This is a genomic window from Mucilaginibacter defluvii (genome assembly GCF_039543225.1).
GTDB lineage: Bacteria > Bacteroidota > Bacteroidia > Sphingobacteriales > Sphingobacteriaceae > Mucilaginibacter > Mucilaginibacter defluvii.
This window is the reverse complement of record NZ_BAABJI010000002.1, coordinates 114,217-171,887: the sequence shown is the minus strand read 5'-3', so window position 1 is coordinate 171,887 and position 57,671 is coordinate 114,217. Positions and strand designations below refer to the sequence as shown.

50 protein-coding genes (2 of these 50 only partly in view) are annotated in these 57,671 nt (G+C 44.8%); 19 read left to right on the top strand and 31 right to left on the bottom strand.

Annotated elements, in window-relative coordinates; genetic code table 11:
* Together ABD960_RS07075 and ABD960_RS07070 are read right to left on the bottom strand one after the other, a co-directional pair.
* A protein-coding gene (locus ABD960_RS07075) for a RagB/SusD family nutrient uptake outer membrane protein (protein WP_345330247.1) crosses the window boundary here: on the bottom strand, window positions 1-1,902 show its 5' portion. Its footprint begins 117 nt before the window's first position; the window shows 1,902 of its 2,019 coding nt (coding positions 1-1,902); its start codon is at window positions 1,900-1,902; its stop codon lies off the left edge, out of view.
* 11 nt (window positions 1,903-1,913) lie between these two features.
* Window positions 1,914-5,144 carry a SusC/RagA family TonB-linked outer membrane protein gene (locus ABD960_RS07070; RefSeq protein ID WP_345330245.1) on the bottom strand — a complete coding sequence of 1,077 codons (3,231 nt, stop codon included), beginning with the start codon at window positions 5,142-5,144 and terminating at the stop codon, window positions 1,914-1,916.
* Window positions 5,145-5,753: 609 nt separating this feature from the next.
* Here ABD960_RS07070 and ABD960_RS07065 point away from each other — a divergent pair.
* Entirely contained in the window at window positions 5,754-6,044 is a 291-nt protein-coding gene (locus ABD960_RS07065) for a hypothetical protein (RefSeq protein ID WP_345330243.1), read from the top strand.
* A 337-nt stretch (window positions 6,045-6,381) separates the two neighbouring features.
* Here ABD960_RS07065 and ABD960_RS07060 read toward each other — a convergent pair whose 3' ends face one another.
* The 8 genes from ABD960_RS07060 to ABD960_RS07025 form a co-directional block, all read right to left on the bottom strand.
* Window positions 6,382-6,864 carry a hypothetical protein gene (locus tag ABD960_RS07060; RefSeq protein ID WP_345330241.1) on the bottom strand — a complete coding sequence of 161 codons (483 nt, stop codon included), beginning with the start codon at window positions 6,862-6,864 and terminating at the stop codon, window positions 6,382-6,384.
* 127 nt (window positions 6,865-6,991) lie between these two features.
* Window positions 6,992-7,492: a DUF6265 family protein gene (locus ABD960_RS07055; RefSeq protein ID WP_345330239.1), complete on the bottom strand. Its 501-nt coding sequence runs from the start codon at window positions 7,490-7,492 to the stop codon at window positions 6,992-6,994.
* A gap of 131 nt (window positions 7,493-7,623) precedes the next feature.
* Window positions 7,624-10,362: a DUF5695 domain-containing protein gene (locus ABD960_RS07050; protein ID WP_345330237.1), complete on the bottom strand. Its 2,739-nt coding sequence runs from the start codon at window positions 10,360-10,362 to the stop codon at window positions 7,624-7,626.
* Between the two features lie 92 nt (window positions 10,363-10,454).
* Entirely contained in the window at window positions 10,455-11,354 is a 900-nt protein-coding gene (locus ABD960_RS07045; protein ID WP_345330235.1) for an AraC family transcriptional regulator, read from the bottom strand.
* A 115-nt stretch (window positions 11,355-11,469) separates the two neighbouring features.
* Entirely contained in the window at window positions 11,470-12,714 is a 1,245-nt protein-coding gene (locus ABD960_RS07040; protein ID WP_345330233.1) for an NAD(P)/FAD-dependent oxidoreductase, read from the bottom strand.
* 45 nt (window positions 12,715-12,759) lie between these two features.
* A complete protein-coding gene (locus tag ABD960_RS07035) occupies window positions 12,760-13,761 on the bottom strand; it encodes a 4-hydroxyproline epimerase (protein WP_345330232.1) in 1,002 nt (333 codons plus the stop codon).
* A gap of 1 nt (window position 13,762) precedes the next feature.
* The gene (locus ABD960_RS07030; RefSeq protein WP_345330231.1) at window positions 13,763-15,346 is read right to left on the bottom strand and encodes an aldehyde dehydrogenase (NADP(+)); all 1,584 of its coding nucleotides are present in this window, start codon (window positions 15,344-15,346) and stop codon (window positions 13,763-13,765) included.
* Window positions 15,347-15,355: 9 nt separating this feature from the next.
* Entirely contained in the window at window positions 15,356-16,294 is a 939-nt protein-coding gene (locus ABD960_RS07025) for a dihydrodipicolinate synthase family protein (protein WP_345330230.1), read from the bottom strand.
* Window positions 16,295-16,625: 331 nt separating this feature from the next.
* Between ABD960_RS07025 and ABD960_RS07020 the strand changes: the two genes are divergently transcribed.
* Window positions 16,626-17,024 (top strand): VOC family protein, encoded by a 399-nt coding sequence (locus ABD960_RS07020; RefSeq protein ID WP_345330229.1) that lies wholly within the window; start codon window positions 16,626-16,628, stop codon window positions 17,022-17,024.
* Window positions 17,025-17,090: 66 nt separating this feature from the next.
* On the opposite strand, the gene ABD960_RS07015 is transcribed toward ABD960_RS07020, so the two are convergent.
* Window positions 17,091-18,752 (bottom strand): M1 family metallopeptidase, encoded by a 1,662-nt coding sequence (locus ABD960_RS07015; RefSeq protein ID WP_345330228.1) that lies wholly within the window; start codon window positions 18,750-18,752, stop codon window positions 17,091-17,093.
* Between the two features lie 127 nt (window positions 18,753-18,879).
* Between ABD960_RS07015 and ABD960_RS07010 the strand changes: the two genes are divergently transcribed.
* The 4 genes from ABD960_RS07010 to ABD960_RS06995 all read left to right on the top strand — a co-directional run bounded on the left by ABD960_RS07010 (window position 18,880) and on the right by ABD960_RS06995 (window position 24,741).
* Window positions 18,880-20,103: a dicarboxylate/amino acid:cation symporter gene (locus ABD960_RS07010; protein ID WP_345330227.1), complete on the top strand. Its 1,224-nt coding sequence runs from the start codon at window positions 18,880-18,882 to the stop codon at window positions 20,101-20,103.
* 118 nt (window positions 20,104-20,221) lie between these two features.
* A complete protein-coding gene (locus ABD960_RS07005) occupies window positions 20,222-22,678 on the top strand; it encodes a TonB-dependent siderophore receptor (protein WP_345330226.1) in 2,457 nt (818 codons plus the stop codon).
* A gap of 12 nt (window positions 22,679-22,690) precedes the next feature.
* Window positions 22,691-23,920 carry a PepSY-associated TM helix domain-containing protein gene (locus tag ABD960_RS07000; RefSeq protein WP_345330225.1) on the top strand — a complete coding sequence of 410 codons (1,230 nt, stop codon included), beginning with the start codon at window positions 22,691-22,693 and terminating at the stop codon, window positions 23,918-23,920.
* A gap of 68 nt (window positions 23,921-23,988) precedes the next feature.
* Window positions 23,989-24,741 carry a DUF3575 domain-containing protein gene (locus tag ABD960_RS06995; protein WP_345330224.1) on the top strand — a complete coding sequence of 251 codons (753 nt, stop codon included), beginning with the start codon at window positions 23,989-23,991 and terminating at the stop codon, window positions 24,739-24,741.
* Window positions 24,742-24,746: 5 nt separating this feature from the next.
* Here ABD960_RS06995 and ABD960_RS06990 read toward each other — a convergent pair whose 3' ends face one another.
* Window positions 24,747-25,082, bottom strand: coding sequence for a TfoX/Sxy family protein (locus ABD960_RS06990; RefSeq protein WP_345330223.1), 336 nt, complete (start codon window positions 25,080-25,082; stop codon window positions 24,747-24,749).
* Window positions 25,083-25,172: 90 nt separating this feature from the next.
* Here ABD960_RS06990 and ABD960_RS06985 point away from each other — a divergent pair, with 90 nt between their 5' ends.
* The 5 genes from ABD960_RS06985 to ABD960_RS06965 all read left to right on the top strand — a co-directional run bounded on the left by ABD960_RS06985 (window position 25,173) and on the right by ABD960_RS06965 (window position 31,037).
* The gene (locus ABD960_RS06985; protein WP_345330222.1) at window positions 25,173-26,633 is read left to right on the top strand and encodes a PAS domain-containing sensor histidine kinase; all 1,461 of its coding nucleotides are present in this window, start codon (window positions 25,173-25,175) and stop codon (window positions 26,631-26,633) included.
* Between the two features lie 127 nt (window positions 26,634-26,760).
* Window positions 26,761-28,158, top strand: a complete 1,398-nt coding sequence (locus ABD960_RS06980) for an ATP-binding protein (protein WP_345330221.1) — start codon at window positions 26,761-26,763, stop codon at window positions 28,156-28,158.
* A gap of 43 nt (window positions 28,159-28,201) precedes the next feature.
* Window positions 28,202-29,860 carry an FAD-dependent oxidoreductase gene (locus ABD960_RS06975; RefSeq protein WP_345330220.1) on the top strand — a complete coding sequence of 553 codons (1,659 nt, stop codon included), beginning with the start codon at window positions 28,202-28,204 and terminating at the stop codon, window positions 29,858-29,860.
* 4 nt (window positions 29,861-29,864) lie between these two features.
* Entirely contained in the window at window positions 29,865-30,137 is a 273-nt protein-coding gene (locus ABD960_RS06970; protein ID WP_345330219.1) for a UBP-type zinc finger domain-containing protein, read from the top strand.
* A gap of 90 nt (window positions 30,138-30,227) precedes the next feature.
* Window positions 30,228-31,037, top strand: a complete 810-nt coding sequence (locus ABD960_RS06965; protein WP_345330218.1) for a glycosyltransferase family 2 protein — start codon at window positions 30,228-30,230, stop codon at window positions 31,035-31,037.
* An 8-nt stretch (window positions 31,038-31,045) separates the two neighbouring features.
* Here the strand turns inward: ABD960_RS06965 and ABD960_RS06960 are convergent, their stop codons facing one another.
* Window positions 31,046-33,838 (bottom strand): PAS domain-containing hybrid sensor histidine kinase/response regulator, encoded by a 2,793-nt coding sequence (locus ABD960_RS06960; protein WP_345330217.1) that lies wholly within the window; start codon window positions 33,836-33,838, stop codon window positions 31,046-31,048.
* Window positions 33,839-34,061: 223 nt separating this feature from the next.
* Between ABD960_RS06960 and ABD960_RS06955 the strand changes: the two genes are divergently transcribed.
* Both ABD960_RS06955 and ABD960_RS06950 read left to right on the top strand, forming a co-directional pair.
* On the top strand, window positions 34,062-34,463 hold the full coding sequence (locus ABD960_RS06955; RefSeq protein ID WP_345330216.1) for a response regulator transcription factor: 402 nt from the start codon (window positions 34,062-34,064) through the stop codon (window positions 34,461-34,463).
* A gap of 23 nt (window positions 34,464-34,486) precedes the next feature.
* On the top strand, window positions 34,487-35,674 hold the full coding sequence (locus ABD960_RS06950) for a sugar transferase (RefSeq protein WP_345330215.1): 1,188 nt from the start codon (window positions 34,487-34,489) through the stop codon (window positions 35,672-35,674).
* A gap of 439 nt (window positions 35,675-36,113) precedes the next feature.
* Here ABD960_RS06950 and ABD960_RS06945 read toward each other — a convergent pair whose 3' ends face one another.
* The 3 genes from ABD960_RS06945 to ABD960_RS06935 all read right to left on the bottom strand — a co-directional run bounded on the left by ABD960_RS06945 (window position 36,114) and on the right by ABD960_RS06935 (window position 38,947).
* A complete protein-coding gene (locus ABD960_RS06945; protein ID WP_345330214.1) occupies window positions 36,114-36,728 on the bottom strand; it encodes an acyltransferase in 615 nt (204 codons plus the stop codon).
* Window positions 36,729-36,865: 137 nt separating this feature from the next.
* Complete coding sequence (locus tag ABD960_RS06940; protein WP_345330213.1) at window positions 36,866-38,029, bottom strand: glycosyltransferase family 2 protein; 1,164 nt, start codon at window positions 38,027-38,029, stop codon at window positions 36,866-36,868.
* Window positions 38,030-38,032: 3 nt separating this feature from the next.
* Window positions 38,033-38,947, bottom strand: a complete 915-nt coding sequence (locus tag ABD960_RS06935) for a glycosyltransferase family 2 protein (RefSeq protein WP_345330212.1) — start codon at window positions 38,945-38,947, stop codon at window positions 38,033-38,035.
* A 60-nt stretch (window positions 38,948-39,007) separates the two neighbouring features.
* Between ABD960_RS06935 and ABD960_RS06930 the strand changes: the two genes are divergently transcribed.
* From ABD960_RS06930 to ABD960_RS06915, 4 genes are read left to right on the top strand one after another with little or no spacing between them, the layout of a single operon-like run.
* Window positions 39,008-39,544, top strand: a complete 537-nt coding sequence (locus ABD960_RS06930) for a hypothetical protein (RefSeq protein ID WP_345330211.1) — start codon at window positions 39,008-39,010, stop codon at window positions 39,542-39,544.
* On the top strand, window positions 39,545-40,684 hold the full coding sequence (locus tag ABD960_RS06925) for a SpoIIE family protein phosphatase (protein ID WP_345330210.1): 1,140 nt from the start codon (window positions 39,545-39,547) through the stop codon (window positions 40,682-40,684).
* A 2-nt stretch (window positions 40,685-40,686) separates the two neighbouring features.
* Window positions 40,687-41,019 carry an STAS domain-containing protein gene (locus ABD960_RS06920; RefSeq protein WP_345330209.1) on the top strand — a complete coding sequence of 111 codons (333 nt, stop codon included), beginning with the start codon at window positions 40,687-40,689 and terminating at the stop codon, window positions 41,017-41,019.
* Window positions 41,020-41,021: 2 nt separating this feature from the next.
* Window positions 41,022-41,558, top strand: a complete 537-nt coding sequence (locus ABD960_RS06915) for a hypothetical protein (protein WP_345330208.1) — start codon at window positions 41,022-41,024, stop codon at window positions 41,556-41,558.
* 8 nt (window positions 41,559-41,566) lie between these two features.
* Here the strand turns inward: ABD960_RS06915 and ABD960_RS06910 are convergent, their stop codons facing one another.
* Window positions 41,567-42,409: a beta-1,6-N-acetylglucosaminyltransferase gene (locus tag ABD960_RS06910; protein ID WP_345330207.1), complete on the bottom strand. Its 843-nt coding sequence runs from the start codon at window positions 42,407-42,409 to the stop codon at window positions 41,567-41,569.
* 71 nt (window positions 42,410-42,480) lie between these two features.
* Window positions 42,481-43,818, bottom strand: coding sequence for an oligosaccharide flippase family protein (locus ABD960_RS06905; protein ID WP_345330206.1), 1,338 nt, complete (start codon window positions 43,816-43,818; stop codon window positions 42,481-42,483).
* Between the two features lie 125 nt (window positions 43,819-43,943).
* Between ABD960_RS06905 and ABD960_RS06900 the strand changes: the two genes are divergently transcribed.
* The gene (locus ABD960_RS06900) at window positions 43,944-44,738 is read left to right on the top strand and encodes a glycosyltransferase (protein WP_345330205.1); all 795 of its coding nucleotides are present in this window, start codon (window positions 43,944-43,946) and stop codon (window positions 44,736-44,738) included.
* Between the two features lie 5 nt (window positions 44,739-44,743).
* On the top strand, window positions 44,744-45,514 hold the full coding sequence (locus ABD960_RS06895; protein WP_345330204.1) for a glycosyltransferase family 2 protein: 771 nt from the start codon (window positions 44,744-44,746) through the stop codon (window positions 45,512-45,514).
* Here ABD960_RS06895 and ABD960_RS06890 read toward each other — a convergent pair.
* From ABD960_RS06890 to ABD960_RS06830, 13 genes are all read right to left on the bottom strand, one after another.
* Window positions 45,511-46,725, bottom strand: a complete 1,215-nt coding sequence (locus ABD960_RS06890) for a glycosyltransferase (protein WP_345330203.1) — start codon at window positions 46,723-46,725, stop codon at window positions 45,511-45,513. The genes ABD960_RS06895 and ABD960_RS06890 overlap by 4 nt on opposite strands.
* A gap of 3 nt (window positions 46,726-46,728) precedes the next feature.
* The gene (locus tag ABD960_RS06885) at window positions 46,729-48,261 is read right to left on the bottom strand and encodes an O-antigen ligase family protein (protein WP_345330202.1); all 1,533 of its coding nucleotides are present in this window, start codon (window positions 48,259-48,261) and stop codon (window positions 46,729-46,731) included.
* A 9-nt stretch (window positions 48,262-48,270) separates the two neighbouring features.
* The gene (locus tag ABD960_RS06880) at window positions 48,271-48,420 is read right to left on the bottom strand and encodes a hypothetical protein (RefSeq protein ID WP_345330201.1); all 150 of its coding nucleotides are present in this window, start codon (window positions 48,418-48,420) and stop codon (window positions 48,271-48,273) included.
* Window position 48,421: 1 nt separating this feature from the next.
* Entirely contained in the window at window positions 48,422-49,603 is a 1,182-nt protein-coding gene (locus ABD960_RS06875) for a glycosyltransferase (protein ID WP_345330200.1), read from the bottom strand.
* Window positions 49,604-49,614: 11 nt separating this feature from the next.
* Entirely contained in the window at window positions 49,615-51,771 is a 2,157-nt protein-coding gene (locus tag ABD960_RS06870; protein ID WP_345330199.1) for an exopolysaccharide transport family protein, read from the bottom strand.
* On the bottom strand, window positions 51,772-52,464 hold the full coding sequence (locus tag ABD960_RS06865; protein ID WP_345330198.1) for a TolC family protein: 693 nt from the start codon (window positions 52,462-52,464) through the stop codon (window positions 51,772-51,774). It lies immediately after the preceding gene.
* A 206-nt stretch (window positions 52,465-52,670) separates the two neighbouring features.
* Window positions 52,671-53,108, bottom strand: coding sequence for a QcrA and Rieske domain-containing protein (locus ABD960_RS06860; protein WP_345330197.1), 438 nt, complete (start codon window positions 53,106-53,108; stop codon window positions 52,671-52,673).
* A gap of 4 nt (window positions 53,109-53,112) precedes the next feature.
* Window positions 53,113-54,057, bottom strand: coding sequence for a DUF5777 family beta-barrel protein (locus ABD960_RS06855; RefSeq protein ID WP_345330196.1), 945 nt, complete (start codon window positions 54,055-54,057; stop codon window positions 53,113-53,115).
* Between the two features lie 3 nt (window positions 54,058-54,060).
* Window positions 54,061-54,624, bottom strand: a complete 564-nt coding sequence (locus ABD960_RS06850) for a YceI family protein (RefSeq protein ID WP_345330195.1) — start codon at window positions 54,622-54,624, stop codon at window positions 54,061-54,063.
* A gap of 14 nt (window positions 54,625-54,638) precedes the next feature.
* Window positions 54,639-55,835, bottom strand: a complete 1,197-nt coding sequence (locus ABD960_RS06845; protein WP_345330194.1) for an outer membrane beta-barrel protein — start codon at window positions 55,833-55,835, stop codon at window positions 54,639-54,641.
* A complete protein-coding gene (locus ABD960_RS06840) occupies window positions 55,835-56,473 on the bottom strand; it encodes an RNA polymerase sigma factor (protein ID WP_345330193.1) in 639 nt (212 codons plus the stop codon). Before ABD960_RS06840 ends, ABD960_RS06845 begins: the two co-directional genes overlap by 1 nt.
* Window positions 56,474-56,649: 176 nt before the next feature.
* A complete protein-coding gene (locus tag ABD960_RS06835; RefSeq protein WP_345330192.1) occupies window positions 56,650-57,432 on the bottom strand; it encodes an NIPSNAP family protein in 783 nt (260 codons plus the stop codon).
* 30 nt (window positions 57,433-57,462) lie between these two features.
* Window positions 57,463-57,671 carry the 3' portion of a YciI family protein gene (locus tag ABD960_RS06830; protein ID WP_345330191.1) on the bottom strand. 82 nt of this gene lie beyond the right edge of the window, so 209 of the gene's 291 nt are visible here — the last part of the coding sequence; the start codon falls outside the window, past its right edge — the gene reads right to left on this strand; the stop codon is at window positions 57,463-57,465.

Genomic DNA, 57,671 nt, shown 5'->3' with positions numbered 1-57,671 from the left:
ATAAGCCTCGGTTGTTTTACCTAATATACTGAAACCGGTAATGTCCTTGTTAAGCTCTTCGCCCGATTGTTTCCAACGGCGTAGGTCCCAAAAACGCTGACCTTCAAAAGCAAGTTCAATCATACGTTCGCGATGGATTATAGAGCGTAAACCATCCTGGCTGCCATATTTACCCGGATTGCGCGAAAAGTTGCTCCATGATTCAACCACTCCGTTTAAACCAGCACGGGTTCTTATTTTGTCAACATACGATATAGCCATCGGCGATGCCGGCTCAACCTCGTTAAGTGCTTCGGCATACATCAGGTACAAATCTGCCAGCCTGATCTCGGGCCATGGATAGCTTTTCCAGGTAGGCGCATTGTTACTATTAGTAGTTGATTCCCAATGAACCAATTTCTTGATGAAGTAACCAGTTTCGTTCCAGTTGGTAAAATGGCCGAAACCGGCAGTTTGCGCGTTCTTCATCTGTACGTACATACCGTTAACATCGCTACCAGTGGTGGTTCCGTCCTTCATATACCAGCGGCCACCATCAAACCCTAAATCGGCATAAAAGCGTGGTTCGCGATCATAGTTCAGGCGTGCTGTTACAAAGTTTGGTTCGATATAAAACTGCTCGGATGTTACAGCAGCACGGGTTTGCATGTAGTTAGTAAAATCGAGTGTTTTATCTTCATCAATGGGAACGCCGTTCTTGCTGTAAAACATTTTGGCGATCTTGATCGGCGCAGCCCAAACGCCCTGTAACTGAAACCTGTCGGTATTAGAGCCACGTACCAGCGGCGGCATACACAGCGCCTCGTTAACAAAGTAGCTGTTTGATAAAGCCCAAACCACTTCGGTACCCCACCTGTCGGTAACGGCATTGCGAATATTTAACTGTGTTTTTGTTTCGGTACTCAGGTTAAATACGTCGTTACGGTAAGTATAAAGCGCGTTGCCGTTGGCTTCGGCCGCATCAATCGCTGCCTTGGCCGCATCGCGTGCTTTTTCCCATTTGGTTTGATCAACCGTCGGGTTAAACAACGCAACACCTTCCTTATCACGGAAACCGGCAAAATCGCTGTTACCGTTAAACAGCGGGCTTGCCGCCATTAACCAAAGCTTAGCCTTAACCGCGAGCGCGATAACCTGCGTAGTGCGGCCAAGCTCTTTATTCTCGTCAACAATACGCGGTGGAAGTTTCGTGATAGCATCATCAAGCAAAGCCGATATATAGTTCACACAATCATCAACCGGCATACGCTTGTAATACAGATCCTCAGGTGCCGATGATTCAGGCACGTTTTTATCGATGATCGGTATCGGGCCATACATACGCAACAGGTAGTAATGGTAATAGGCTTTCAGGAATTCAACCTCGCCTATCCACCTTTCGCGTTCAGAGGCGCTCAGGTCGGGTACTTTGGTTTGATCCTTAATATTTTCAAGAAAGATATTGCAATGGCGTATTCCCCTGAACATTACCAGGTAGTTATAACGGCCGTCGCCTCCTTTTAAATCGCCGCCCCACTCGTTAAACAAAGGCCTGTCCTTATTTTGCTGCCCCTGCGCTATACGGAAAGCCGGGTGCCAATGCGCCTGATCGCTTTGTGGCAACCAGATTTCGTCGCCGCTCATAAGCCCGGCATTAAACCAGCCGTCACCATTTTTTGGCAGGTATGAGTAGCAGGTAAACAGGTATTTTTCTGCCTCGGTACGCAATTTAAAGGCGTTTTCAATAACGGCTACGTTATCAGGCACTATATCCAGATATTTTTTACAGGCCGATAAGCCCGATGCTATAGCTAACAATCCTGCCACAGCTATCAGGCGGCTTTTTTTGCCGTTTATAACTTTGCCAAAGCCAGCCATAAATTTGCCGGCGCCTGGTTTATGTGTATTTTTTTGTGTATTCATGTTGCTTGCTGTTAAAAATTAACTTGTACACCCAGGTTATATAGTGATTGCAGCGGATAGTTCAATCCGTTACCCCTCATTTCTGCATCCCACATTTTGAAACCACTCACTATAAACAAGTTGGTTGCAGAGAAATAAAGACGGGCACGCTGCATTTTCACTTTTTTCAGGTTATTGAAAGTATAACCGAACTCTAAATTCTTGAGCCTCAAAAAGCTGCCGTTACGCATCCACCAGGTTGATATCTGGTTGTTGTTATCAATACGGTAGGTACTTAAACGAGGCCAGAAAGCGTATAAGTTAGGGTTGGTTTCTGACCAGTAATCATTAGCAACAGCCTGCAGCAAGCCGGTTTGGTAACCGCCGCTTTGGTAAAAAGGCTGAATTTGTGCCGAGTTAATAAAGAACGAGAAACGTGCGGCACCCTGGAAGTAAAAGCTGAAATCGAGGTTTTTATAGTAAAAACTTGAACCAAAACCATAAATAATTTCAGGCTGTGTTGGATAGCCAATGGCTACCTGGTCATCGCTGTTTATAATACCATCTTTGTTGATATCGCGGTATTTAATATCCCCCGCGCGCAGGTTAGTATTACCAAACTGAACAGGCGAGTTAGCAACCTCCTCATCATCGGCAAATAAACGCTCAGCAACATACCCCCAAGCCTGGTTAATAGAATAGCCTTTGCGCGACAGGTAAGCAAGATCGCTTGAATATGGCAACTCGTCAATACGCTCAATACGGGTAGTGGCATAGGTAAATGTACCACGCGCGTTGATGGAGAAATCCTTTGAAAGATTTGCACGGTAGCTGCCCGACAGATCAACACCCTTGGCGCTAACTTTACCGAAGTTTGAGAACGGAACAGCCATTAAACCCGCCGCGTTATCAATATTTGATATAGGCTGCAGGATGTTTGAACGGTCCTGCTTGTAGGCATCTACAATCAAATCAAACGCGTTGGCTATGCTCAAGTCCATACCCAGGTTGATTTGTTTTGACCGTTCCCAGGTAATGTTGCTGTTAGCGTAACGTGAAATCGATACCCCGTTTCGGTTATAAACAGCGGTACCATCATTACGGCCAAACGTAGCGCCAAAACCACCATCATTAAGGTTTACGTTTGACATGTAGAAGAAACGCTCGTTAACGTTACCGATAGCATCATTACCCACCAAACCGTAAGTTGCACGGAATTTCAGGTTACTAACAATGTCGCGCAGCGGTTCAAAGAATTTCTCCTGCGAGATGCGGTAACCCACACCTATCGACGGGAAGAAACCCCAGCGGTTACGCCTGTCAAAACGTTCAGAACCATTATAACCAAAATTGAACTCGGCTAAATAACGGTCATCATATCCGTATGAAAAACGGCCGGACACACCTGCGTTACGTGCAGGTAACGATTGGATAAGACTGGTAGCGTTGGCATTTTCGTAGCTCGACATATATGATACCAACATACCGCTTACCGTGTGTTTCTTTTTAAAGGTACGGTTGTAATTAACCGCGCCCTCAAGCCAGAAACGTGAGTCGATTTCCTTGGCATCCTGGTTATAGTCCAGAAACTCACGGCCTACCGGCTGTAATGAATTGGCCGAGCCATCGTTAAGTGGCTGAAGTGAGTAAGATTGATCCTGCGGATTGATGATAGCAGAGTAATAAAAAGGTACATAGCTACGGTTTACACGATAGAATGATATACGGCGTAAATAACCCATTGCACGCGCGGTAAGCCCCGGCGTAATGCCGTCCAGATTTTGCTTCAGCTCCAATTGAGGCTGCAGGTTTGATGTTTTATAAACCTGGTAACCTTTAACCATCTCGGCATAAGGGTTAATATACATGGTTGAGCTAAGGCTCAAATCGGAATTACGGGTTTGCGCCGAACCAAACAGCGGGTGCTCAATAAACGGAAGCTTTGATGCCGGATACACTGCCGGAAACATAACCGGGTTAGCATTAAGCGCGTTGCGGAAAGTTTGCTCACCGCCTGATATACGGGCGCCGCTTTCATTAAATCCGCCTATCGGACCCTGATAATCATCAAACTGGCCATACATACGCACTATCAACACCGTGCTTTTGCTAACGTTAAAGTCAACGTTTGAGCGGAGCGAGTAGTTTTTAAGGCTGATATTGGTATTAAAATCATTAATAGGCTCTATTTTAAGTATACCATTATCCTTATTGTAGGTACCTGCTATATAGTACCTCGCCCTGTTTGATCCACCGCTGATGTTAAGGTTATAGCCCTGGTTAATGGTATAATCTTTAATCAGTTTTTGTATCCAGTTGTTGTTGGGGTACAGGTATGGGTCTTCGCCGGCACGTGTGCTGTTTATTTTATTTTGTGAGTAAGGTTCAACGCCGTTAGGGTTACGGGTAAGCACAGCCTCATTACTCATATTCATATAAGTAATATTGTCGGCAAATTCATAATCGCGTGTATTGCGCGACATGCGGTTCTCCACCCTGAAGTTAAATTGCGGCGCGGCATCCTTACCCATTTTGGTATTGATGAGTACAACGCCGTTTGCACCGCGTGCGCCATATATCGAAGCCGCGGCCGCATCTTTCAGCACCGAAAAATCGGATATATCATCCGGCTGCAGGCGGGCCATGTCTGTAGATGACGATTCGATACCGTCTATCAGGATCAAGGGATCTTGCTTACCCGAACCGAATGTAGATAAGCCCCTGATATAAAAAGTGGAGTTATCAGTACCCAAACCCGGCTCGCCACTACCCTGAAAAGCGATTATACCCGCTACCCTGCCCGCAAGCGCGTTGGTAAGGTTGGATGATGGCGTTTTCAGATCCTTAACGCTTACCGTGGTAATAGAGCTAACCAGGCTGGCCTTTTTTTGTGTATTACCAAAACCGGTAACGGCCACCTCTTCGAGTGAGGTGGTATTAACCTCAAGCGATACGTCAATTTTTATAACGCCCGCTGCATCAGCCTTGTAATTTGAAAGTAGCACCTGCTTTGGTTTATAGCCTATGGCCGAATAGGTTAAGGTAGCATTGGATGCCGCTTTGAACTTATAGCGGCCCAGGTTATCGGTATTAGTGCCCTGGCCACCACCTTTAACTATAACGGTTGCACCGGGAATACCGCCAACGGTGTCCTGCACCACCCCTTGCACCGTTACCTGCTGCGCCTTAACAAATAAAGCAACAAACAGCAACAGCATAGTGGCGCACAGTTTCCGTAAAAACAGAAAGTAGTTTTTCCTCATATGTTTACAGTTTAAATTAGATTAGAGATTATAGAACGTTTTAAAAGGCAGCGTTGCTGCACGGAACGGCTATGTTTAAGGCGGCATCATGGTATTACATTAATCGGATTTATAATAATTTAGTTGTTACAAGCTTAGTAAATCAAACACGTAGCAATAACCTGAACAGCTTAGGCAAAAGGCTTCCTGTCCGAATTATAATTGGCTATAATCAGTTAATAAAAAACCCTTAAAACTTGCAACGATATAGCAAGCGCCAGGTCAACAGCTGATGTAAAACTTAGAGCGGCTTATAAAGCACGATAATTTCAGCGGCTCAAAAAAGTCTAACATCAACATCGCAGACAGCACTCTCAAAGAAGTACAAATCCTGTTCATGAAAAAATCGAATTACTTGGTTTTATAATTGATAACAACCAAATATAAATGAATATTTTTAATTGTAAAAAAAACAATAAAAAAAAATAATCTCATCTTTTGCGAGCATTTTAAGTTCATAATTACTTATATAATGCTATAATCGGTTAATATAACAGAGCATATAGGTTTTTCCAAAGTTCAAAATCGATTAATTATTGTATGATATACGTTTAATAAAATCAAAAAATAATGTTTAAGCCAGTTTTGATAGATGGCCTTATCGCATTCGCGGTAATTGCTGTCTTTGTATTTGGCGTAGATAACCCCAAACCCGAGTGGGGCAGGTTATGGATGCATAAACCGCTAATATTAACTCAATTGGCAGGCGCTTTTGGCGGTTTGGTTTTCTCGCTGATAAACCGGTTGTTTAAAAGCCGTTTTACCAGGCGTATAATTGGTATAATATTGGCGTCAGTGGCTTTTATAATTATACATTGGATAGGTGCAGTCTTAGGCTTAAACGGCACCATGTGGGACTAAGCGTAAAGGGAGAAATGTCCGGGTTTTACAGATAATAATTGAAGCTTATAAAAGCCTTGTTAAACAGAGCATAATCTAAAAGCTTAAGCTGTTGCTACAGGTGCGCAACAACTTAATTAATAACTGACCGCTATTATAGGTTACGAAAGCCAAGCTATTATAAAAACCAACCGATCTGGCGCTTACTGCAAATGGTTTGATGATTCAGGCAATTGTAAACGGTATCTATACCATTGAAATTTGGAAACTGATAAGCTTAAGAAAAGTCATAGCGCATTTAAAGCTAATGAACGGTTAATCATTCTCACTAATTGAATCGTTCCTGACTAAAACTGTCTTATTTACTGAAGTGATAAAACGTTCGATAACGATCATAAAGAATATCATCTTCAATGAAATCTTTAAGCAAAAAGGTGTCGTAGGCAAGCACGAAATTATTACCGTCCACATGCGCTACAATTCCCATCGAATTACGCTCACTTACCCACTGGGTACGATCTAAGGCGGTTACGCCAGAAAAATAAATTTCATTCTTTTCAATACGATAATTAAATCTTCTAAATTCACGCCCCTTCTCCATCATCGCGCCTGTGCCATCCTGCCTAAATTCCACATTATCTATATACCGAACGTCGGCAAATTTCTCATCTCTTGATTTTACAACGTCTTTTTTATAATACAGGTCTGTTGAAACGCGATTTAAACTCCAATAACCTACAATGGCATCAGCTGGATTGACTTCAACTTCGACTTTATCTTTTTTACATGATGATGTAATCGCCGAAAGCGTGATTACAATAACTGAGAGGCATTTCTTCACTTGATAAGGAATAAGTAATATTAACATCGGCAAATATAAAAAACCATTGATCACAAAGCCTAGGATTTAAATTTTTACAGATTCACTTCAAAAATGTTCACTTTTATATTTTAAAGCCACTTAAACATCACTTCATCCTGTTAAACACAAACAAATCCTCAAAAACCCATTGGCCATCCTTTTGGCTGCCGCGGGCTATTACAAATTGATTGTGCGAGCGCTTTTCGTAAAGTATGCGCAGCGTTGCCTCTCCTTCTTTTTCAAACACAGCGCGATTTTTTGATGCCTCTATAAAAACGTATCTGTCCTGCTTATCCTTTTCCTCATTGGCTATTAAACCGGGTTGAAAGTGTTTTACCATGGATGTTAGCCCTTTGTCGGTTTGTTCGTATGCTAATATCTCGTACAGGTCGGGCTTGTCCCCTTTCATCATCCGCATAAAACCCAGCATATTTTCGCCTTTAGGCGGTAGCCACGATCCCTCAATGGTGCGGCCATCCGGCGTAGTGGCTTTCCAGTTACCTTGTATAAAAGCTACATCAGCTACGGAGCCTTTGCCTGTTTGTGCAAAAGAGATCGAGGCGAAAAACACTAACAGTAACAAGAGATAAATATACTTGCAGTTCATAATTGTATTTAATTGGTTGATGGTTGTAAATTAAAACAATTAATAACAAGCGCCAAATAATCGGCATTAAACAAAAAAGCCGGACACGAATGCCCGGCGCAAAACAAATATGAAAATAGAAAGAACGAATGTTATTTTTTCAGCTTAAAGCTAACGGTAGACTTGCTGTTTAACGGCAAAACGTACGCGCCTCTTACTTTGGTTTGCTGCAACTGATATTGGCCGTTACCGCCCTCTATACGTAGATAAGCGTTTGGTGTATAATTATCTCCTTTATCCAATGTAAAACTGACCTGGCCGGTTTTTGAATTGTACGATACGGTTTTAAACTTGCCCGCGTCGAGCGTAAGCCAAAGTTTGGCAGGCGCTATAAATACCCTTGATTTTGCAGCCGTGGTTATGGCTACGTTTACCACATCTCCTTTTGTTGTAACATTGCCGCCAAAGCCCAACCAGCCAAAGGTTGCATCGTTAACCAAATAGGTGGCAGTATTTACGGCATAGCCAAAAAAGTTAGGGCCATAGTCGCCTGACAGATAGTCTATTCTTAAGGTTGACGGGAACGAGTGGAATGCTGCCGGGCCAAAACCATCTTCGGTGATGTTTGAGATGGCGCCCAGCGTACCGCCATAACCAACCCGAAGCAGGTACAGATCATCCGGCTGACTGCGATATCCAGCAAGCACCGGTATAGCATTAAGGCCCGAACCATAGTGATGCAACTGCCGCTCAACACGTGATAATTTACCGCCGTACAAAAAGTCCCAATAACGGCGGGCAGAACCATTATAACCCCAGTGCGGTACCGTTGGCATATAACCCAATATGGCATTCAGGGTTACCAGCGCCTTATCATCATAACCAAAGTATTTTGACCATACATAAACCTCCTCCTGCCCTGTTGAATCCCAAGGCATTTCACTACCAAAAGGGTACTGTAATGTACGCCAGTGATCGGCGCGTTTACGCATAGCGGCTTCAAGTCTGCCAACCATCTCGCCCCAGCCTTCGGCTTTTAAATCCTGCAAAATGAGGTAAAACACGGTACCTTCCATCTGCCCGAACTGCGCGTAGTATGGTGCCAATGTTATCATGGCCATGCTGGTGCCATAAGCATTGGTTAAATACCATTGCCAGTTATACTCGCTCACCAACCCTTTATGGTTACGGGCCAGGCGGTACAACGCCCAATGTGCCGCCGCCACATGCGGGTAGTTATATGAACGGCCTATGTCATCAGCGCCCTTTTTGTCCCAGGCAGCCCAGGTTTTGTAATTTACGCTGTCGCTGTAAGTACCTGCTGGTTTACTTTTCGGGTCATAATAATAAAGGCTTTTCTTTACCCCGTATTTTTCTTTGCCGGCACTGTGTTGCAAGCCGCCCCAAATGGTATGGTTAACAAAAAGTTGCAGCTTTTGCACCTCCGCTTTGTCGGGCTGTATCACTTCCTTCATCATGGCACCCAGCCAGCTACCCGCGCCCCCCTCATCGCTCAGGCCTACTATCCAGGCACGGCTATCCTGCAATACCTTGGCTTTTTTCTCATAATCGTAGGTAATTACTGAATTGCTGCGGCCAAACAGATCCTTATCATTATGATACCATTGTTTGGTGGTCAAAAAGTTGCCGAAATCCTTCACTACCTGTTCTTCCGGCTTAATCACTTTATAGCTGATGGTTTGCTTCAGTCCATCGGCATAGGTTACCGTTACCCTTACCCTGCCCCAGGTATTTCCCTTTACCTGGTAAGCGGCCCAACCGTTAGGGGCGTCACTCAGTTTTGTAAAAGTTAAGGCGCCTTCAGGTTGTACATTAATGTCTGTTATCTGCTTATTATAATTCAAAAACAATTTCCCGTCAACATCCTGTGGAATAATGTAACCCGGTACCCCCATAGCCACCGGGCGATTATTGGCAATTAATGTTTTCTCGATATCCCTGATCGCGTCAGCCAATATAAATTTCAAAGCAATACGGCGTGTTTCGCCGGGCTTTAAACTTAATGAGGTCGGTTCGTTCCAGGGTTGCGCTTTCTTCCATTCCTTATCCGCATAAGCTTTACTGCTCACTATCCATTCATAAAAGCCTTCAAAGTCGATGCCGCGTGGGGTCGGGTCGTCAAGCAATGGGTTGTACGCTTCAAAAGGCGTTCTTCCATCGGGCACAACTACTAAAGCCGGACCCTGACCGCTTAAACGGGTCACTTGCAGATAACCTGCATCATTACCTATATACGGATCGTAGAAAACACATTCGGCATGAGCCTTTTCAAGCGATTTTTCCTGCAGAATATTATTGAATATCATTGGCATACCCAGCGCACCAATCTCTACTACTTTGGTTGATGTATTGGTAAGCACGAATTCAAGTATAAGCTGCCCGTTACGCTGCTTCCATACACGTTCCACCTTTAGCGGAATATCAACGGGCAAGGTTGCGGCCAGGTCAGCAGCGGCCAAAACAGAGTCGTTAACGGCAAGTGCTTTAACTGGAGCGCGTTTTGTAGCGGTAGAAAAACTTTTCCAGGCCGTATCGCCATCCGCTTTTAAACGCAGATTGATATCGCCCAACTGGTACATACCGTCGCTGCTGCGTTGTTTTAAACGGTCGGCAGGCGTAAAATCAAAGCCCGTGGCAACTTTAGGTTCCAACCCGGCAACGGTTTGCGAGGCCTTTACCAGTTTTAAGTTGAACGCCGATGTGTTGTAGGTATCAATGCCTGACTCTATACCCAATGTAGACGGCCGCTTTGAAAGCGCTTCCCAAGGGTTTTGCGCGTTGGCCAGCAGGCTGCCGAACATCAGCATACCTATAAAAATGGCCGTTCGCCAATTAATGTTATTTTTAGGGGAAAGGGGAATGTTTACCATATTTAAGTCAACCTATTAATCAGGCTATAAAAATACGGTTGCGGTTTGAGTGTATTCGGCTGTAATTTGCCAAATAGTAGTCCGTTTTTAACCTAAGCGGTTTGCGAAAGAGTGTTGATATTGTTCAGATAATTATCCAGATACTCGCGCGGCGAATTACCGGTTACCGATTTAAACACCCGGTTAAAATTGGTAATACTTTTAAAACCGCACTTAAAGGCGATCTCTGATACATTTTCGAACTTATGCGATGTCAATCGTTTACAGGCTTCATTAACGCGTACCTCATTCAAAAAAGATACGAAAGTATGCCCTGTGTGTTTTTTAAAGTAACGGCAAAAGGATTCGGAGGTCATGCAGGCGGCGCGGGCAACATCATCAAGTGTGATGACGCCATTGTAATTTTGCATGATAAAGTTGTAGATATTACCTATACGGATACCCTCGTTATCAGCCATTGATGGCAGTTTGCCATGCGTTGATAGTGCTTCCGGTTTATTGCCAATAGAAATCAGCCCCTGCATCAGTTCTAAAAAGGTAAGCAATTTTTTGCTTCCCGTTGCCTCGCGCACGGCAAGCATTTGGGCCGCGATAGCGGTGGTGTTGCGTGCGGGTAATTTAAAACCAAGCGCATGCTGCTCCAGGTATTGGCTGATGGCACGCATCTCCGACAGAGCAAACACGGCGGATAACGCGCCGCCGGGGTTAAAGAACACGGTGAGCGCCTTTACCGGACGATGCTCTTCAGATTTAAAATACTCGGGGTTGCTTTTAAACAGGTGCGGCAAATTAGGGCCAATGTAAAATATATCGCCCTCGGTAAAGGCGTGCATGTTATTCCCGGCAATTAAGGTTCCCTCTCCGCGCTGTATCCAGGTAAGCTGTGCCTCGGTATGGCGATGCAGATGCGGATAATGGTAAGGCAATTCAACCTGATCGGTTATTACGCTTTTATCGTGCGCTACTGGGATTGTAAACTGCAGTACCTTCATCGTATTAATCGGGAGATATAGAGATCTAAAATACTATTCTATCCCAAAATAACAAAAATAACCCTTAAGTGGGTTAAAATATTGCTAAAACGAGTAAGGGCATTTATAAAACCTGCTAAAACCTGTTAGGCGAAAACGCGTCGATATTAATATCCGTTTTGCTGCCGTCAACCACCTGCTTAACCAGCAAACCGGTAGCGGGTCCAAGGCTCAAACCCATCATGCCGTGGCCGGTGGCCACCACCAGGTTACTGTATTTTTTACTGCGGCCAATGTAAGGCAAACCATCCGGTGATGACGGGCGGAAACCGTACCAAATATCTTTTTCAGCCGGTACCTCGGGGTGCAAGTCAGGGAAATATTGGGGTACCGATTCAACTATACCTTTTACCCTGTTCATGTTAATTTTATTATTGAGCTTACCCAGCTCCATAGTACCGCCATAGCGGATGCTGCCGTTCATGGGCGTAATGGCCACACGGGCTTCGCAAAGCAGGGCGGGTATCTGCATACGCTGCTGCGGCTCGGGCACCATAAAGGAGTAGCCTTTGCCCGGCATAATCGGCACATTAATATCAATCATTTTCACAATGGCCGGCGACCATGAGCCACCCGCTATGATATACTGATCAGCATCCCAGGCCTTATTGCCGGTAAATACCTTTGATATTTTGCCTGCGGACGTTTCGATACGGGTAACTTCGGCATTGCGCTCTACTTTTACACCGCTTGCCTGCAGGTGCTTTAATAATTTGGCAATTAATTGGTTGGGGTATAAATGCGCATCGCAACGATAGTGCACCGCGCCTAACACATCAAGCTCCAGCTTAGGTTGCAAAGCCTTGCATTCATCTGCATTTAAAACAGCCATATCCAAGCCTAACTCACGGGCTTTTTCTGCCAGGTGTGCTTCTTCCTCTCCTGCCTTTTCTGTTTTGTAGAACATCAGGATGCCCTTTTCAACCAGGCCAAAATCAAAATCAGGTTGTTTGCTAAGGTCGCCGTAAAGCTTTTTGCTAAGTAAAGATATTTCCAGCAATGGCTTTGCCGAACGCTCGACGTGCGCTGTGTTGGCATGTTTCAGAAACTTTATTCCCCACGAAACCAATTCGCCGCTTAATGAGGGTTTTACATAAAATGGGCTCTTGCTGTTAAACATCCAGCGGATGCCCTGTTGCACCATGCCGGGTGCCGCCAGCGGTATAAAGTGGCTCGGTACAATCATGCCCGCGTTGCCGAATGAGCAGTTATCGCTCAGGTCGCCTTTTTCAAGGATGGTAACCTCATGACCTGCCTGCTGCAAATAATAGGCAGAGCACAAACCCATAATACCACCTCCGATAATAACTATTTTTGACATATTGATAAAAGACCGCATTGCAGCAGCCTTATGTTATGTTTGTAATTAAATAACCTGGAAACCGTGCGCGTATGGGTCCTCATCATCAATTTTGATGGTGTTGTAACCATACACCTTAGCCCAACCCTCTATACCGGGTACAATGGCATTAATATCACCTATCTTCAGCTCATCCTCAACGGTGCCGATAAACTTGCTGCCGATGATACTCTCATGGATAAAATGATCACCTTTTTTGAGCTTGCCCTTGGCATGCCACTGCGCCATACGCGCCGATGTACCGGTACCGCAAGGCGAACGGTCAATCGCTTTATCGCCATAAAAAACGGCGTTGCGGGCTGTAGCGTCATCAGACAAGGTAGCGCCGGCCCACAACACATGCGTACAGGTATTTATGGTCGGATTTTGCGGGTGTACAAAGGTGTACTTCTCGTTAATGCGGGTACGGATGGTACGGCTCCAACTGATGAGCTGCCCGGCTGTATAATTTTCCAATCCTGAAAAATTCTCCTGCGGATCAATAATAGCATAGTAATTGCCGCCGTAAGCCACATCAAAGGTAAGTTTACCCAGATCAGGGCATTCTACCTCCAGGTTTTCGGCTGCCAGGTACGATGGTACGTTGACCAGCTTTACCGAGGTAACCTTTTGACCAACCTGCTTGTAAGAAATAATCACCAAACCGGCAGGTGCTTCCATACGTACCACACCCGGTGTTTTAGGCTGGATCAGCCCTTCCTCTATCGCGATGGTGATCGTACCAATAGTGCCGTGCCCGCACATAGGCAGGCAACCGCTTGTTTCAATAAACAATACGGCCACATCATTCTCCGGATCATGAGGTGGATACAAGATACTGCCCGACATCATATCATGCCCGCGGGGCTCAAACATCAGGCCGGTACGTATCCAGTCATATTCCTTTAAAAAATGCTGCCGTTTTTCGCTCATGTTATCGCCCTTGAGCTGAGGGCCGCCGCCTGCAACCAACCGCACAGGGTTGCCGCAGGTATGTGCGTCAATACAAAAAAAAGTTTTGCTGCTCATGTTATGCTTTCGTCCATTCGTTATTCACCTGCCTCCAAATTCCAAGCGGATTGCTATCCTGCAGTTCGGCAGGTAACAGGCTGTCATCCCAATCCTGCCAGGCCACGGGTCGCACAAAACGATAGATTGCACCTGTACCGACAGAGGTAAACCTACTGTCGCTTGCTGCCGGGAAAGGCCCGCCATGCTGCATGGCCGCACAAACTTCTACACCTGTTGGTACACCGTTTAAAATTACACGGCCAGAAATATCAGCAAGCTTATCGAGCAAACCAGCATAAGCGGGAAGCTCTTCGCGCTCTGCCATTACGGTGGTTGTTAACTGGCCTTCCAATGTGCCAACAACCGCTTCAAGCTCGTGCACATCATCAGCTATAACCAATAATGACCAAGGGCCGAATATTTCTTCTCTAAGTTTATGATTGTTGATAAAGTCGCTTGCCTTAACGGTGGCCACTGTAGCTACCGACTGGTTACAAAGCTCCTGGTTAACATTACCTGATTGGGCAATGATATCAAGACCGGCCTCACCTACCACACCCCGCGACAAGTTTTGATAGTTTTGCCAGATGCCGGGCGTAAGCATAGTTGCTGATGGCACCACTTCAATAGCTTTTTTCAGGCTATCGATAAATACGTTTAAGGCATCCGACTTAACTGCCAATATCAACCCCGGATTGGTGCAAAACTGACCCGCACCCAAGGTGATGGACGCGGCATATTTAGCAGCCAATGTTTCGGGCTGTTTGTTTAATGTTTTAGGGAGAAGAACCACTGGGTTGATGCTACCCATTTCGGCAAATACCGGGATTGGTTCTTTACGATCGCGGGCCATGTCAACCAGCGCCATACCACCTTTGTACGAGCCGGTAAACGCTACTGCTTTGGTAAGCGGATGTTTTACCAAGGCGGTACCTACCGCATAACCAGAATCATGCAATAGCGAGAACACCCCTTCGGGCATACCGGCCTTTACAGCCGCTTTGCTGATGGCCTCACCCACCAGCGCGCTGGTACCGGGGTGTGCAGGGTGCGCCTTTACAACAACCGGGCATCCTGAAGCTAAGGCCGAAGCAGTATCGCCACCGGCAACAGAGAATGCCAGCGGGAAATTACTCGCGCCAAAAACCACCACCGGGCCAATAGCCTTGTACATCCTGCGGATGTCGGGCTTTGGCAATGGCGTACGTTCTGGCAAAGCGGTATCAATAACCGCTTCAACCCACGAGCCCTCTTCTACCAGGTCAGCAAACATACGTAGCTGACCTGCTGTGCGGCCCATTTCGCCCAATAGGCGGGCTGTTGGCAAACCGCTTTCGGATACCGCCCGGCTAACCAGGGTATCACCTAAAGCGGTTATCTCCCCGGCTATGGTGCGTAAAAACGCAGCCTTTTTGGTGTTTGATATATTTTTATAAATGCTGTAAGCTTGTTGGGCAGCCTGCAAAGCCTGCTCAACCAATTGCTCATTGGCCACCTCGAAGTCGCCCTCGAGGTGTTTACCTGTTGATGGATCGACGGCTTTAAAGCTGTCGCCAGCTAATGATATGTGTTTACAGCCTACAATATTTTGTACTTTGATCATTCGCCAAATTTATAAACTTACCTCGGCTAATTTACCCCAGCTTCCTTCAGGTAATTCAGGGCGGTTAGCCAGCGCGTTTTCAATCACCGCCAATACCCTTTCACGCTCAGCGCCTTTTAATGGTAAACGTGGCGCACGTGTTTGCTCGGTACCAATACCCGTAGCTACTTCGGCCAGTTTAATATATTGCACCAGTTTGGCATGGATATCCAGTTCCAGTACCGGTAAAAACCAACGGTGTATAGCAATGGCCTCGTCAATACGGCCAGCTTTTATCAAACGGAAGATGGCAACAGTTTCTTTCGGGAAGGCATCAACCAAACCTGCAACCCAGCCATGCGCACCCATAATGATGCTTTCGGTAGCGATCGGGTCAACACCGGTCATTATCTTAAAGCGGTCGCCAAAGCGATTGATCATACGGGTAACGTTCATGATATTACGAGTCGATTCTTTAACCGCCTGTATGGTAGGATATACAGACAGGCGCTCAAACATATCCAGTGTGATCTCAATTTTATAATCAACCGGGTTGTTGTAAATCATAATTGGCAGCGGCGTGCTTTCGGCAATAGCTGAAATATAAGCGATGGTTTCATCCTCGTCGGCATTGTAACGCATTGGCGGCAGCACCATCAGGCCATCAGCACCAAGCTCATAAGCTTTTTGCGCAACACGTACAGCGGCACGGGTTGATTGCTCTGCAATGTTTAATACTACAGGCACCGAACCCTCAACAAGTTCTAAAGTATGTGTAAGCAGGCTGAATTTTTCGTCTTCCGTTAACACGCTTGCCTCACCCAACGAACCACCTAATATAATACCTTCAGCACCGGCCTCAAGCTGTGCTTTTATATTTATGTCAAAAGCATCAAAATCTAATTTATCATCTGCAGTAAATTTGGTTGTTACCGCCGGGAAAACACCCTTCCAGCTAAATGTTATCATCTCGTAATTAATATTGTTTTTACAAAAGTAGGTTTTAATTGAAGGCGGGCTATATAACAAATTAGCTTATACTTATTAAATTTTACCCTAAAAGACAATATATACATATTACAGGCAAACAGGTTAAAATCTGCACACCATCGGCCAATTAACAACCCGAATGGTGAGCGTGGTAATATAATTTAGCGATCTGTTATAGCAGATACATAACGCATATTTGATCAACTCCCCCTATTAAACTGGCCCTGCAAATAGCGGGGCTTTTTGTTGTAATAGGCTTTGATTATAACTATTTGAGCATTAACTTTAAATCAAACCAAAACACTACTTTATGATCTTTAAAAACGCCATTAGCTGGTTTGAGATACCGGCCGCAGATATTGACCGCGCGCAAACCTTTTACGAAAGAATATTTGATATTAAGATGGACAGGATTGAGTTTGAAGGAACCACTATGTGCATGTTCCCGCTTGAAGACCCGATGAACGGTGTCGGCGGTGCGCTGTGCCAGGTGTCCGACTTTCATCAGCCATCGGCCAACAGCGGCACCATGATCTACCTCAATGCTAACCCAGATGTCCAAATTGTGGCCGATCGTATAGAGGCCGCCGGTGGTACCATCATCGTACCCAAAACAGAAATATCACCGGAGTATGGCTATATGGCCGTATTTTTAGATACTGAGGGCAACCGTGTGGCATTACATTCGGTGCCAGAGAAGTATTTGTAATATCGATATAAAAAAATGGCCGCCTTGCAATAACAAAGCGGCCATTTTTTACAAGTTGAAGGTATATTAAGATACCGTAATATAATACATCTTAATTATAGCCTCCGAATTAAATAGCTCTTTATTCGCCCCTACCTTGATTGTCTTCCATTCGGTTGTTGGGTTAAGTTTTATCTCTTTGGTTTTATCTTTTAACACCAGTGGCAGGTTGAAGCCGGGTATGCAGTTGGTGTAACGGTATTTAATCGTTTTTCTATCGGTGCTGTATTGTAATTCCAGGTTGGGTATCTGCGTGGTAGTCAGGTATTGTTCAAACACCCTTTTGTAATCAAATTTAGCCTGGGCCGATATGTAGTTCTGTATCTGCGCGGCAGTTACGGTTTGGTGGTAAAACTGCTTGTTTAAGCCACGCATAACATTGCGGAATAACACATCATCATTAATACTATGCCTGATGGTCTGCAGCATGTTACCGCCTTTGGGGTACATATCGCCGCTGCCCTGCGCGTTTACGTTGTAAGGCGGAATAATAGGCTCCTTATTCTGGATGCCCTTGCGGATGCCGTAGTTATAATCGTTACCGGCATCAACACCAAAGCGGTAATCAACATACAGCGTTTCAGAATAATTGGTAAAGCTCTCGTGGATCCACATATCAGCCAGGTCATTACTCGTGATGTTGTTACCGAACCACTCGTGCCCGCTTTCGTGCACAATGATAAAATCCCATTTCAGGCCCAGCCCGGTACCCGATGCATCGCGCAGGCGGTAGCCCGGTTTGTACCAGTTGCCATAAGCCACGGCGCTTTGGTGCTCCATACCGGTATGCGGCGCGTCAATCAGCTTGTAGCCATCCTCATAAAAAGGGTAAGGGCCAAACCAATGCTCAAACGCTTTAAGCATGTGCTTTACCTCAAAAGGCATGTAAGTTTTAGCCTTTGGCAGGTTATAATCAAGCACCCAGTAATTCAGGTCGAGCTTGCCTTTTTCGCCGTTGTACACCTCGCTAAAGTTTACATACTTGCCGATGTAAGGTATAATATCGTAATTGTTGATAGGATTAGTTACCGCCCATTTGTAGGTGGCGGTACCATCATTGTTTTTTTTGTGCGATTGCAAACGGCCATTGGCTACAGCTACCAGCGTATCCGGCACAATCATGGTTAAAGAAGCACCATTATCCGGCTCGTCCGACTGATGATCTTTACACGGGTACCACACCGAAGCACCGAGGCCCTGGCAGGTAACGGTCATCCAGGGGCGGTTAAGTGAGTCTTTGGCGAACGTCCACCCGCCTATCCAGGGCGGCCTTACCCCTTCTTTAGGCGTGCCCGAAAAATAAACGGCCAGTTTGTGCTCTGTCTTGGCTGCTTGTTCGCCAACGGTTACATGCCAGGCATTGCCCTCTCGGGTGTATTTTAGTTTTTTTTTGTTATCCAGCAGAATGCTGTCAATATTCAAGGGCTCTTGCAAATCAACCTGCATTACGGGCGAATGCTTTGCCGTAAGCACATTGTAAGTAATCACGTTAGATCCGGCGGTAGTTTTGGTATTGTAATCAGGCTTTACGGTGATATCGTATTTTAACACATTCCACCAAACACGTTCGGGGGTTATGGTACCACGCAGCGTATCGGCACGGCTATAAAGTTTGGGAGCTGTTTGAGCAAAGCAACCGGCAGCGGCAAGCATTGCTAAGGCAGTGAAGCGTAGTTTGGTGTGTATCATATTCAAAATAAATATACGGGCATAAGCCCGGCAATCAGCAAAAATACTTTACAAAGCCATGGCTTGTCAACCGGTTATTAGCCCCTTTTTTACATATCTTAGCTTTCAGCATCCCTTTAAAACGGAAATGAATAACTGGCTAAAAAACTACAGCGGAATATTATGGCTTATCAGCGGCGTAACGGCCGGTGCCATTGCGGGTTTGGTAATGGGCAAACAGGTAGTTGTACTGAAACCAATTGGGGACATTTTTTTGAACCTGTTGTTCATTGCCGTGGTACCGCTGGTATTCTTCGCCATATCGTCGGCCATTGCTAATTTAAACGGCACTAACCGTATCGGTAAACTACTGAGTGTAACTTCGCTTGTGTTTTTGGGGACGATACTGGTATCAGCCACCTTAACCATAATCGCGGTGCGCCTCTTCCCGGTGCATGAGCAGTTAACCGCGCCGCCGCTTACCGAGCAGGTCAGCAAAAAGCCCTTTGGCGAGCAAATGGTACAGCTTTTTACCACATCCGATTTTTACCAGCTATTTACCCGCTCCAGTATGCTGGCCATGATCTTGTTCTCCGTACTGATCGGTTTTGCCGTGCTGCGCTCCGGTGAGGACGGCGTGCGCTTCGCCCGCTTTTTAAACTCGGGGAACGAAGTTTTCAAGCAACTTTTTATTATCCTGATGAAGATGGCTCCTGTTGGGCTTGGTGCTTACTTTGCGTACCAGGTAGGCTATTTCGGGCCGCAGCTTTTTGGGGCTTATGCTAAATCGCTCGGCTTGTATTACAGCGTCGGCGCCTTTTACTTTGTGTTTGGTTTTAGCGCCTACGCCTTTATAGCCGGTGGTATCAAAGGCTTTAAATGCTACTGGAAATACAATATCATCCCCTCGGCAACGGCGGTAAGTACCTGCAGCAGTATTGCCACCATACCTGCTAACCTGGAAGCGGCCAAGAAAATTGGCGTCGCTGAATATATTGCTAACATCACTATACCGCTGGGCGCTACACTGCACAAGGATGGCTCCAGCATATCGTCCATTGTTAAAATGGCGGTGGTGTTCGCTTTATTTGGCAAAGGGTTTGATAGCCCGGAAACCATCATTAGCGCCCTGGCCATCACGGTTTTGGTTAGTATTGTTGAGGGTGGCATACCCAACGGCGGTTATGTTGGCGAATTGCTTTTTATATCCGCTTACGGCTTTCCGCCGGAGGCGCTCCCCCCTGCCATTATCATTGGCACGCTTGTCGATCCTTTAGCTACTCTGCTTAACTCAACCGGCGATACGGTTGCTGCCATGCTGGTAGCCCGTTTTACTGATGGTAAAAACTGGATGGAACAAGCATCAGCCTAATACTTTACAACTTATTTGAATGTTTTAACATGTTTCTAATATTTTATTTGGATTTAATCTAAATAACAATATACATTTGCGACATTATTTATCACCATCACAATTCGCACTATTTAACATGACGAAACGTTTATTAATCTCTTTTTTGCTGCTCAGTTGCGTTCTTAATTTTATTGCTCCCGCGTATGCGCAAACCACACAAACTGTAAGCGGTGTAGTTCTCGACGAAAAAGGCGACCCACTGCCCGGCACTACCGTAGCCATTGAAGGTACATCGCTAAGTGCTGCTACAGACACTAAGGGCCGTTTCACCATCAAACTCGAACCCGGAACTTATAACCTGCATGTTAGCTTTATTGGCTACATGTCCGCCTCTCATAAAATCAATGTAACAGCGGGTAATGATATTAAGCAGAACATCTCCTTATCAACCGATAACTCATCGTTACAACAAGTGGAGATCACCGGTCGTAAAGAGAAAACATATAAAACCAAATCGACCTTTATCGGTAACAAAACCGAAACAGATATTAAGGATCTACCGCAATCGGTATCCTACGCCAGTAAAGAGTTAATGGCCGATCAGGGTGTTGTGCGTACCGGCGACATCGTTAAAAACTTTAGCGGTGTAAACCAGTTCACTTTTTATGATGACCTGACTATCCGTGGTTTCCGCGTGAACGGCCAGAGCAACACCCAATTGGTAAACGGCCTGCGTACCAGCACCGGCTTTTGGAAACAACCGCTTACTAATTACCTGGAGCGTGTTGAGGTACTGAAAGGCCCGTCATCAGCCCTGTATGGCAATGCCAGCCCGGGTGGTGTGGTTAACCGTGTAACCAAAAAACCGCTGAATGAAACCCGCCGCCAGTTAAGCATGTCGTTAGGCAGCTTTAACACCCTGCGTGGTTTGGCCGACTTTACCGGCCCGGCCAACAAGGATAGCTCGCTGCTTTACCGCCTCAACCTGGGTTATGAAGATGCAGGCTCGTTCCGCGACCTGCAATTTGACAAGAACGTGGTGGTTGCGCCGTCCCTTACTTTTATAGCATCTGAGAAAACCAGCATAAACTTTGATATGGTGTACAATAGCTCACGCTCAAGGCTGGACAGGGGTCAGTCGGTTATTGGTAACGACCTTTACTCTACCCCGCAATCATTAGCGTTGAGTACCGCTAACGACTTTTTGAATGAGCAGACTTATATAGTAACTTTATCACTGAACCATAAGTTTAATGATAAGCTTAGCTTTAACGCCGCTTACTCAAAAACCGGCTACCAGGAAGATTTGTATGAGCATAGAAGCGCCAATGCTTATGCCAAAGATAAGTTTGGCAAAGATATACCAAACCTTGTTGCCATGCAGGTTTTTCAGCGCAAGCGTAAACGCTATATTGATAACCTAAGCGGTTACTTTAATTACAATGTTAAAACCGGACCTTTTGAGCATAAAATCGTAGCTGGTTATGATTATGGAAGTGAAAAGATGCCTGCTGGGGCCTCACAATTAACGGCATCCGGATATCGTGATACAACAGCCGTTGGCTTTAGCAATTATAGAGCAGCTGATAGTTTGAGCAAAAAGTTCATTCGCGACAAAAACGGTAATCCAATACCTAACATTCCATCTTTTGATCTTAACAACCCCATTGCTTCACAACGCTTGCAAGATGATACAAAAGCTATTTTTGCACCTACTACGCTTGCTCCAACCTATTATTACTTAAACGCAGGTTACATTCAGGATCAGATTAAGCTTGGTCGTTTGCAACTATTGGCCGGTATTCGTTACGAATATTATACTGACTTTAATAACTACCTGACTAACACGGAAGTTAAGACTCACTCCAGCGCCTGGCTGCCGCGCTTTGGTTTAGTATATACCGCTACAAAAAATGTAAACGTTTACGGTACTTATGTAATGGGTTACAATCCGCAATCGGCAGCTAACCTGGCCAATCCGAATGCAGGCGGACCGTTTAAGCCTTTAACCAGTAACATGATTGAGTTTGGCGCTAAAAGCAGCTGGTTTGATGACCGTTTGAGCATAACTACTGCTGTTTATCAGATTGAACAAAACAACACACTATATCCTACGGGTAATGGTGAAGAATTAAGGCCGGTAGGTAAAGAGCGTGCACGCGGTGTAGAGTTTGATATTACCGGCCGTATATTACCTAATTGGAGCATTTTGGCATCATATGCTTATAACGACGCCAAAATTGTGGAAAGCCTTGTAACAGCCGAGGTTGGCTTACAGAAACCAAATGCTCCAAAAAATTCCGCCAACATTTGGACGAGGTATAACTTTGTACGCGGTCCGCTGAATGGCTTTGGTTTAGGCTTTGGCTCAAACTACGTGGGTGAGCGTAACCTATCAATAGATTTAACCAAAACTATACCCGAATACCTGCTGGTTAACGCGGCGGCTTACTATCGTGTAAACAAAGTACAGTTGCAGTTTAACGCTAACAACATTACCGGCAAAAAATATTGGGTAGGCGGTTATGATTATATCAGGCTTTTCCCGGGTGCACCGGCAAACTACCTGCTGACTTTAACTTATGACTTTTAATAAGTAGACGAGATGATCTGGAAGCGCGTTAAAGCCGTAGCCGCATGGCTGCATTTATGGGTAGGCCTGGTTACCGGTATCATAGTAGTACTGGTATCAGTAACCGGGTGTATCCTGGTGTTTGAAGATGAGCTTTTTGACACTTTCCACCGCGACCTGATCGAAGTGAAACAAACCGGCCCTGCAAGGCCGGTTTCTGAGTTATTGGCGATAGCGCAGAAAAAACTCGGCAATAAAAAGCCGGTTACCGATATCCGCATTAATGAGGCCGACCGCAGTTATATATTTTCGGCAGCTAAGATCAATAAGAAGGATAAAATAAAGTGGTGGAGTTATTTTAGCCAGTTTAAGTATAAAGATGATGTATACATCAACCCCTACACCGGCAAAGTGCTTGGCGTAATTGACGTTAGATATGAGTTTTTTAATGTTACCGAGCAGTTGCACCGCCAGCTATTGCTGGTAAAACCGGTAGGCAGCGTGGTTGTAGGCTCGTGCATTTTGTTGTTTTTGCTGATGATGATTACCGGGTTTATGCTTTGGCTGCCTAAAAATTTGAAACAGCTTAAAAAGAACCTCTCTGTGAAATGGAACGCCAGGTGGAAGCGCGTTAATTACGATTTGCATAACAGCTTCGGCTTTTACGTGCTGCCTATTGCCATGATTATTGCTATCACAGGCCTGGTATGGTCGTTCAAATGGTGGGAAGATGGCATTTACCGCATTTTAGGTTCTCCGGGCAAGGTTGAACTGGTGCGCAAGGCGCCAAAAGCGGCAATGCCTGCTGTGCAATCGGGTGGCACATTGGATGACATTCTGGCGCACATCCAAAAGGAAATCAACAACAGCTACCTTACTATCGGCCTAAACCTGCCGGAGAAAGATGAGCCTACCCTGATGGCCTTTGTATACCATAAAAACCCGACCGACGGCTGGCGCAACATGAGTTATTTTTATTTCGACATGCACAACGGTAAGCAGTTTGATAAGTTGATACATAGCCAAAAGCCTTTAGGCTTAAAATGGCGCAACTCTAACAAGGATATTCATACCGGTAAAATTTACGGCCTCGGCACACAGATACTCGCCTTTTTAGCCAGTTTTATATGTGCATCATTACCCGTAACCGGGTTTTTAATATGGTGGGGTAAACGCAGTAAAAAAAGCAAGAAAAGATCAGCCAAACTATCCGCACCGGCAAAAAGTCAAAAAGCTACTTTAAAACCAGAAGCGGTAGTTTAAATACTTAGCAATTAAGTAAACAAATGCTTAGCGGGCATCGTATACCAACGCATAACCTGTAAATAGTTATGATGCCTTTTATTAAACATTTTGTAAGGGCTGTATATCTTCCCTTATGTTTTGCTTCGATTGCCACGGTAGCTCAGGCCCAAACTGTTGACTACGATGGCGACAATTACTTAAAGATAAACGTGCCGGCGCTGGCATTAAAAAATATATCGCTGCAATACGAGCGGCCTGTAGGTCAGCAAATATCGGTAGCACTTAATGTGCGTTATGCGCCAACGTCTGATCTTCCTTTTAAACAGGCATTCAAGAACATTATTGATGACGATGAGGTGTCAAAGCAAATTGACGGGTTGCGTACCGGTAATTTTGTAATAGCGCCTGAATTCAGGTATTACACTGGCGGACAAGCCGGCCGCGGTTTTTATATTGCGCCCTACGTTAGATATGCGCGCTATACTGCCGAACTGCCTTTTAGGTACGACTACAATGGCACCGAGAAGATATTCCCGCTATCAGGCAGCCTTAACGCATTTTCGGGTGGTGTGATGATAGGCACGCAGTTTAAGCTAAGTCGTTTGCTTTATCTGGATTGGTGGATCATCGGCGGCACCTACGGAACATCGTCCGGCCGTATAGATGGACGCGCCCCGCTTGATGAAAACGAGCAACAAGCGCTGCGTAATGAGTTGGATGAGTTTAAGAACGGATTTATCGACACCAAATACCAGGTAGATCAAAACGGCGCTACGGTTGACCTTGACGGCAAGTGGGTAACCGCCCGCTTGGGATTGGCGCTGGGCATACGTTTTTAAGCCCTCTATTTCTTTGATGCCTTGGCTGCCGGGTTATAGGCCAGTGCCTTGCTCACCCATGAGTCAACATCGGCCTGGGTGTTCAATACGGCTTCGTCTACATAAACATACCCCTTCATTAAACGCCCGCCATGTACAATTTGTGTAACACCGGGTAATTGCAGTTCATGCTCATAATTATCCGGATCGAGCCGGCACATCATATAAACGTCGCCCACGCAAACGCACATCTTATCGTCAACCATGAAACACACGCCGCCAAACATTTTCTTTTCCATTACGGTAACGGATTGAAACAGCGAATTTCGCACTAAATCAAGTAATAACGGATTTGCAGCCATGGTTAAAATATCTGTGAATTTTGTTAACTATTGGTGTAAAAATACGTATAACTTACATTGAGTACATAGCCCGGCTTGCCAACTCTCTCGATGAATTTTTCGGTTATAGACATAGAATCAGAAATGCTGCGTGCCGTTATCGACGAAACGCCTGCCCCTACTGCGCTCTACACCGGCGCAAATATGCTTATTAAACTGGCCAATAAGGCCATGCTTAATGTTTGGCAACGGGATGAAAGCATTACCGGGATGCCGTTTGATACCGCTTTACCCGAGCTTGATAAGCGGTTGCTAACCTCGGTACTTTACCATGCTTACCAAAACCGGCAATTGGTTGAATTGAAGGAGCAGCGTATTGAACGTGTTATAAACTACCGGCCAAAAGCGTTTTACTATAACTTTACCTTTAAGCCCCTTATTAACAGCGACGGTTATGTTTGGGGCGTGCTGCACACCGCTACTGATGTTACCGAACAGGTAGAGTCACGCTTTCAGCTGGCGGAGGCCGAAGAGCGGTTGCGACTGGCCATTGATTCGGCAGGCCTGGGTACCTGGAGTATTGATGCTACCAATATGCAGGTTTACCCGTCGGCACGAACAAAGGAGTTTTTTGGATTGAAGGCCGATGAAGAACTTTTGTTTAACGATGCCCTTAGCCGCATAGGCGAAATGCAACGCCCTTTAGTTGTTGAAGCAATAAATAAAGCATTTGAGCAAGGCGGCGGCTGCGACATGGAATACCCGATAACCGACCCCAAAACGGGCAGGCAGCGCTGGGTACACTCCACCGGAAAATTATATTACGATACTACCGGCAAGCCATCCAATTATTCGGGCATCATGATAGATATTACCGGGCGTAAGCAGGAAGAAATACGTAAGAATGATTTTATTGCGATGGTTAGCCATGAGTTGAAAACACCGCTTACTTCAATTAAATCGTACATCCAGATATCTATCAGCAAGGCAAAAAAACTTAATGAGGACTTTATTACCGGGGCGCTTACAAAAGCCGACCTACAAATTGTTAAAATGACTAAGATGATACGCGGTTTCCTTGATTTGTCGAAACTCGAATCAGGGAAGATCAGCTTATCGCCGGAAGTATTTGACGTCAGCGACCTCATCAGCGAAGTTGTAACCGAATCACGCTTTATCAACAGCAATCACTTTATCGAAATTGACCGCAACGACTCGGTCATCATAAACGCCGACCGTAACAAAATTGCGCAGGTACTTGATAACTTGCTAAGCAACGCCGCAAAGTATTCCCCGCTCGAAACGGAGATTTACGTAAATAGCGTGGTGAGCGAACACGAGGTAATCATATCGGTAGCCGATAAAGGCATCGGTGTAAAAACCCAGGATCTCGATAAACTTTTTGACCGCTTTTACCGTGCCGACAATGAAATTATGAAAACCGTTGCAGGGTTTGGTATTGGCCTCTACATAGCGTCCGAAATAGTGCACCTGCATCATGGTAAAATATGGGTGGAAAGCAAAGAATACGAGGGCGCCACTTTTTACTTTAGCCTGCCGTTGAATAAGTAAATTCTTGTTTCTTTTCAGGTTATATTGATAGCGTTAACACAAAAGGCGGTTACAACAGTTTTGTGCTGTGTAAAATAGTAGGATTTTAAAAAATCTGAGCTATTTTTACTAACGTAAAACACTACCCATGCACACTATAACTGCTGATCAGCTTAAAAAAATTGAAAGCCTGCAAACTGTTCCTGAGGATCAGTTGCAATGGCTTATAGACCAGGGCCAGATTCAGGAATATGAGCCCGGCGAGCGTATATTCGAGGCTGGCTCGCCGTTAAACATCACCATGATCATACTGGAAGGAAGTTTCAGGATATGTATGGTACAAGGCGGCAGCATACGCGAACTTGCCACACTTGGCGAAGGTTCTATAACCGGGTACCTCCCCTTTTCGCGCGGTAAAAAGCTGATAGGTTACGGTGAATGTGTGCGTAGGATGACTACACTGGTATGCCCGGCCGAGAAAGTGCAGGAAGCTATAAAATTGCACTATGAACTTACCGAAGCGCTTGTACATATCATGACCAACCGCGTGCGCGATTTTACTGCATTGCAACAGCAAAACGAAAAAATGATGGCACTGGGCAAGCTTTCGGCAGGCCTTGCACACGAGTTGAATAACCCGGCAGCGGCTATTGTACGCAATACATCTGCACTAAAAGAACAGTTAAAACAATATCCGCATATTTTTAAGCAGATAGCCGCCATTAAGCTGAAGATGAGCGAGGTTGACCCGATAAATGTTTTCATTCAGGATATCATCAACCGGCCGGATAAGCCGGTGCTGAGCATGCTCGAAAAATCAGCCAAGGAAGACGAAATGATGGACTGGCTTGAAGACCATGAGGTGAACAGCTATGAGATGGCAGAAACCTTAGTGGATGTGGGCTTCGCCGTTAACGACCTGGAAAAACTGCGTGACCAGGTTGCAGTTGATTGCGTTTCGCCGGTACTTGTGTGGATCAACAATACTTTGATGACAGACAAACTCGTGTCGGACATTGAAGAGGCATCCCGCAGGATAAGTGAGCTGGTAACATCCGTTAAGAACTTTACACACATGGACATGGCCGCCGACAAGCAGCCGGTTGATATAAAAGAGGGTATCATCAGCACTTTAAAAATGATGATCTACAAGATCAAGAAAAACAATATCAACATGGTTAAAAGCTTTGCTGACGACCTGCCGAAAGTTAATGCCCGGCCCGGCGACCTTAATCAGGTATGGACTAACCTGATAGACAACGCCCTTGACGCAATGGAAGGAAACAATGGCGGCACTCTGAAGATAAGCACGCAGCGCGACGGCGCTTTTGTGCAGATCAAGATCACCGATGACGGCCCGGGTATACCTGAGGATATCCGCAGCCGTATATTCGATCCGTTTTTTACCACTAAAGCTATGGGTAAGGGTACTGGTATGGGGCTCGATGTAGTTAACCGCATCATTCAGCAGCACAACGGCACCATCAAAGTAAAATCAAAGCCCGGCGAAACGGAATTTGAGGTTTGCCTGCCGTTAGATCAATAATTAAACAATCACAATCAACAATCTACCACCACTAAAATAATAAATGGATCAGCCGATAATATTTTTAATTGACGATGACCCGCAGGTTTTGCGGGCAATTAACCGAGACCTTCGCTCAAAATACCGCCAGGATTATCGCATACTCAGTACCTCATCAGCCAATGAAGCGCTGAGCAGCCTGCGCGAATTAAAAAACAAGGGCGAAGTTGTTGCCGCTTTTATATCAGACCAGCGCATGCCCGAAATGCAGGGCGTTGACTTTTTAACCAAGGCGATGGTGTTCTTCCCTGATGCTAAACGGGTATTACTTACCGCCTACTCCGATACTGACGCTGCCATAAAGGCCATTAACGATGTTAAGCTCGATTATTATCTCACCAAGCCATGGGATCCGCCTGAAGAAAAGCTTTACCCTATAATTGACGACCTGCTTGACGACTGGCAGGGCAGCTACCGCCCGGACTTTAAGGGCATAAAGGTTTTAGGCTACCAATTTTCGCCTCAATCGCACGAAGTGAAGGAATTTTTGGCGGGCAACCTGGTGCCCTATCAATGGGTGGATATGGCCGACGAGGAAGGTACACGCCTGTGTAACGTTAACAACCTGCAACCAAAGGATTTCCCGGTGCTTATATTTGAAGACGGCGAGGTGGTAAAACGCCCGACTATAATTGATGTAGCCTCAAAAATTGGTCTTAACCCACGCGTTAGCAATACCGTTTATGATGTAGCTATAGTTGGTGCCGGCCCTGCTGGTTTGGCAGCATCCGTATATGGCGCTTCTGAAGGTTTGCGCACCTTGCTTATTGAAAGGCATGCACCCGGTGGCCAGGCGGGTACAAGTTCACGCATAGAGAACTATCTTGGCTTTCCGAGCGGCCTGAGCGGCTCAGACCTAACCCGCCGCGCTATTACGCAAGCTACACGTTTTGGTACGGAATTTTTATCGCCGCAAATGGTAAAAGAAATACGGATTAAGGACGGTTACAAAGCCATTGTATTAAATGACGATACCGAAATCAACGCCAAAGCCATTATTATAACCACCGGCGTTGATTACCGCAAGCTGGAAACCAAAGGCGTTAATAACTTTACCGGCGCCGGTATTTATTATGGCGCGGCTAATACCGAAGCCCTCTCGTGCCGTGATAAGCAGGTGTTTATTGTTGGCGGCGGCAACTCTGCCGGGCAGGCAGCTATGTATCTCTCTAAATTTGCCAAGCAGGTTTGTATAATCATCCGCAGGGAAGATTTGACTTCCACCATGTCGGCCTACCTTATCGAGCAGATCAACGGTGTTGAAAACATATGCGTTAAAGGCTGCAGCGAAATAACTGAAGCTAAAGGCGATGATAAACTGCGTGAGCTTAACATAAAGCACTTAATTACAGGCGATGTGGAAACGGTTGAAGCGGATGCCCTTTATATTTTTATTGGCGCGAAACCTTATACAGAATGGCTGGGTACTAATATTATTAAAGATAATAAGGGCTTTGTTGAAACCGGGCGCGAACTTAACCGTTATGATGGTTTTGGTAAAATATGGAAAATGAACCGCGACCCATACCTGCTTGAAACAAGCACGCCCGGCATATTTGCCGCGGGCGACGTACGTGCCGGTGCCATGAACCGTGTTGCGTCAGCCGTGGGCGAAGGCTCAATGGCCATTAGCTTTGTACATAAATACCTGGCCGAAGTATAATATTATGGATCAACCAACTATATGCAACCATATCAGCGCCGTAACAAAAGTTACCATTGGCGATGATTATGTATGCGATGAATGTATAAAAAATGGCGGTACTTGGGTGCACCTGCGTACCTGCCAAACCTGTGGCATTACGCTTTGCTGCGATGCCTCACCTTATAAGCACATGACCAAGCATTACCACCGCTCGCAGCACCCGGTAATAGCATCGGCCGAGCCCGGCGAGCGCTGGCTATGGTGCTACCCTGACGAAGTATTTACCGAATATTAACGCAGGTTTTAAGGTGATATAAGCGCCTATGTATCTTATTTTAAAAAGAAGCGTATAAGCGCTTATACATAATGTAACTGTTGCCCGTAAATGAAATCAGTTTTTATACCATCCTACATCAAGCAATATCTGGTAAAAGATCACTCGGCTGAAAATTTTGAGCGTATCCGCTCAGCGTACAAACAGCTTTCAAAAGATGTTGAGCCATTAATATCAGTTGTAATGCCTGCTTATAATGAGGAAGAGAACATTGTGCAAACACTGGCATCATTATGCAACAACACTACGCAATGGCCGGTTGAAATACTGGTGGTAAACAATAACTCCAAAGATGCTACCGAGCAGCTTATTAAAAGCTGTGGTGTTAACTATGTGCTCGAAACCACGCAAGGCATTACACCCGCCCGTAATTGTGGCCTGGGCCAGGCACGTGGCAAATATATTTTAAATGCCGATGCCGATACCATTTACCCAAAGGATTGGATTGAGGAGATGGTTAAGCCGCTTGTAAACAATAATGATGTCGCTATCACCTACGGTATATTCTCCTTTATCCCGATTGGCAGCACGGGCCGTGTTACCTATTACTTTTACGAATGGTTTGCCGAGCTGAGCCGTTTTTATAACACCAAATTTAAAAGTGAGGCTGTTAACGTGTACGGCTTCAATTCCGGTTTCCGTAAGGAGCAGGGGCTTCAGGTTGATGGCTTTAACCACCCGCCGGGCACTAACGAGGATGGCTACCTGGCACTTAAGCTAACGCGTAAAGGCTTTGGCAAAATGCACCGGGTATCAAGCTCAAACGCTATTGTTTGGACTACTGACAGGCGCATACAAATTGATGGCGGCCTTTGGAAGGGCACCTGGAAACGCCTTAAACGGCTTTTAAATATTAAATAGTCTTTAACTTATTGAAAGGCCTCGGGGTAATCGGCTTTAAGCTGGTTGCTTACCAAAATTAGTTTTTCTTCGAGTTCAGCTACCTTAGCATGCGGATCTGGTGCGGAGTGTTTTTCAAGGTCGCGCACAGGATCCTTTAAAATCTCCACTCCCATATTACCCACGGTTGATTTTAGCTTGTGCGCCAATGAACCAACGGTTTGCCAGTCGCCAACCGCGGCGGCTTCTTTTATCTTGCTCAAATCCTGCGCGGTTACATCGCAAAACATCTTGATCATCTTGTTATTAAAAGCCTGGTTGCCCTTGCTTATACTATCGATGATAGAAAGATCGTATAACTTAACTGTGGTATCCATGGGTAGCGGGGTATTTTGTATAGGGGTATTTGGGGGTATATCTGCGTTTTTTTCTTCCTCACGCTGTGATGGCATCTCCTTAACAAAAGTGTCGTTAATAACAACGTGATTATTTTTTGCAAAAACGGCATCCGTCCCCCGCGCTCTGTCTTTAGCTATAGTTTCAACTATTTTTTCGTATAAATGTTCTTCCGAATATGGTTTTGTAACACAATCATTCATACCAGCGTTAGCGTAATACTTTCCGTCGCCCTTTAACGCGTTGGCGGTAAGAGCTATAATCGGTACATCGCGATAGAGCGGGTTCTCCAACTGCCTGATCTGGCGTGTGGCGGTTAAACCATCCATCTCCGGCATCTGGATATCCATCAATATAACATCATAATAATTAACCGAGGCCTTTTGAAGGGCTTTCTGACCATCTTCGGCCGAATCAACCTCACATCCCCAGCTCTCTAGCAGCGTTTTTACCAGGAACAGGTTCAACTCAACATCCTCGGCCACCAAAACACGTTTGCCTTTAAGCTTTTCCGGATCGTACTGGTTATCATTCCCGTTATAACGCTGCGTGTATACCAACCCCTTTTTTAGGGTAAGGCTGAAGGTAAACTCGGTACCCGAGTTAACTTTACTGTTTACCTTGATGTGGCCGCCCTGCATTTCAACCAGGCTTTTCACAATGGCAAGCCCCATACCCGTACCACCCTGCTGCCTTACCATATTTGATGTAGTGAGCATAAACGGATCGAAAATGTAGGGCAAGCGGTCGTCGCTAATGCCAATGCCCGTGTCTGCTACCGTAAACTCAAGCAACACCTTATCGTTAGCATTATAAAGCATTGATGAAGAAACGGTTACAGCTCCCGTTTTTGTGAACTTAATGGCATTGCTCAGCAGGTTTGATAATATCTGGATAAAGCGCGATTCGTCACCAATTACGATAAACTCTTCGGGCAGGCGGTTTTTTAACACCAGCTCCAGATTTTTTTGCCGGGCTTTTAGTTGAAATAACTGCAGCGTGCGGTTAAGCTTGTTGGTGATGTTATATGGGCGGCTCTCAAACTCCAGGTTGTTTGAAGTTATTTTTTCCAGGTCGAGCAGATCATTTACTATAGCCAATAAACTATCTGCCGATTCGGCAATAAGCTTAACATAGCCTTGCTGCTGCTCATTCAAAGGCGTTTTTGCGAGGAGTTTGTTCAGGCCGAGCACTCCATTCATTGGCGTACGTATTTCATGGCTCAAATTGGCCAGGAAAATACTTTTTGCCTGCGCCGCGCTCTGGGTCGCATTTTTCGCCTTACGGAGTTCTTTTTCAATATTGATCCGGTCGGTAATGTCATGCGAAAAACCAATGATGTAGGGCTGATTACTGTCGGCCCCTGCCACATAACTCTGATAAAACAGATAAACAATATTTTTACCGTCATTATGCATCGCTCTGAAAACGCCGCGGGCATGGCCTTTGGCCTTCAGCTTATTCAGGTACAGCTTCTCGAGCTTAGCGCTATCGGTGTCAGGCAAGTACTGCGCAATGTTTTTACCGTTTACCTCGTCCTGCTCAAAGCCAAGCGTATCGGCAATTGCCGGGTTTACCGAGAGTATGTTGCCGTCAAGATCATGCGTATAGATAAGCGCCGGGCTTAAGTTGTACTGCTCGCGGTATTTCTTTTCACTCACAAGCAGCTGCTCTTCAGCTTTTTTACGGTCGGTAATATCAAAGCTGTAGCCAACTACAAACTTTACCTCGCCATGGTGATCCAGTACCGGGTACATGTGGCGAAGCTTGTAAAGCTCCTCGCCATACCTGTTGATAATGGTTTCTTCCCAGGTTTTTAACTTATGCGATTGCATCACGTCGTTAAAGTGCGCTCGCCGTTCCCGTGCAAGGCTTTCGGGCCGGTTGGTAAGCCAGCAAAAATCCTCATCACGCAGGCCTATCATCCGCTCACGCAAAGCGGTATCACGTATAGCCGCCTGGTTAATAAATATATAACGGTGCGAAGTATCAAACACCACAACCTCGCCGGGTATTTCATTCAGCACATCAAAATAAAAGTCGAGCTTGTTTTTAAGCACCGGGTCGGCATTATTACCCGATTTTTCATTAGGTAAGCCGGTAATACTGTTCCCGGCAAACAAAAACTGGTCGGTAGCCTTTAAATATTCCAGCTGCCCGTGTATATATAAGCCTGGTTTTCCGGCGGGCGTTAAGGTTAATGAACGGCCGATTTGGGATGAAAGGTAATGATTGTTAATTATATCGCCCGGCTTATCAGCAATAGTAAAATATTGCGCCAAGTTACTGAATTCGGGCAGGGTGATAAAGTTGCTGAGCGCCGCGCCGCACGCATCAATTTTTAGCTCCTGATTGCTTATCAATATGTAATAAGGAAACAAACGGCCAAGCTGCTCTGCGTTAAAAAAAAAGTGCGATACGTTCATCAACCAACAAAATGTGTTAAGCTAAGTTACTATTAAAGTAATTACATCAAAACGGCTATTAATAATTACTTAAAACAGTATTGAAAAATATTTATTTAATAAGTCGCCAACCTATATACTGCATTTTTCGTAATAATGTTACACCGAAAATAAATGTAAGTTTAATTGGCAGATAAACAAACGTTGGATATTTTTATAAACAATCAAAAAACAAGCTAAGCCTATGGCATTTACTGATACTAATAAAATTAAAATACTTGTTGTTGAGGACGATCCGTACATGCAGATTATTCTGAACGAGTTTTTGAGTGCCACCTACGAAGTTGAAATAACCGACAACGGTATGGCAGCCCTTGCTTTTTTACAGAACGGCAATATCCCCAACCTTATTTTATCAGACTACAACACGCCCGAAATTACCGGTTTGCAACTGATTGAACAGGTAAAAGCGAGCGACTTTTTTAAATCGATACCGATCATCATTCTCTCGGGCGAGGAAAGCTCCGAGAAAAGGATCAGGTGCCTTGATAGCGGCGCTGACGATTTTGTTGTAAAACCTTTTAACCCTGCAGAGCTTGCTGCACGTATAAGGGTAGTATTAAGGCGCGTTGAGAGGCCATTGTAAACAGTTAGAGGAAGGTAATTGTCATGTCAGATACGAACGGAAGCATAATTGCACTTGTAAATTGCGACAATAATTTAGTTGACTTTTTTAAAGGCATGAGCCTGCCTGTAAAAGATGTAATTTGCTATAACGATAACGAGGAACTTACCGATGCCCTTGAAAAAGGAACCAGCATTGCCGCAGTAATTTCGAAAAGCGAGATTCTGGCTCCGGGTGGCGTACAACTTATCGAAACTATTAAAAAGACGCGTACGGATGCCCCGCCGTTTTTTCTGGTGGTAAACCACCTGAGCGCTAACCTGCGCAAACTGGCCCTTGAGTCGGGCGTGGTTGATGTTTTCTGGCAGCCGCTGGTTGCTGAGAATGTTGAATCGCGCATTAATTTCACGCTTACACAATGGAGCAAACTTAAAACCAATCTGGTTAAAAAAGTTCCTTCGCCAAAAAAAATTCCGATTGGCAAGCGCATATTCGATATTGTTTTTGCCGGCGGTGTGTTGCTGATACTGTCTCCCCTATTCCTGATTATTTACCTGGCTATCAAACTGGAGTCGCGCGGGCCGGCGTTTTATTATTCGCTGCGTGTGGGTACCGGTTACAATGTGTTTAAGTTCTACAAGTTCCGCTCGATGTATGTAAATGCGGATCAACGTATAAAGGACTTGAAGCATCTTAACCAATATACTATTGACGCGCAAAGCAAGCAGGAAAAGTCAGCAAGCGACAATACCAATTACTTGTGTGCTGAGTGTACCCAATATGGTAAATGCCAGTTCCCGCTGCATGCTGATAAGGTTACCTGGTGCGAAAAACAGTACATCAGCTCAAAACGCGAAGGTGGCGATTCGGCCTTCTTTAAGATCAAGAATGACCCACGTATTACCAAGATAGGCAATTTTATACGTAACACCAGTATTGACGAATTACCGCAGTTATGGAACGTTATTAAAGGCGACATGAGCATTGTAGGTAACCGCCCGCTGCCATTATACGAAGCAGAAAAGCTGACCACTGACAAATATGCCTTGCGATTTGCCGCCCCGGCGGGTATTACCGGCCTGTGGCAGGTAGAAAAACGTGGCAAAGCCGAAATGAGCGAAGAAGAACGCCTGATGCTTGACAACTATTACGCGGAGCACCACAGCTTATGGAATGATGCCCGTGTGATTTTGAAAACCATACCAGCTTTGCTGCAAAAAGAACAAGTGTGACCTTTTTCAAGTTTTTTTGGTCACTTAAAAATGGGGCGGGTATTGAACTGTTCTTTCAAAATCACTATGAAAGATTTTGCTCGTATTAACTTTGACCTGCTCTTGGCCGCAGAGGCCAGTTACTTCGTCTAGACACAAAGTAACCATACTTAGCGTAGCGATCTCATGAACACCTTAAAAATTAACGGTAGTGTGAATAACGTCAAGCCGGAAAAAACCTTCAGCCGCACAGGCCATATGCCTTGGCCCGGTTTTCCGGCAGGCCGCCGCTCCTATCTATTTAGTTGAAAAAAGTATAAAACTCTCATAACCTATAATTCCGGCCTCTTAATTTTCGGGTAGAAAGTGGTAGCAATAACTTTCATAGAGAATTAAAAAGCCGGCGATTTTTGTTTCTTTTTGATCGCTCAAAAGAAATTCAGGATAGGTAGAACTATGCTTATACCCTAACCCAATCCTTTAATTCAAAATCATAACGTTTGATTATTCGGGCGGGGTTGCCCACGGCTACGGAGTACGGCGGGATATCCTTGGTAACTACGGCACCTGCAGCTATAACGCTATGCTTGCCGATGGTAACGCCTGATGTTATAACGGAGTTGGCGGCTATCCAGCAATCATCCTCAACCACTATCGGCGCTACCAATATTTTCTGAGCTTGTATGGGCTGATTGACGTCGCGATATTCGTGGTTTAAGCCACTGACTACTATATTTTGCGCGAATATTACGTTATTGCCGATACTTACCGGCCCTATTATCACATTACCCATACCTATCAGCGAATTTTCGCCGATTGATACATCGCCAACACCATTATTAATTGTACAGAAATCCTCAATAGTTGAGTTAGCGCCCAACTGAAACTGATTGAATGGCAGCACATCCATACGGGTACGGCTACGCACCTTTGAGCCCTTACCCCTTTTGTGGATAAAGGGGTTTACAAACCACTTTACCCAAAGGCGCGGCCGCGCTTCACCGGTCGGTATCAGCATCCAGTGTACCAGTTTTTTCAGCCTGGGGTTATTTTTTATTTTATCTTTTAAGGACATTGTTTTTAAAGTGATTAGTGGTTGGTTACTAGAGATTGGTTATGGTGAGGTTAATATAAATTATAAGTGTTTAGCATTTCTCTGTTGATTTCAATTACTACACTAATCACTGAATCACTAACCGCCAATCCCCAAAACTACTGCCTTTTCGCCTTCTCCCATATGGCGCTTTGCTTGCCTGCCGAATAGCGGAATATACCACGTACTACGGCGTAATTCATCATGCAAAAGTAGTATGGAATAAAAAATATCTTAACCTTTATTTCCCTCGCTTCCAGTATCAAGCCTGATAAGGCCATGCCGTAAAAGCCCAGTTGTGCTATCAGCAATAACAGGTAAATGCCATATACTCCGTTGGCAACAATAATAATATTAAGCAACAGGGCCAGCACCATTAAAAAGGGTACTACCGTCCACCGCAATACCCGGTGGCTGATGTACTGAAAGCTCAACACAAAATTGCGGAAGGGGTTTAATAATGGCTTTAAGCGGAGTATTGATTGTATGCCGCCCGCAGCTATCCTGATCTTGCGTTTAAGCTCCTCCCCTACGTTTTGCGATGCCGTTTCGGTAGCATAGGCATCCGGTTCGTAAATAACCCGGTAGCCGTCAATAGTAACCAATAGAGAAATCATGAAATCATCCAAAATGGTATCAGGCTGTACGGGCACATACAACTCGCGGCGTATACTGAACAGTTCCCCGGCTGCGCCCACTACCGAATACAGTTCGGAATCCCAGGTTTTAAGCTTCGACTCATATTTCCAGTAAAAGCCTTCGCCGGCGGTGGCATCTGCGGTTTCATCAATATGCACACGTTTTTCACCGGCCACAGCGCCTACTTTTTTATCGGAATAATGGCGGCATATATTTATAATGGCATCTTTATTTAAAAAAGTATTGGCATCGGTAAATACCACTACCTCTGTGGTTACTTCAGTCATGGCGCGGTGCACGGCAGCTATCTTGCCACTGCGGCCATCCTTATGCATCAACTTAACCTGCGGAAAAGTTGAAACGATAGCCGCTGTATTATCCGTAGAGCCATCGGTTACAAAAATAAACATCAGTTTACCTTCCGGATAGTTCAGCTCCAAGCTATTCTGTATTTTTTCGGCAATAAAACGCTCTTCGTTATAGGCGGCAATTACCAGTGTGCAGGTTGGCAGGTTAACGGCATCGGGCAAAACAGGCTTGCCTTTGAGTACGCGTTTAATTTTTATCAACACAAACAATACAATGCCATAGCCTACAAAGGCATAAAAAACTATAAACAGGCTTAGCCAAAAAGCAACTATCATATATTATTTTAAAGGATAACCTAAATAAGTACTGTTTTTACTTTGCGTAATATTCCACCAAATTGCCTTAAAAAGCCATTTAATAAAATCGGCATGGCCGATTTTGATGTACCTGATGATGTTACGGGGCGTTACTACCAGCAAAAAGAAAACATAGAAAACAATCCGCGCCGTAAACGGCGCATTACGCCTTATAAATAGTATGCGGTTGCGGTTCATAAAGTACTCCTTAAGCGCGCTCACCCGCCCTACTGATACCGACTCCTTGTGATAGATTAGCGCTTGCGTATTCAAGCAAATTTCGTAGCCCGCCCGTTTTATACGGTCGCACCAGTCCAGTTCTTCATAATATAAAAAAAAGTGGTCAGCCATTAAGCCTGCTTTATCAATACACTCGCTGCGCAGCATCATTGCCGCACCATGTGCATACCCTGTTGGGCCGGTCAAATTATCATATTGCCCTTCATCAACCTCAAACTGGCCGATGGAATCGTTGCGGGCGGTATAATAATTCATGGCGGTAAAGCCCATGTATTGCAGCGTATCAGGCTGGTCAAAGTAGCGTATTTTGGGCGATACCATACCAACTTTAGCATTGTCATCCAACGTTTTTACTAACGTTTCAACCAAACCCGCTGTAAATTCGGTATCGTTATTCACCAGAAACAGGTACTCACCTGTTGAAGCGGCAATGCCGATGTTATTGCCACCGGCAAAACCTAAGTTTTTATCAGAGCGTATAAACTTTACATCCGGATATTGGGAAGTCCATTCAGGCACCGGGTTTACGGCGCTGCCGTTATCAACAACTATAATTTCAATAGCCGGATAGGCGTTTGTTGAACTTATAGAGGCTAATAGATCCTGGGTAACCAAACTTTGATTATAATTGACCGTTATTATTGATACGCGTTTCATTCAAATTATAACCTTTGTACGGTTTAATGGCAATAGTGTTTTTGAAATTATCAATTTAAATTGAGCGACCAAATTAATAATATTAACAACAGCCATAACGATCAGGAAGACGGGCAGGCCATCAACCAGAAACTGGATGAACTTATTGCCCTGCTTGCCGAAACCAATATTGACAGTGATAAAGCCCGCGACATACAGCAACGGTTAAATAACGCAATAGAAAATTCGGCACAGGCTGACGCGGGTATTGATGCTTTAAGGCAAATTGATACCGATAACGCCTCGCGGGATGATCTGCTGGATGAATTCAGCATCCTGTTATCATCGCACCAGTTTGACAGCGAATCGTCAAAAAAATATATCAGGGCAGAGAAGGGCGCCAACATTGTACTGATGGTGATCAGTTTGGTAATGATTACACTTGGGCTAGCCATGATTGTAATGCCGGCGCCGCCCGATTTTGAGATTTATACCATATTTTATTTTAATGCTAATGATGGTATCACGATAATGGATCTGATATCATCATTAATTGTACTTTCGGGCATATATTTGCTTATAAAATCAATATTTAAATTCGGCGGTACCCAGAAGTAAATGACACAGGCTAAAGAAAACAAGATTCTTTTGGTGGATGATAACCTGTTGTTTTTAAACATCATGGTACAGGCTTTGAAAAAAACCGGGTGGGAATGTGTTACCGCTACATCCGCGGCCAATGCTATTGAAAAACTGAACACCGATGTGCCCGACATCATCCTGTCTGACTATGAAATGCCGGGTATGAATGGTATCGAGTTCAGGCAAAAGCTGATGGAACTGGAAATTTTCAGGGATATCCCCTTTGTGTTTCTGACGTCGTTAAGCGATATGGAAACCATTGAGCAGGGGCTTGATTTGCAGGCGATTGACTTTATTATAAAGGATACGCCTATAAATGTAATTATATCCAAGCTTAACAACATTTTAATCACAGTAAATAAACAGCGCGAACTATCAACCCTTGAAGTACAAAATGCAGCTAAGGCGTTAAACATTAAATCGATACCGCAAAAAAAACCGGAGATAACAGGTTATAACATTAACTTTTGGCATCGCCCTTATAATGATGTTCCGGGAGGAGATTTTATTGATTTTATACAGGTTGATAAGCGTTATACCTATGTGGTGCTTGGCGATATAATGGGAAAAAAATGGATGGCCTGGTATTTTACGTTCGGCTACCTGAGCTATGTGCGATCGGCGGTGAGGTTTGCTACGTTAAGCAACGAATTTTCGCCTGCTACTATTTTGCAAAAGGTAAACAGTATTATTTGCCTTGACGATGTATTGCAGGATATACTTTCCAGTCTGTCGTTATTATTGATTGATACGGAAACCGACGTAATTACCTATGCCGGCGCAGGTGATTTGCCCCTGTTACATTACCACGCAGGCACGCAACAACTGCAGCAGGTAACTACGGACGGGTTACTACTGGGCATGTTTGCCGGTGTAAGCTATACTGAACAGCAGTTGGTTTTAAACCCTACAGACCAGCTTTTTATTTTTACCGACGGCATGATTGACATTGCTGATAACGGTAAGGTTAAAACCGATTACGAAAATTTTAAGCATAAATTAAACAAAGTACTTACAGCTGGCATCAGCTTTGACGAAATAAAACAACAGCTTTTTAACCTAAGCCCTGACATTGTTGTAGATGATCAGAGCATAATAAATATTGTTAAAACATGATAATGATCGATATTGAAACTGTTACTGATACGTACGTAGCCCTTAAAACCAATATTACAGAGGCTAATTTAAATAACTCTGAAAAATTTAAAGCCGAGCTTGTAGCGCTTATTGATGAGCACAAAAACAAAGTTGTTCTTGATTTGAGTAGTATCAGCTATATGGACAGTTCATTTTTGGGCGCCCTGGTATCATCGTTAAAACATGCTATCGCCTTTAAAAGTGATATTTTACTTATCGGATTAAAACCCGACATTCACAATCTTTTCAGCCTTATCAGGCTGGATAAAGTATTTAAAATTTATAAAAACCTAACCGAAGCCACCGCAGTATAAAAATGCGTATAACAACCACCCGTAAAGAGTTTATATTTTTAAATGACAGCCTGGTATTAACACCATCGTTAAAGCAGGTGCTGGCTTTTTTAGAAGATAGCGCAGGCGCTACTTCAGTGGAAAATTATGACCTGCATTTCAAGGTAAAATCAATAACTACCGAGTTGTTAACTAATGGCTTTAAGCACTCGCACGCCAACACCATAAATATTTTGGTTGATATTGACAGTAACCACGTCATCATCCAAAAATATGACACAGGCCCGCCGGTAAACTTTTCAAAATCGGCACCCGTTATAGGTAAAGTACAACTGAGTTACGACATTATGTGCCGCCTGTTTGGCACTTATAAAGATGAGCACAACGTTACATTCAGTATTGAGGAATGCGCAGATGACGAGATACCCGATATTGAAAGTATAACAGAACACTTCGGGTTATTAATTATTGCTAAATGCGCTGACGAATTTACTTACCGTTACGATGCGGATAACAGCCTGAACCTGTTTACCGCGGTAATAAATTTGCCTGCTGCCTGAGCGATTATTTAAAGCAGGTGTTTGTCGATATACTCAAGCACATCGGGGTGCCGTTGCATGTCGAACTTACGGGCGAAGAATTTTTTGGATTCAAGCAATTTGTCAGCATCATCCATGGTAAGGGTTTTGGGGTTCTTACCCCCTGCCGTCCAGTCTATATACCGGAGGTCATCATTCACCATTTTATCCTTCAAAGGCGAATTGTATAGTATAGTTTGAAAAACAAACTCATCAGGCCCCCAGGTAAACTTCATGAAGTTACGGAAAGACGGATGCGCGTCCCAAAATTTTAAGATGTAATCTACACTTTCAACACTCAAGGTAAACCATTGCGAACGGCCCACCAACACCATATTGCCGGGCATTTTGCGCGGTGGTAGTATACGGTTCAATAATCGTTGCGCCCGGTACCGCATCGGAAAACGATAGTTATCCAGGTAATACTTTTGCACCCGCGGCAGCAGATCGCGGCAATGGGTTTCAGCCAATAGCGCGCTCATAAAAGCCTTGCCGGGATTATCGCTTAAATAATTGATAAATGCAGTTGCCGGTTGAATTGGATAATCGTGCCCGCTAAGTAAGTTGATGTAATCGTATTTATTTTTGCTGCTTATAATCTGCTCAAGGCTATTAACGGTGGCTTCAACCATATTAAAAGCGCCCCAATATATCTTAACCCGGTTAGTTATAAAATAAACTTTTTCAAAGCGTTTTAAACTTTCAAAAGGCCGTAGGTTAACCTTAGCGTCAATGTGTACGTAAACGTCCGCATCCGGATGCGCCAGTTTGTTTACCAGGCGCTCCAGTTGTTCGGCATGATTATGAGCAAGTATTAAATGAGCCAGCTTCATGAACAGTTTTACGTAGTATACGCACGTAATGATACGCAAATTAACTATTTCACAAATTTTAGTTCACAGTATCAGCGTCTCATCTTTTGCCTGATCTGCATCCAATAAACTTTAGCTTCGCTCACGCCCAACGCATATACACTCAGGAATGGGAATTTATGATAACGGTTAAGCGCGATGTAACCTACTATTACCGCAATAAGCGTTGGTACTACCGTGGCTATAGCTATACCATAAATACTTTTTAGCAGCATCACACCAAGTATATCAAAAATAATGTTGGCTGCAAGCATGGCCAGTACCTTATAAAAGTTGATCTTGGGTTTATGAATTACATCCAGCGTTAGGGCAAAAAAGCGATCGGCCGGGTAAAGCAGCGCAAACGTCATAAACAGGCGGAAAACATTGGCCGCCTCGGTACCTACATATTTACCGCCGCCAATCAGGTAAATCGGAATATCGGCAAGCAGTACAGCAACTATGGCGGCAGGTATAAGCACCACGGTAATCAGGCCGATGTATTTTTTCATGATATAGATAACCTCGCTGCGGCTGTTTTGGTTATAGGCTGCGGATAGCGATGGCATGCCTGTAGCGGCGAAGCTGCGTAAGGGTATCTCCACCAACTGCATCAGCGTTTGGCCAAGGTTATAGATAGCCACCGGCGCAGCACCCAGGAAATGGTTGATGATGGCTACGTCAGACAGGCGGAACATGTTTGAACTGAGCGTTGTACCTACACTGAATTTACCAAAGTTAAATATGGTAAGGGTGGTTTCTTTGGTTCGTTTGCTGAGTGTGTTGAGCCTCGTCCACCGCATAAGGAGTGTATACAGGCTTGTTAAACCGTGCGAAGCCAGGTAAGCATATAGTACGGTGAGCAAACTGGCCTTGTCAAAAATCAGCAATAAAACTACTATCAGGATAAAGCTGCCCTGGTTAACAAAGCGAACGTACAATAATCGGTCGAAACGCTGCTCGCCCTGCAGTACACAACTGGCTATAAACCATGGCAATGATAGTATATAAGTTAAGCCGAAATACTTTAGAAACAGTATATATCCACCGTCCTGAATATATTCCATAAAAAACAGCACCGGCAGGTTAAGTAAGATCAGTGTGCCGGTAATACCCAGGGCTATATACCAGGTTGAACCCACTACTTCGGCGGCACGCTCGGGCGTGGCGCCCGCGTAAAATTTTATGAACGCCGTTGTAAGGAAGCCTGAACGGAAGGTATCAACAAAAAGAATGGTTGTTTGGAAGATAACCCATATACCCACCTCGGCAAGCGTTAGCGAGCGGTAGATGATGGCGGTTGTAAGCATACCCAGGCCTGACATGATGATGTTACCTGCCAGCGACAGGAAATGCTTATTTTTAATAACGGCCAGTAGTTTATTTAGCATGAAGGGTTGATATACAGTGTTTGTAAAACACCTATTGGTAAAACATGTTTTTATTGCATATTAGCTTATAAAAATAAACAAAGCAATTATAAACCTTATACGTTATAAATTGCGTAAAAGATTGTATGACTATTCCTGATTTGCATTTTAAGGATGTTACCTTGCTGGTTACCCACTATAACCGCAGCCGCTCGCTGGAGCGTTTGCTTGACGCTTTCAGGGCGCAGGGCATAACATTTGGCGACATTGTAGTATCTGACGATGGCAGCCGGCCGGAGCACCTGGAAAAGCTGGTAGCCATGCAGCCCGATTACAATTACCGGCTGGTTACCGCGCCCAAAAACCGTGGGCTGGGTAATAATATCAATAAAGGGCAGGATGCTGTGCAAACGCCTTACACCCTATACGTTCAGGAAGATTTTGAGCCGAAAGAAATATTTGCCACGCACTTTAAAGATGCATTGCACTTTTTTGAAACCGATGCGGAGCTGGATATAGCGCGTTTCTACGCCTATTTTAAATATCCTTATACCAAAGCGTATAATAAGGGCTTTTCAGAAATGAAGTTCTCTGCATCGCCGTTGAAGAACAATCACCTTAAATTTTATGTTTACAGCGATCACCCGCATTTGCGGAGAAGTAGCTTTTTGCAAAAATTTGGCCGCTATCCCGAAGGGATAAAAGGTGATTTAACCGAGTACCGTATGGCGCTGTCGTTTATACAACACAAAGGTAAAGGCATATTTTTTGACCGCTTTACTGATTTGTTTTATCAAAAAAATTCGTCGGACGAGCCCAGCACCATGGGCCGGGCCTCATGGCGCGAAAGTAAAAATTCGCTCGCGCTTGCAGCAAGGGCGGTATACCTGCAATTTAAGTTGCTTAAGTGGACTTATGATGTGTTATTTAAGAAACTATAACCCGTATGTTTAATACTATTACCCTGCTTGTAACGCATTATAACCGCAGCCAGTCGTTACAGCGCCTGTTGCAGGCCTTCGCCAACCAGAACATTAATTTTGGTGACATTGTAGTATCTGACGATGGCAGTCGCCCTGAGCATTTAGACCGTTTGCGTGAACTGGCCGTTACCTATAACTTCCGGCTGATCACCACGCCTAAGAACAGGGGCCTCGGTAATAACATCAATAAAGGGCAGGATGCGGTAACTACACCGTACACGCTTTATGTTCAGGAAGATTTTGACCCTTTTCCGGGTTATGCAGAGCACTTGCAGGATGCGCTGGACTTGCTGAACGAGCGCCCGGAGTTAGATATGGCGCGCTTTTACGCCTACTTTAAATACCCTTACCTAAAGCCCTTGCGCAAAGGTTTCTCGGAGATGATGTTCAGCGTGTGGAAACCCGGTTATCGTAAATTCCATGTTTATAGCGACCACCCGCACCTGCGCCGTACGTCATTTTTCAGCAAATTCGGACGTTATGCCGAAGGCATAAAGGGAGACCGTACAGAGTTTTTAATGGCGATGTCGTTCCTGAAAAATAAAGGAAAAGCGATTTTTTACGAAGATTATAAAGGTTTGTTTGACCAGGTAAACCCGGCTGACGAGCCCTCTACCATGACACGCAGCGATTTCAGGCAAAGTACTAACCCTTTTGTCGCATTTGCGCGGATGATCTATCGCAATATCAAGCACAATTACGATCTGGCTACCTTTAAAACCAAACGCGATTAACGGCGTGCTTTTACGGTGTTAATGGCCTTGTAAATTTCCTTAACATTGTTTTCCCAGGTATGGGTTGAGGCAAAGGCTACACGCTCCTGCTGCATTTCGGGCGAATCTTCGGTTAAGGCTTTTTGGATGGCGTTAACATAATCTTCTTTGGTATCGCACAAATACGTGTGCTGATCAAAAACGCTCATGGCCTCGGTGCGTGTAGCTATGGTAGGTTTACCCATGGCTAAGTATTCATCAATTTTGCGCGGATAATTACCAATGGTAACCTGGTTTACCTTTTGCGGGTTTAGGCAAACATCAAACGCGTTAATATAAGCCGGCAGCATAGCGCCCGGTTTCGAACCTAAAAAATGGATATTGGGTATATTGTGTAAGCTGCTGGCCTGAAACTCGTTATCCTCGGGCCCAACTAAAACAATGCTCCATTCGGGTTTTGTTTTAGCGATATGGGCGAGCAAATCTATATCTAACCTGATACTTTGCAGTGCACCAACATAACCGATAACCGGCTTGCCGATATTTTTTAAGTCGTCTGGAATGGGTAAACCAGCCTGATTGGTAAACATTTCCAGATCGCAACCTTGGCCTACATAAAACGAGTTGGGATTGTACTTGGCGCAATAGCTTGCCAGGTAAGTTGAGTTAGCCACACACAGGTCACTTTTTTTTATGATCAGCGGCTCAATACGTTCGCCGTGGCGTTTCCAGTAGTCAACATAAAGCATATAATCGCGCGAGTAATAAATGCTTACGTCGGGCTGTAAAAGCTCCTTCAGGTAAAAGCTTCTGAACATATCGTTATCGTTAAACAAGATAACATCCTTAAAGCCTAAACGCTTTATAGCCTTGCTGATTGACGAAGCGAAACGCTTGTTATTGATCTTGTTTAATGTATCGTAAATGAAGCTGCCCCTAACCCAGTTGATCGATTCGATCATCCTGTCGGGATAAAGGTTCCACAGGTTATCCTGCAACGTAATCAAACCATCTGCTTTGCCATTAATCACATCAATGCGCTTCTGCACTTTCGGGTCGTGCTTTTGCTTGTAAAGCGTGATACGGTCGAGCGGAGAATTAACATACAATACCCGGTTATGCTTACTGAATTCAAGCGCAAGGTTTTTGCAATTGCTGCCTATCTCAACATCCCAGGGTTGCTGGCCGACAATTACAATATCGCGGTTTTGTATGCTATCGCTGATGTTCATATATCAATATTTTACGGAAGTAGGCTCCGTAATGTTATCACCATTCCGCTTTTGCCTATCAAGCCGGTAACTTACCGTTATAAGCGCGGCGGCCAACGGGAACAACAGGTTTGACGGATACTGTACCAGTGCCTCCTGCGGAAAGTTCGCTATGTTATAGGCAAATACAACCAAGGTCATGGCCAAACAATAGGTTTTGAGCTCAGCATCTCTTATCCTGTAAAAATAATTGATACCGGTTTTTAAAATAACGAAAACCATGGTACAAAAAATAATGAGGCCCACCCAGCCCAGCTCTACAGCTGTACGAATATAACCGCTATCCGGTGGAAAATTTGCGAGGTAAGATCCGGGGGCAAACCTTTTTCCCCAGGTGCCAGTAGCGCCTAAACCGCCGCCAAACGGATGCGATTGAATGAAAGGCTGAATACGCTTTTGGTTCATTTTACGCAGATTGTACGAATCGTCGTTATTAGGCCTGAACGCCGTTTGAAAACGCATAATATTAGGGTTACTGGTGGGTATATTGATGAGTACAACCAAAAACACCGCCCCCATTATGGCAAATATTAAAACCTTTTTATTGAAGTTAAGTATAGCGAACAGCACCATGGCTGCTGGTAAAAGCACGTTAGCGCCCCGCGTGCCCGAGAAAAGCATGGATTGCAGAAACATGCAAACCATTAACCCGGCTACAATTTTTTGCCAGAGTTTGAACTTACCTGCCATTACACAAATGCAAATTATACTTGGCATTACCATATTGTAAGCAAAAGCCACCGGATCTGAAAATATGGAGAACTTGCGCCAGTGCCCGCCAATGAATAGTAACGATGCTATTTCAGGGTCAGAGTGCAGGTAGGCGTCCTCTGCCGCCGAAAAACCGATATACTCTTGCTTGTAGGCATACAAGGCACCAATTAATGCCAGCAGCAGCCAAACCTTAATGGCTATACGCAGCATGCCTATGGTACGGATATTATAAACAAATACAAAATAGCTGAACAACACTATCGCGACCGTGCGTATGGTATAAACCCAAGCCAGGCGCGACTCGGCAAAAGGGTTGACAAATTGCAATACATTATAACCTATCCAAATTAACACCACGGTACTTACCGGCCCGCGCAACAATTCCCAGTTATCCTCACGCTTTAAGCGTACCAGTGTACTGATCATCAAGATCACCTGCAGCGCATCCATTAGTATACCAACCGGGCCCGACACGCCTATACGCATCAACATAAACAGCATAAAGGCCATCACTACCACCACTACTATACCGAAGTTTATAGAGGCAATAATGCCGGCCATTACCCAGGTGGCAATAATGGCACCGAAAACGAGCACGCTAAAAACAATACCGAATTTGGCCACACCTGCGCCGAAAGCCAGCGCTAACAGCGCAAGCAGGATAATGCCGCCGCGATTGTTAAGCTTATCAATAAATAAGGTTTTCTTTACCGCGGCAAAAAAACCACGGCCTGTATTGCCGGCGCGAACGGTGTTATTTATTTCGAGCTGAATTCGGTCCAAAGCTTATCGTTAAAAAAAAACAATCTTAAAAATCAACGCGTAAGTACTCACGGCTGCTAACGCAATGGCCACTACACGCGCAATACGGTTTACCTTGCGCTGGTAGCGGCGTTTAAAGCGGTCGCTGTGTACTATTTCTTCAGCCGGATCAATACGCATATTATCGCTCTCCTGTAGTTTCGTTTTCGCCGGTATGATAATGCTGTGTAGCCACCGAGTGCTGGTTGGCTTTACGCGCCTTGGTTAGCGATAATACCTGGTAAAAAATAAACTTAGGGATATTGATCAACGACTGATAAATGCGCTTATCCGTAGGTGATTTGGCCAGGGCGATATAAAAACCTAATACAAACAAAATAAATGCAACCAACCAGGTAAATGCCACAGTGATGCTGACGAACAGGTTGATAAACATAAACAGCCCACCAAGCAGCAGGAAAATAAACAGCGGCGGCCTTAACAATATTAACCCGAATAATAGCTGATTGCGGCTGGCGTTGCCTATGCCCTTACCGATCATCGTAAAACCAAAACCAAAATATTTAAACCATGTATTGATCCAGCGGGAACGTTGTTTTACCAACTGATCTGACCGGGTGGTTTTTTCATCATAAACTATCGCGCTTTCGGTAAAGGCGATGCGCAGGTTGCGGCCCACAATTTCGGCCTGTAAAACCTTGTCGAAACCGGCGCCCGAAATTTCCTTCCGCTCCAAGCAATCGCGGTATAACTGCGTGGTAAATGCCATGCCCGATCCGGCCAGCGTGGCTGACGATCCCAGGTTAAACAATAATTTACCATCATAATAATGGTAATAAATATCGCGGGCTGCATCTAAACGGGCGTAGGTGGTATCCAGGTTTTTTGCTTCGCGGACACCCTGTACAGCCAAAAATCCGGCATCAAACATCTTATTTAATTCATTAAGATATGACGGGTGTACCAGGTTATCGCTATCAATAATAGTTACCCTGTCGTGCTCACGACGAAAATTATTGATGGCGTAAAAATGCGATTTGATATTATTGGCAAGCGTTTCGGGCGGACGTAATATAACAACGCGCTCATCATCAAAATACAGGTTGCTGATATCACATTTATCGGCCACTACATATACCAGGTAGTTGCTGTAATTAATCCGCAATATAGAATTTACCACCGCGGGTAATGATGATGTTTGCTCGTAAGCGGTTACAATAACGGCGTAATCAGCCTCGTTTATTGACGAAGGATACAACTTTTTGCGTGATGTTAACGAACATAAGTACAGAATGAACGGCAACACCAGGTTATAACCTATTAAAACCTGAATAATAATCCAAAGTATATTTACAACCGCCATAAATTATATTGTTACGCTATACCTTCAGCTACGTCAACATTGGTTACCTTGTTAAGCACCCAACCCATAAATTTGTTTCTTACGGATTTTAGATATTGAATGTTTGGTTTTTGTGCTTCAGTTAAATTCTGGCCTGCCTCAAATACTGTCAGCATCTTGTCGGCAACGCTAACCCATTCCTTTGAGCGGTTCAATGTATCAAGCGCCGAAGCTTCAATTACAATCAGGTCGAAGTTATTTTTCAAGGCTTCAAGTTTTTGCTTGACCTCTTGCTCCGGCGCCACCTCAAACAGCGAAACGTCTCCGCCGCGGTTACCCCACACGGTAAGCATACCGGTACTATCGGCTGAAAGATTGGCTTTTCCGGTTAAGTAATCTTCAAGATATAACGCAGGTTTTGTGGCCTTGGTAATGCCTGAATCCTCAAAATTACCATCAACCAATAACACGCGCTTATTAATTACCGCTTGCGAATAAGCCAGGCTAACCGCCACTACGGTTTTACCCTCATTGGCCTTAAAGCTGTTCACCAGTAGTATCTTTTCGCCCTGCATGTCATTGTCTATCTCGTAACGTAACGAGCGCAACAGATTTTTAAAGGTGCGGATACTCTTATCCGGATCATTGCTTTCCCAAATTTTACGGAAATCAATCACCTTGTTATCCAGCAGGTTTAAATATCCTAATACCGGTATCTTGGTACGGTTAGCCAGCTCTTTGGCGGTTTTTACAGTATTATCTAAGAAGAAGATAGCAAACAACACCACTACGCATACCGCAAACGAGCCTACCCCGGCCAGTATAACCAGCAACATTTTTTTAGATGGCTGCGCAACGCCGGGCATGGCGGCTACTACCTGCCGTAACGTTACAGACATGCTGGCCTCCATGCTTACCTGATTGTATTTAGCCAGCAACGTCAGGTATTCTTCCTGCGCTATATCAATTGCCTTTTCGTACGAACCAATAACCGCCTCGTGCGGCACCAGGTTATCAAAACGGCGGTTTAAACGCCCGAGTTCCTTATCAATTGAGCCCTTGCTGTTTTTGGCTACCACGTTTGCGGTTTGCAGCGTTTGCTTGGTATTTACCAATTCCTGTTTGGATGACAGCGGGTTAAGTATATACTTATCAGATGACTGACGAATTTTAGAGGCAATTACATTGGTCAGCGAGTCAACCCTGCCCTTATATGCCGGGTCAAAATTATTTTCAATATAAGCGTTATTGGCGGCGTTCAGCTGCTTGTCAAGCTCGGTTATCTGCGCGTTAACACGGGTCATGGAGCTTTCAACATACTGGCGGTCAGCCGGGTCAAAACTTTGGTCTATCCGCCTGATAGCCGCGCGGGTTGACGCTACATCCTTTTCGTTCTCCTGGCGGCGGGTTTCGTAATCAGCAAGCTGGCCATATAAACTACGAGCCTGTTCGGTAAGGCTAAACACCCGGTTACGTATCTTGTATTGCTTGAGCGAATCATTAAGCCCACGCAGCGAATCCTGCTTATCCTGCAGTAATTTACCCAGGAAAGTGGCCGCTTTACGCTGGTTCTCCTTTACAATAAAAGTATAGTAGTTGATAAATTCCTTACAAAGGGTATTCACCACAAAAGCCGTAAGCTCCGGATTTTCGGCATCAAACTGAATGTTGATAAAATCGCTGTTTTCCAGGCGGTAAATGCTTAGTGTTTTAAGTAACGATTGATCATCATACCGCATGGATTCGATCACTTTATTCAAGCCGTTCTGATCGCGATCAAACAGGGAAAGGCTTTGTCGTTTTTCATAAAGATCACGATATACCTGTACCGCGTGTTTACGCGCGTCGGGGTTCAGGTCTTCCAGCAATTCGCTGGGTTTACGGAACGGCCTATTACTCGTTAGATCGTGCAATATCAACTGGTACGATACCTGGTCGAGTATTTTGGTTGAACGCATCATCTGCACCAGGTTACTGAATTCCTGGCTTATTTTCGATTCCTGTGGTTGCTCGGTACTTAAAACCTGTTGTGTAGGGTCAACAATACCGGTTGCCAGTTGCGAGGTTGACGTATAAACATCGGGCTGGTTGCGTACTAAAAAATAAGTTATAACCACTGCAATAACAGGTACGGCTATAAGGGTGTATTTATGCCTAAGCAGTAGTTTAATAAATTTACCGAATTCCATTTATTTTATGTTTTCCAGCTTTTCTCCTAACATTTCTTCCAGATCCGATTTCGAGATGAATACGTTGGCTTCTGACTCTATTTTTTGTGTACGCCGCTGGGTAAGCTGTACCTGCGCGGTATTGAAAGTTTCAAACGTAGCCTCGCCTTTTTTATAGCGGTACTCAATATCCTTTATTCCGTTCTCTGATTCCTGCCAGGCGCGTGTTTGCGTTTTTAACTGCCCCACACGTTGTATGTACAAGTAATACCGGCGTTTAACTTCGGCAGCCAGTGTTAGCTGATACTCGTCGCGCTCGCTTTCCGCAACGCGGCGTTCAGCCTTCGCCCGTTTAATATTCATCGGCGTGCGCAGTATGGTGCCTAAATTGATGAACACGCCAAGCTGTAAGCCCTGAAAAAAACGCGTACCCGGGTTTGATGGGTCAACAACCGTAACGTTTTCGGGCTGATAAATGTAGGACAGGCTTAACGCGTCAAATATAGATACCGATGCTATGGACACGTTAGCTTTGGCAACATCAACCCGGCTTTGAAAACTTTTTACCCGCGGGTAGTTTTGCCTGGCAACATTTACCAGTTTGTCAACATAAACTTCGGAAATATCCTGTACTATACTCTCCTGCGCATTAGCCGATTGTTTATGCAAAACCAAAAACAGAAGAATAAATACTGATAGTACCTGTATTTTCATTAAACGAATTTTAAGAGTAATTTATCGGCAATATATACCTTAGCGGGTAAATATCGCTGAAAAATACAACAAAGTTGTAATCGGGCTTTTTCAGTTCTTATATACGTTTAATTTCAATTTTGGTTTGGCTTAATGCACTGTATAAAGCAAAAAGCCTGTACCTAAAGTAGGTACAGGCCGTACAGCTCAAAACTTATCAGAATAACTTATGCCGATACGGTTAATGTACTGCCGTTAACCGCAACATTGTACTCCTTAAGCGCCGTGGTTGCAGGGCCAACCAACACCGCGCCCGAGGTACTGAACTGGCTGCCATGGTTAGGACAAATAAAACGGCCCTGCGCGTTGTTATAGTTAATAGCTGTACCCTGATGCGTACACGCTACCTGCACCGCCGTAAACGAGTTCGCCGAGTTACCGGCCGCTGTACGTACCACTATTACACCGTTTGATACTTTTGACTGCCCTACCGCTGTAAGCTCGTTTGCAAGATTAACGGTAAACAAATCGCCGTTGTTATTATTGTCGTCATCATCCGGCGTAGGATCATTGCTTTTTGAGCTGCCGCAAGCGGCAACGCCACAACCTACACAAACCGCGGCAAAGCCGATGCCCAATTTTGATAAAAATTCTTTTCTTTCCATTGCGTTAATAATTTGATTGTTTTTTGTTTTTATTATGTTTTGGCCCGAGGTCAAACATGCGCGAGATGGTGAAACCCAGGCGGTATTGGCCTTTATCCCAGCTCGATTGCGTATCACTTAAAAAGTTCATTTCGGAGATTGCCTTGGAGTTTGAGAAATTGAGCGTGAATACGTGCCCGCCTGTTTCAACCTCGATGCCTACGCCCAGCGGATCATAGAATTTTGGATTGGTGCTATTGTTACGGAATGACGAGAACGGATGTGCGTAATCAACCACCAGCCCGAAGCGTTTAGTTATTTTATAGCGTGCGGCCGCGCTTATGGCGATGTAATCCTTCTCGTTACCATCAATAAAAGGGAAAGGCAGGTTATTACGCACAAACGTTGGCGATACCAGCACCGAGAGTTTTGACGAGAACTTACGCGCAATGATAGCCTGCGCCATGTAATTGATGCGGTTGGTATAGTCATCAAAAACATCGGTATTTACACTATAGGGTTTAAGGCCCATTTTGCCGGCCAAGGCTAAGGAGAACGGCATACTACCATCCGCCTTTTGATGCAGAACGGCATATTTAAAACCCGCCTCAATCAGCTGCTCGTACTTGCTGCGGCCAAATTGCAGGTCGAGGTTATCGGTAAGGCCGTACTCAAAACCAATAAATATATCGCTCGAGTTATCCAGGCCGAACAAGGTAGAGCCGCCGCCTTCGCTCCCGGCGATGTCGCCAAAGCGATGGGTAACTAAAAAGTTAAGGTTATGCTTTTTAACCGTCTCAGTGGTTTGCGAAAAAATTAACCGGGTGGCCTTAAAGCTGGCAATAACATCCTCAGGTTTATCCTCGGCGGTTAATGATGACATTAACGCATCTGCTGACGACGTATCCGTTTGCGCCCGCAGTGTTTGGCCCGCAAGCAGCAGAACCAGTGCAATACATACTTTCTTCATGATTTATTTTGTGGGGTTTTTGTTGTATGCGGTATAATTGGCCGTAACGGTAATCTTAAGCGTTTCAGCTATTTTTTGAAAAACCAGCTTGGGTATCTCAATTTTATGGTCGGCGCATTTCACCATAAACTCCGAGGTCATGGTCAACTTACCGTTGTTTACATTGATTTTGCCTTTAATGGTACGTTGCTGTTTTACACCGTGCGCTTCAAGCACGCCGGTAGCGGTTACCGGGTAGCTGCCGTTAACGGTTACATCAGGTTTCTCGGTTATCTTGCCTTTAAAAGATGCCTGCGGATATTTATCGCTTTCCATATAATTCTCATTAAAATGCTCCTGCATTAATGATTTCTGGAATTTGAACGAGCGTATGGCTACGTTAAAGGCTAACTCACCGGTTGACGCGTTGTAAACTGATTTGCCATCGGTAGAGTTGCCTTCGATGTCTTCCATCGGCGCATCTGAATACAGTGTAATAGCTGCATTTTTGCTAACATAAAGCGCAGGGGGTGCCTGCTGACCAAGCAAACTGCTTGTCAGGGCAAGTAAAATCAATAAATGTTTCATGTTTTTTTAGTTTGTCATGGGCTCAAGTTCCACGTTAATCCGGCGGCTATACCCAAACTCCGTAACCGTACCTCACTATATCCTATGTTGGTTAGCGGCACTTTCATAAAAGGTTGTATCGCGACACCAACCTTATTATTTAACTGCCTGTGGTACGTGGCCTGCAGGTTAAGCACACCCAGAATATGTTGATTTTGATTTGATACACTGTATGATGCTGGCCCGGTGTAGTTTCCAGGGTATGTAAAGCTGTACTTCTCGTTCAGCATAAACCATGATGACAGGCCCACGCCAAAACTCATGCTGTTTCGCTTTTTTGAGTATACCATGTAATCTATATTAAGCGGTATATCAAGCACCCTGCAATCAGCCATTACCCTGGTTGGGTTAACTTCAAACCGGTAGGCTGTACGGTAATTACTAAAGTTGGTAGCGTAAGGCTTATATGCATACGCTGCACCTGTAGTTACGGTTAACCTGCTGCCTAACCTCATGCTTAACAAAACGCCCGCGTTAAGCCCCATTTTACCCTCGCCAAATGAGCCTATGCCGTTAACATCCGGCGCGGCTAACACGCTCACCGCGAATACCGGCTTTCTGGCAACTCTCTCCGGCTTGGCTATACTGTTCTTCTTTTCTTCACGCCCGGTTATTGCAGTATCCGTATTATTAGCTGCTACCACGCCCTCCTGTGCTGTGGTATCAACACCCTCAATAACCGACCGCTGACTGTTGTTTGAAGCAATTTGGTCAATATTTTGAGGCGCCGAAGCGGTATCGCCCGATTTAACCGTTCCGGCCATTTGCTTAAATGGAGTGGCAGCCGGATAAGAACTCTTCCTACGGTGTTGTGTTCCTGCTGCAGTCCCCCCACGTACAGACAATCCGGCTACGCTATCTCCATTAAGCTCAACCAAGGGCGCTTCGCTTTTCTCTCGTTCATCCTGCATCGGCTTGTTAATTTTCACCCTGGCTGTATTTTGTTTTTCGTTCTTGTTTTTATCCGGCATTAGCCACCACATGCAGAAAGCAATCAGCAGCATAGCCGCAATGCCGCCGGCAACACGCATCCACATAACAAGTGGTTTGCGCTGCCTGTCCAGCATTTCTTCCATCTGGCCCCAGTCGTCCTCACGAAAGTTAACTTCGTCAGGTTCCTGCATGGCCTTATGGAAAAACTCATCCAATTTTTTATCTCTCTCCTGATCCATTACCGTAAAAAATTGTTGAGTATAAAGTTCGTATTCATATGTATACCGGTTATGGCCACCACCGGTGTATAATCCGCCCCGGCGCCGTAGCGTCCTGTATCACGCCTATCCGCCTCATGTATCATCAGCTTTAATTTCTGCCTTGCTTTATGCAGGTTTGACTTTGATGCGCCAACGCTGACCTGTAACATATCGGCAATCTCTTCATGCGTGTAACCTTCAATAGCAAATAAATTAAACACCAGGCGATAAGCACGCGGCAAACGCTGTATCATACTCAGTAAATCGTTATAGTTTAAACGCTTATCGGCTAAATCAACATCACGCACATGCTCTGCCTTTTCCAGGTCATCAATAGCTACCGTGCGCGCTGCAGCCCGGTAATTATCAATAGCCGTATTCGTCATGATTTTACCCAGCCAAATTTTAAAAGGCCGGTTACCATCGTATTTACTCAGGTATTTAAATACCTTAAAAAAACCCTGGTTCATGATTCCTGCGGCTTCATCCCTGTCATTAGCATAGCGCAGGCAAATAGCCATCGAGTAACTGTAAAACTTTTTGTACAGTTCCTTTTGGCATTGCCGGTTTTGCCGGATGCATCCTTCAATAAGCTCCTTTAAGTCTTTTTCTGCCATAGATCGGGTGGGGGCCGGTCCTGTTTTATTACTTTAAATATAGCCTGTAATTTGCCGGGGCAAATATAACACGCCGTTTACTTTCACTTATTTATAAGTAATTACGCCACAGCTGAAGCAAGGGTTGCCTGCTGACAGAAAAATTTTTATTTATTTTTATCTATTACATCAACACCCTAAAAATCAGAGTATTCCAATGGCCTTAAAAATATCGTTTCGTTGCGCGACACGTTATTTTTATACTCATCCTTGCCTGAAAGCGCCTTCCAGATAGGATCTGTACCAAAAGCATCCCAATGTTTATCGCGATCCTGTTTGTTGTTAAAGGCCGTCATGTACATCAGGTTAGGCATCCGCGCGCCCGATAATACCTGCGAGTAGAATACCGCGTTAAAGTTTAAGCGCTTAAACAGGCCTATCTCATCGCCAATATTAAACATGTCAACCTTGTTTTGATGATATCTCTCAGTAGCGCTCTCATAACTACGCAGCTCATAAATACGTTCTGCCTTCGGCGATTTTAGCGAGGGTACCTCCGCGTTAGGCATTCCCGCAAAGGCTTTAAGTAGTATATTTTCGATGCGGATATACGGGGCGGCATTGTAAGGCGCATTAAGGTAAGCAGCGCCATCAGCCAGGTAACGCTGATCGGCAGATAGTTCATGCTCGAGTTCTTCCAGCTTGTTCAATCCTTTCATCGGGATAAACACATAAATACGCTTGTAGGTAGTATCGGCAGATAACGTGGCAAACACCCCAACTTTTTTAACGCCGTGGCGGTGCAATGCCGGTACGTACGCCTGCTGCAAATAAGTATTCAACTGATTAAACTGTGCTTCGGTTTTGTAATGATATACCTTAAGTTGGTAGTAGCTGCCATCTTTAGCGGCTGCGATAACAGCCGCAACCATTATCAACATCAAGGTAAAAACGTACTTAAGCTTGTTAAACGAGATCATAATTTATTAAATTGGTGTGTTTAATTATAGTTATACGTCGGCCACTTTAAATGGCCTCACTTCTACCCTGTCCCAAACCTTACCGGTAACGTAGGGGTCGTTTTGTTTCCACTGCTCCAGTTGCTCTTCATCCTCGAACTGCACGATCATGGTAGAACCGATCATATCTCCGTCACTATTAAGCATAGCGCCGCCCAATACAAAATTACCCGATGCTTTTAACCTTTTCACGCCTTCCA

Coding starts and splice junctions, on each gene's coding strand:
- ABD960_RS06985 (WP_345330222.1), top strand. CDS start 25,173: ATGAATTTTTCGGTTATAGACATAGAATCAGAAATGCTGCGTGCCGTT.
- ABD960_RS07055 (WP_345330239.1), bottom strand. CDS start 7,492: ATGAACTGCAAGTATATTTATCTCTTGTTACTGTTAGTGTTTTTCGCC.
- ABD960_RS07030 (WP_345330231.1), bottom strand. CDS start 15,346: ATGATCAAAGTACAAAATATTGTAGGCTGTAAACACATATCATTAGCT.
- ABD960_RS07035 (WP_345330232.1), bottom strand. CDS start 13,761: ATGAGCAGCAAAACTTTTTTTTGTATTGACGCACATACCTGCGGCAAC.
- ABD960_RS06935 (WP_345330212.1), bottom strand. CDS start 38,947: ATGAAACGCGTATCAATAATAACGGTCAATTATAATCAAAGTTTGGTT.
- ABD960_RS07020 (WP_345330229.1), top strand. CDS start 16,626: ATGATCTTTAAAAACGCCATTAGCTGGTTTGAGATACCGGCCGCAGAT.
- ABD960_RS07040 (WP_345330233.1), bottom strand. CDS start 12,714: ATGTCAAAAATAGTTATTATCGGAGGTGGTATTATGGGTTTGTGCTCT.
- ABD960_RS06895 (WP_345330204.1), top strand. CDS start 44,744: ATGTTTAATACTATTACCCTGCTTGTAACGCATTATAACCGCAGCCAG.
- ABD960_RS06960 (WP_345330217.1), bottom strand. CDS start 33,838: ATGAACGTATCGCACTTTTTTTTTAACGCAGAGCAGCTTGGCCGTTTG.
- ABD960_RS06865 (WP_345330198.1), bottom strand. CDS start 52,464: ATGAAAATACAGGTACTATCAGTATTTATTCTTCTGTTTTTGGTTTTG.
- ABD960_RS07070 (WP_345330245.1), bottom strand. CDS start 5,144: ATGAGGAAAAACTACTTTCTGTTTTTACGGAAACTGTGCGCCACTATG.
- ABD960_RS06845 (WP_345330194.1), bottom strand. CDS start 55,835: ATGGATCAGGAGAGAGATAAAAAATTGGATGAGTTTTTCCATAAGGCC.
- ABD960_RS06890 (WP_345330203.1), bottom strand. CDS start 46,725: ATGAACATCAGCGATAGCATACAAAACCGCGATATTGTAATTGTCGGC.
- ABD960_RS07045 (WP_345330235.1), bottom strand. CDS start 11,354: ATGAAGGTACTGCAGTTTACAATCCCAGTAGCGCACGATAAAAGCGTA.
- ABD960_RS06950 (WP_345330215.1), top strand. CDS start 34,487: ATGTCAGATACGAACGGAAGCATAATTGCACTTGTAAATTGCGACAAT.
- ABD960_RS07005 (WP_345330226.1), top strand. CDS start 20,222: ATGACGAAACGTTTATTAATCTCTTTTTTGCTGCTCAGTTGCGTTCTT.
- ABD960_RS06855 (WP_345330196.1), bottom strand. CDS start 54,057: ATGAAGAAAGTATGTATTGCACTGGTTCTGCTGCTTGCGGGCCAAACA.
- ABD960_RS06880 (WP_345330201.1), bottom strand. CDS start 48,420: ATGCGTATTGATCCGGCTGAAGAAATAGTACACAGCGACCGCTTTAAA.
- ABD960_RS06980 (WP_345330221.1), top strand. CDS start 26,761: ATGCACACTATAACTGCTGATCAGCTTAAAAAAATTGAAAGCCTGCAA.
- ABD960_RS06910 (WP_345330207.1), bottom strand. CDS start 42,409: ATGAAGCTGGCTCATTTAATACTTGCTCATAATCATGCCGAACAACTG.
- ABD960_RS06850 (WP_345330195.1), bottom strand. CDS start 54,624: ATGAAACATTTATTGATTTTACTTGCCCTGACAAGCAGTTTGCTTGGT.
- ABD960_RS07015 (WP_345330228.1), bottom strand. CDS start 18,752: ATGATACACACCAAACTACGCTTCACTGCCTTAGCAATGCTTGCCGCT.
- ABD960_RS06840 (WP_345330193.1), bottom strand. CDS start 56,473: ATGGCAGAAAAAGACTTAAAGGAGCTTATTGAAGGATGCATCCGGCAA.
- ABD960_RS07065 (WP_345330243.1), top strand. CDS start 5,754: ATGTTTAAGCCAGTTTTGATAGATGGCCTTATCGCATTCGCGGTAATT.
- ABD960_RS07000 (WP_345330225.1), top strand. CDS start 22,691: ATGATCTGGAAGCGCGTTAAAGCCGTAGCCGCATGGCTGCATTTATGG.
- ABD960_RS06870 (WP_345330199.1), bottom strand. CDS start 51,771: ATGGAATTCGGTAAATTTATTAAACTACTGCTTAGGCATAAATACACC.
- ABD960_RS06835 (WP_345330192.1), bottom strand. CDS start 57,432: ATGATCTCGTTTAACAAGCTTAAGTACGTTTTTACCTTGATGTTGATA.
- ABD960_RS06990 (WP_345330223.1), bottom strand. CDS start 25,082: ATGGCTGCAAATCCGTTATTACTTGATTTAGTGCGAAATTCGCTGTTT.
- ABD960_RS06965 (WP_345330218.1), top strand. CDS start 30,228: ATGAAATCAGTTTTTATACCATCCTACATCAAGCAATATCTGGTAAAA.
- ABD960_RS06920 (WP_345330209.1), top strand. CDS start 40,687: ATGATCGATATTGAAACTGTTACTGATACGTACGTAGCCCTTAAAACC.
- ABD960_RS07025 (WP_345330230.1), bottom strand. CDS start 16,294: ATGATAACATTTAGCTGGAAGGGTGTTTTCCCGGCGGTAACAACCAAA.
- ABD960_RS06975 (WP_345330220.1), top strand. CDS start 28,202: ATGGATCAGCCGATAATATTTTTAATTGACGATGACCCGCAGGTTTTG.
- ABD960_RS06860 (WP_345330197.1), bottom strand. CDS start 53,108: ATGGAAAGAAAAGAATTTTTATCAAAATTGGGCATCGGCTTTGCCGCG.
- ABD960_RS06915 (WP_345330208.1), top strand. CDS start 41,022: ATGCGTATAACAACCACCCGTAAAGAGTTTATATTTTTAAATGACAGC.
- ABD960_RS06940 (WP_345330213.1), bottom strand. CDS start 38,029: ATGATAGTTGCTTTTTGGCTAAGCCTGTTTATAGTTTTTTATGCCTTT.
- ABD960_RS06970 (WP_345330219.1), top strand. CDS start 29,865: ATGGATCAACCAACTATATGCAACCATATCAGCGCCGTAACAAAAGTT.
- ABD960_RS06900 (WP_345330205.1), top strand. CDS start 43,944: ATGACTATTCCTGATTTGCATTTTAAGGATGTTACCTTGCTGGTTACC.
- ABD960_RS06995 (WP_345330224.1), top strand. CDS start 23,989: ATGATGCCTTTTATTAAACATTTTGTAAGGGCTGTATATCTTCCCTTA.
- ABD960_RS06875 (WP_345330200.1), bottom strand. CDS start 49,603: ATGGCGGTTGTAAATATACTTTGGATTATTATTCAGGTTTTAATAGGT.
- ABD960_RS07050 (WP_345330237.1), bottom strand. CDS start 10,362: ATGGTAAACATTCCCCTTTCCCCTAAAAATAACATTAATTGGCGAACG.
- ABD960_RS06955 (WP_345330216.1), top strand. CDS start 34,062: ATGGCATTTACTGATACTAATAAAATTAAAATACTTGTTGTTGAGGAC.
- ABD960_RS06925 (WP_345330210.1), top strand. CDS start 39,545: ATGACACAGGCTAAAGAAAACAAGATTCTTTTGGTGGATGATAACCTG.
- ABD960_RS07010 (WP_345330227.1), top strand. CDS start 18,880: ATGAATAACTGGCTAAAAAACTACAGCGGAATATTATGGCTTATCAGC.
- ABD960_RS06945 (WP_345330214.1), bottom strand. CDS start 36,728: ATGTCCTTAAAAGATAAAATAAAAAATAACCCCAGGCTGAAAAAACTG.
- ABD960_RS06905 (WP_345330206.1), bottom strand. CDS start 43,818: ATGCTAAATAAACTACTGGCCGTTATTAAAAATAAGCATTTCCTGTCG.